Origin of the sequence: Microvirga brassicacearum (assembly GCF_008757455.1) — a bacterium.
GTDB classification, from domain to species: domain Bacteria; phylum Pseudomonadota; class Alphaproteobacteria; order Rhizobiales; family Beijerinckiaceae; genus Microvirga; species Microvirga brassicacearum.
Map to the genome: position 1 here is coordinate 1 of NZ_VCMV01000036.1, position 53,453 is coordinate 53,453.

Below are 53,453 nucleotides of genomic sequence, written 5' to 3' on the forward strand. Positions count from 1 at the left end.
CGCCCTCCCCGCCCACAGCGTGGGGTGAAGGTGCGGGTTGCTCACGACATGCTTGAAGCGGTTATTTTTCCCGCAGCTTCTGTCCAAAATGAGTGCAGCCGCGCGGTCGACTTCCGTTGACCGGAAGGGCCGCGCAGCTAACCTTTAGGGGCAGTGTCCTTTCCGACACTGCCCCCGCCCCGGTCTGGGGACACCAGTCCCCTGGCCGGGGCGCCCATCCCATCCCGTTTGCCAGAGGCAGCCGGCGAAAACGAGCGAGTGACAACAGCGCCGCTTGCTCGATATCATTCCGTCCCCGCGGGACTCATGTGTCCGCCCGTAAAGGACGTGTTTGATGCTGATCGGCGTGCCCTCCGAAATCAAAGACAACGAAGCCCGCGTCGGGCTGATTCCCAGTTCGGTTCATGAATTGGTCCATCACGGACATCGGGTGATGGTGCAGGCCGATGCCGGCCTGGGCGCTGGGCTCTTCAACGAAGATTACGTTGCGGCAGGCGCCGAGATCGTCGACGGGCCGGAACGGATTTTTGCCGATGCCGACATGATCGTGAAGGTCAAGGAGCCGCTCGCTCGAGAGCGCAAGCAGCTGCGGCCAGGCCAGGTCCTGTTCACCTACCTGCACCTCGCGCCCGATCCGGAGCAGACCCGCGATCTCATTGCATCGGGCGCCGTCTGCATTGCCTACGAGACCGTCACATCGCCCTCCGGCGCACTTCCGCTGCTGACGCCCATGTCGGAAGTGGCGGGTCGCCTCGCTCCGCAGGTTGGCGCTCATGCGCTCGAGAAAGCGCAGGGCGGGCGCGGGATTCTCCTCGGGGGCGTGCCGGGGGTGCCCGCGGCTTCGGTGGTGATCATCGGCGGTGGTGTTTCGGGCACGCATGCAGCCACCATCGCGATCGGAATGGGCGCGCAGGTCACGGTCGTCGATCGATCGGCGGACGCGTTGAAGCGGCTTTCGGCGCAGTTCGGCAACGCCGTCTCGACGGTGTATTCGACGCGCAGCGCGATCGCCCAATTGGTGAAGGATGCGGACCTCGTCATCGGCGCAGTCCTGATTCCCGGCGCAGAGGCGCCGAAACTGGTGAGCCGCGAGATGATCGCCAGCATGAAAAAAGGTGCGGTGGTGGTCGATATCGCCATCGACCAGGGCGGCTGCTTCGAGACCTCGCACGCGACCACCCATTCAGACCCCACCTATGTGGTCGACGGCGTGGTGCATTATTGCGTGGCGAACATGCCCGGCGCCGTGGCGCGGACCTCGACCTTCGCCCTTAACAACGCAACGTTGCCGTTTGCCCTAGCGCTGGCAAATCAGGGTTGGCGGGAGGCGTTATTGCGGGACCCGTATCTGCTCGCGGGGCTAAACGTGTGCAGGGGCCAACTCACATGCAAGCCGGTAGCGCAGGCGCAGGATCTGCCTTTCGTCGAACCGTTGGTGGCGGTTCGCCAATCCTGAGCGCCGGCCCTTCAGTCGTTGCATTCGGCCGGACCATCGAGCACTGGCTGTTTCATTCCCGTGCGGTGAGGTCGGAAAGACCTTGCTGCAATTCCATCGGGTCGATCGCGATCTTGAGAACGGTGCCGCCGAAATCGAGGGCAAGAACGGGCGCGCCGTCGTGACGTTCGACCCGCGTCCCGAGCGGGCGAAGCGGAACGCTCTTCGGGTGGTTCGGACCCGCGCTCTCGCTGAACGCCGGCGGTGGCAGAGCCGCGTAGACGCGCGCCACTTCGGATAAAAGATCGGTCAGAATCGGCGTCGAATCGACGGTGCCGAGAAGAACTTCGTATTCCAGCCCCGCCTCGGTGCGGATGGCCAGCGAAAAGACTCGTCCGTCTTCCGCAACCGTGACGCGCCAGGCTTTCGAACCGATCCGTTTTACCAATGCGTGCACTCCCGTTTCGATCTGCGTTTCTTTAGCATATCGGCCGAAGTGACAAGGCAGTACGCATCCTTTCAAAATGTGGCATGAAGAAATGGCGTTGCTTGGCGATTCTATCCCGGCTGCCGCCACTTCGCGTTACACACGAGAGAAGTCCTTACGATCAAAGGACTCGGTCCAGATGGAGATTGCCTATGCGCCGCGCCGTCCTTTTCGGAGCTTTCCTCTTCGCCCTGTCGGTTCAGGCCAATGCCCAGACCGGCCCCGCGGCGCCTGGCGGTGCGATGTCGCCTGCGGAAATTCGGGAGTTGCTTGACGCCGCGAAAGCAACCGCCAAGGCATCCCGCGAGAACGTCGATTATATTCGCGTCGTTCCCGACATCCTCTACCAGGTTCTCGCCAAGCTCGACAAAGTCGAGACCAAGCTCGACAAGATCGAAAACGAGCTGAAGGCGGCCAGAGGCTCGGTCGCGAAGAAGCGTTGAGCGCGCTCGACTTCGCTATACTGTCACAATAACCGTCTCACCAAATGTTAACGGGTTTCTTGCATCCTACGAGCGTCGCAACCGACCTTTTCGAGGGTACCGATGCTTACCGAGCGCAAGACCCGCCACCCTGACGGCATCACCGAAGAGCGGCTCGAAAGGGCGCTGGAGGTTCTGTCGGCGCTTGTTGCCGAACATGGCGAGAAGCATGTTCCGTTGCGTGCGATGATCGAGGGCCAACTCTGCGAACTGCGCGCTCGCAAACTCACGCGTGACCGGATGCCGGCTTACGCGGAAGCGGGCTGACCGTCTTGAGGCTCGCCGACACAGTGAGGTCGCATCTTCGTGCCTTCGGAGGCGCGGCCCCGCGCACCGTCCCAGCGGCAGGCATTGCTTTTGCCCATCACATCTCCGCCGGGCATGCATCCGGCGCGCCTATGATCGAGAGGCCCCCCATGCAGGCTCCCGCGATGATGCAGTCCGCACCCGTTGTGGCGCCCGATCTCGCGACCGAGCATCTCACCCAGCAAATGCTGACGCTCGTCGAAATCGCCGCGACACAGGATCGTCAGATACAGGCACTCAAAACGCGCTGCGAACGGCTGGAGCGGCGCGAGCAAGCCGGCATGGTGGCCTTCACGGCGTTCTTTCACATCCTCGACGCGAACAGAGTGTCGGATCTCGCCGCAATGGCGGGGGTATTTGGAAATCTCATCGGTCAGGCGCAGCAACTCGACTTGCCGGAGGATTCGATCCTCTATCTGCGCCAGATCGAAACGATGCTGCGCGACCAGCATTCGGACGACCAGGACACTGCCTCCTAGAGTCGGATTCAGTTTCTTCGAATCTGATCCGGCTCTATCTCTTTGCTTTGGCGCATGATCCTTCGGCAAACCGGTAGCCACTTCGCCGGATCAGGCGCTGGAGGCTTCAGATCCCTCGGCAGGACATTACCCGAAAGAGGCGCCAAGCATCATTGCGGGCGCTTGCTTTCCCGCCGAAACGAGATCAGATTCTCTTCAGGCGCACATGATCGCGCTTGCGACGAGCACCGGGCGGGCGCGGATGTACCGCCTTCCCGGTTCGCTCGTCGACCTATCGGCCCTTCTTGTCCGCCGGAAGATGGCGCGTGTAATTCTTCTCGCGCTCATCCCTGCTTTGCGCCAGTTCCTCGTAAGCTTTCTTGTCCTCCGGCGACAGGACGACGCGTCGTGCCGGGGCTGTCCGCTGTCGCGGTTTCGCCCGCTTGAATGTCTCGGTAGGTCCAGTCATTGAGCGCGCTTCCTTGAATGGGTTTCGCGACACTATAGGCGCGAAGAGGCCTGCGCGACAGGGTTCGCCGATCCTGTGGGCAAATCTTTCGTCGCTCTCCGAACCAATGGGCCCGGACGGTGTTTCGCCTATCCGGGTATACGCCGCTCGGCGACCGGATGATCCGCTCTGGGGACCTCCATCGGGTCCGGGGAGGACAATCATGCCAGGCAAAAGATCACGTCGGCCCAAGCCGGAGCACAGGGAGGCCGTGCGGCTGTCTTGGAAAAGCCGCCACATCCCGATCGGCACGATCCTGATCGGCTCGTTGGCTCTTGTCGGCGTGTTGTCGGCGGTTTTCATGGTCCTGGCGGAAGGTCCATCCAACGTGCTTCCATGATGGGAAAATCGGCCCCCGCGGCGCGACTCGGAGAAGATCATGAGCGATGAATCGCGCCATATCGTGTGTCCGCATTGCGCGGGCGTGAACCGCGTGCCGGGCGATAAGGACGCCGCCAAGGCGAAATGCGGCCGGTGCCACCGCCCCCTTTTCAGCGGGAGCGCGTTTCAAGCGACGGCCAAAAACTTCGACACGCATGTCACGCGCAACGAAATCCCGGTGGTGGTGGATTTCTGGGCCGCATGGTGCGGCCCATGCAAGAGCATGGCGCCGGTATTCGAGCGCGTTACGGCCGAGCTTGAACCGCAGGCCCGCTTTTTGAAGGTCGACACGGATGCGGAACAGGAGTTGGCCGCGCGCTACAATATCCGCAGCATTCCCACCCTGATGATGTTTCGGAAAGGCGCGCTCGTGGCGCAACGCGCCGGCGCCAGCGATGCGCAAAGTCTGCGCGCGTGGCTGCAGCAACACCTGAATTGAGCGGAGCAATCCGCGACGCGTCACGCCCCCGCGACATCAACGACATTTTGAGATTCCCCGCTGTTGGCTTAAGGCTGTGGCCACGATCCGGTCGTCCAGCTCTCCCATTTTTCAGCGAGCCAGCACCATGCATCGCCAGAATGCGAAACTTTCGATTGTTGCTAACGGTCGGTTAAAGTGCCCGGTGCACACTGGCGCATGTCCGGCACACCTCCCATGACATCGGCTGATCCGCCCCACGCCCCGGCGGTTCGCCACCTGTCGCTCGCTTTCGCGAAATCGTTCCGACCATGGTTTCTGGGACTTGCCGTCGCCACTCTTGCGTTCGCTTCCGCCGCCACCGGCACACAGGATGCGACCGCGAACGGCGACACGCGAAGCTTGACGATATTCCACACGCATTCCCGCGAAAGCTTGACAGTGACGTTCCGGCGCGACGGGCGCTACGACGATCAGGCCCTGTCGCAACTCAACTGGCTGCTGCGCGACTGGCGCACGGACGAATCGACGAAGATGGACCCGCGGCTCTTCGACATTCTGTGGGAACTCTATCGCGAGGTCGGTTCGCGCGAGCCCATCAACATCATTTCGGCTTACAGGTCACCCGCCACCAACGGCATGTTGCGACGGCGATCGAGCGGTGTCTCCGAGCATAGCCAGCACATGCTCGGAAAAGCGATGGATATTCGCCTGCCCGACGTGGACACCGCCCGCCTGCGAGCCGCCGCCATGCGCCTGCAATATGGCGGCGTGGGCTATTACAGTTCGAGTGCGTTCGTGCATGTGGATACCGGCAACGTGCGCGCCTGGCCGCGCATGACGCAGGACCAGCTTGCGCGCCTGTTCCCGGATGGCAAGACGCTACACCTCCCATCGAATGGCAAGCCGCTCGCCGGATATGAGATCGCCAGGGCGGAGATTCCCGCCCGGAACGCCGCCCTCGCGAAGCAGGCTTCCGCGGGCGGCGGCTCGGTTGGCGGGTTGCTGGCGGGGCTGTTCGGCAAGGGCAAGCCGGCGCCCGCACCGGCCGCGCCTGAGCCGACACCGGTCAAGGTGGCAAGTGCCGCCGTGGAGCCGGAAATCATCGAACCGACAGCAATCGCGCCTCCGCTGCCGCCGCGCCGTCCGGCCATGCAGGCCATCGTGGTGGCAAGCGCCGAGCCGATGGCGCTCCCGATCGCGGCGGCTGCGCCCGTGGCACCGGAGCCGGTGCGGAAGGCGACCAACTGGTCCGAGCCGAAGGCGGCGGCCAAAGCTCTGTTCGATTCGCGAACCGCCTCGCTCAATCTGACATTCGCCCCGCAACTGCCGGGCGATCTCACGATCACGCGGTTCAGCGGACCGGCGGTAAAACCCCTTCCCGTCTTGCGGCAGGCGAGCCTCTAGAGCCTGATCCGGCGAAGTGGATACCGTTCGCCGAAGGATTATGCTGAATCCGACTCTAGAGCCCTACTCCGTGCCGTCGCGCCGGAGCAGATAGGTGTCCATGATCCAGCCTTTCGCCCGCCGCATCTCTTCGCGGACGCGAAGAATTTCGTCCGCCACGTCCTTGAGCTTTCCTGAGATCAGCATTTCGTCGGCGGTGCCGAGATAGGCGCCCCAGTAGATCGTGGCGTCGTGCTCGCGCAGCGAACGCAGGCCCGAGCCGGGATCGAGCAGAACCACGCTGTCGATGTCGAACCCCGAGGCGACGCGCCGTCCCGTCGTGAGTTGGACCGGCTCGCCAATTCGGTTCAGCGGGATCTTGTGGCCGGCCGCCAGCGCCTGAGCGCTGCTGATGCCAGGGATCACCTCATAGTCGAAGAGCGTAACGCCGCGCGCTAGGATCTGATGCAGGATGCGGATCGTGCTGTCGTATAGTGCGGGATCGCCCCAGACGAGGAAGGCGCCGCTTTTGCCCTCTTCCAGTTCCTCACCGATCAACGTCTCGAAAACCGCCGCCTTGTCGGCGTGCCACGCATCCACGCCCGCCTTGTAATCGGCCGACGCCCTGTCGCGCTGGGGCTGCGGCACCTTCACGATCCGGTAGTTCGCATGCGTGATAAACCGCCGGCAGATCTCCTCGCGGACGTCGATGAGCTCTTCGGCCGCTTCACCCTTGTCGAGCACGAAGAACACGTCGACGGTGTTCAGCGCGTTGATCGCCTGCACGGTCATGTAGTCGGGATTGCCGGCGCCGATGCCGATCACCAGAACTTTTTTCATCGACGACTCCGGCACCTAGAATTCAATGCCCTGCTGGGATTTTACCCCAGCGGCGAAGTGATGCTTGACCAGCGTCATCTCGGTGACGAGATCCGCCGCCTCGATCAGCTCCGCCTTGGCGTTTCGACCGGTGACGACCACGTGAAGATCGGCGCGCCGGTCTCGCAGCGTCGCCACGACCTCATCGACGGGAAGGTAGTCGTAACGCAATGCGATATTCAGTTCGTCGAGCACGACCATGCGGATGTCGGGGCGCTCCATGAGTTCCTTGGCCTTGTCCCAGGCGCGCTTGGCCGCCGCGATGTCACGCTCCCGATCCTGCGTCTCCCACGTGAAGCCCTCGCCCATGGTGTGCCATTCGACAAGATCGTCGAACCGATCGAGCGCGGTCTTTTCGCCCGTGCTCCAGGCGCCCTTGATGAACTGCACGACCCCGACCTTCCAGCCATGGCCAAGCGCCCGCAGCAGAAGCCCGAACGCCGCCGTGCTCTTGCCCTTGCCGGGGCCGGTATGGACGACGAGCAGGCCCTTCTCGATGGTCTTGGAGGCGACTTCGCGATCCTGCACCTCCTTGCGCTTGGCCATCTTGGCCTTGTGGCGCTGGGTCGCATCGTCGTTGGCAATGGTCATGGCTTCGGCTCCTCATGGTCGCGGCATGCCCGTTGGACCCCGCCCGACAGAGTCCGTCAACAGCCAATCGCCGGAGATTGCGGGCTTGGACCGAACAGGTTAAGCATGGGGCGACGGTGCCTCGTCAGAGGTGAAAAGGGAACGCGGTTCAAGCCGCGGCTGCCCCCGCAACTGTAAGCAGCTAGGCCTATTCCAAGAGCCACTGAACTCCTGTTCGGGAAGGCGGAGCGGGTGCTGCGAGCCAGGAGACCTGCCGTCGCGTCGCTTCCTTCGGGCCAATCGGGCGGGGTGTCCTGTTGGCTGTACCGAGCCCGTCCGGGCTCGGCCTCGTCCGTGGAAGCTCATGGTTTCCATCCCCCTCCAGGCAGGGCGGATGCGGGATCGATTGGAGCGGTCGAGCAGATGGAAGACGGACGATCCCCGCCAGACGAATTGCTGCTCTACGTATGCGTGACCTGCCGCAAGGCCGGCGAGCCGGAAGGTGACATGCGCCCCGGCGCGCTGCTGCATCGCGCATTGCGCGCGGCGGTCAATGCCACCGACGAGAAGGGCGGCCCCGCGATCCGCGTGGAACCTGTCGAATGCCTGAGCGGCTGCAAGCGTGGCTGCACCATCGCCATCTCGGGTCCCGGCCGCTGGACCTACGTGTACGGCGATCTCGATCCCGCGACATCGGTCGATTCCATTCTCGACGGTCTGCGCCGCTACGGCGCGACCGCAAACGGACTGGTCCCATGGCGCGAGCGCCCGGAGGCCTTCCGCAAGGGCACCCTTGCCAGAATTCCCCCCTTCTCCCTCACCTCATCGGACAGGACCTCATGACCGACCTCACCAAGATCCCCTGCACCATCGTGACCGGCTTCCTCGGCGCGGGCAAAACGACCCTCGTGCGCAATCTTCTGCAGAACGCGCAAGGGCGCCGTCTTGCGGTGCTGGTCAACGAATTCGGCGATATCGGCTTCGACGGTTCCTTCATCGAGGGTTGCGGCATCAGCGGCTGCACCGAGGATGACATCGTCGAACTGCCCAATGGCTGCATCTGCTGCACGGTGGCGGACGACTTCGTCCCTGCCCTCACCAAGCTGCTCGACCGCCCCAACCCGCCCGAGCACATCCTGATCGAAACCTCCGGCCTCGCTTTGCCGAAGCCGCTGGTGACGGCGTTCAACTGGCCGGCGATTCGCTCGCGCGTCACGGTGGATGGCGTGATCGCGGTCGTCGACGGCCCGGCCCTGGCGGCAGGCTTCTTCGCCGACGATCCGGAGGCGCTCGCCGTCCAGCGCGGCGCGGACAATTCGGTCGATCATGACAACCCGCTCGAAGAGGTCTTCGAGGACCAGCTTCTCTGCGCCGACATGATCCTGCTCAACAAGAGCGATCTCATGACTGCCGACGACAAGGCGCGCGTGAAGGCGGATATCGCCGCGCACCTGCCGCGCTCGGTCAAGATCATCGAGACCGATCACAGCTTCGTCGATACCGCCCTCATCCTCGGCCTCAAGGCGGCGGCGGAAGGCGATCTTGCGGCGCGGCCATCGCATCACGACGAGGGCGAACACGACCACGATGATTTCGAAAGCATCGCCATCCCGGTCGGCATAGTCTCCTCCGCCGAGGCACTGGCATCCAGGGTTGGCAAGGCGGCGGACGCCGATGGCGTGCTTCGCATCAAGGGATTCGTGCCGGTCGAAGGCCGCCCGATGCGCCTGGTCGTGCAGGGCGTCGGCCGCCGCATCGCGCATCATTACGACCGCCCCTGGACGAATGGCGAAGATCGCCAGGGCCGTCTCGTGGTGATCGGCCTCAAGGGCTTCGACCGCGCATCGGTCGAAGCTGCTCTCGCGGGCTGACGATGCACCTCCTTCCGGTCACCTCGATCTCGCTCGACGAGAGCGACAGCGCCATCGATCTCGATCAGGCGCCGGGAGATATCGTGGCGCTGTCGTTCACCGACAGCGACCTCAGCGCGCTGGCGGCTGCTTATCGACAGGATCGGGCGGAACTCCCGAGCTTGCGCCTCGCCAGTCTCAAGCAGCTCAAGCATCCACTCTCGGTGGATCTCTATGCCGAGAAGACCGCCGCACGGGCGAAGTTCGTGCTCGTGCGGTGCCTCGGTGGGCTGGATTATTGGCGCTACGGGCTCGAGCGCCTGCGCGAAGTCTGCTGCCAGGCCGGCGTAAGACTTGCGGTTTTGCCCGGCGACGACAGGGTGGACGAGCGGCTTGCCGCTTTCTCGACCGTGTCGCCCGAGACGGTGGCTGAACTGGATGCCTATTTCCGCGCAGGCGGCATCGACAATATGCGCGCGCTCTTGCAACGCATCACCTTTGAAATCGGGGCGGCGGTCGACGCCGAGGCACCGCGTTCCTTGCCACGCGCGTTCGCGTGGTCGCCGGATGGTGGCGCGATCGATATCGGGACAGCCTGCGCGCAACTGACCGATGCACCGCTCGCCTATCTCATCGTTTACCGATCCGCCATTCTCGCCGCCGACACACAAGCCATCGAGGCCTTCTGCCGGGAACTGCACGAGCGCGGGCTATCGACCCTCGTGCTCGCGGTCGCGAGCCTGAAAGATGATGAAGCCGCGGCGTTGCTGCGGCAGGCCTTTGCCTTGCGCTCCCCCGACATCATCCTCACCACCACCGCCTTCTCGGCGCGCGAAGACGCGTCTTTCGTTCTCGACCAAGCCGATTGCCCGGTGATGCAGATCATCGCTGCGAGTTCGACGCGCGACGCCTGGCTCGCCTCGGCGCGAGGCCTATCGGCGGCGGATATGACGATGCAGATCGTGCTGCCGGAATTCGACGGACGCATTGCCATCGGCCCGATCGCCTTCAAGGTGGAGGCCGCGCACGATTCCGAAATCGGGTTCGCCGGTCGGCGCCAAAATCCTGACCCTGACGGCATCGCGCGTGCGACGGATCAGGTTCTGGCCTGGGTCAATCTCCGCCGCGCCAAACCCCATGAGCGCCGTCTCGCGCTGATCCTCTCGGATTATCCCGCGCGCGGCGGACGCGCCGGTTTTGCGGTCGGGCTCGACACGCCCGCCAGCGTCTGCCGCATTCTCGATTGCCTTGCGGGTGCGGGCTACGACGCGGCGCGAGCCTTTGACACCGATGCACTCATGCCGGCGCTCACGAGCGCCGATCAAACATTTGTCGTCCCGCTCGACCGCTACGCCGCGTGGTTCTCGACCTTGTCGAACACACAGCGCCAATCCATTGAGAGCGCATGGGGATCTGCGCAATCCGATCCGCTGCTGTCCGATGGCGCGTTCCGTTTTCCGGCTCTGCGCAGTGGCAAGGTTCTGGTGGCCTTGCAGCCGGATCGCGGCCGGGGCGCCGACCGCAAGTCGTGCTACCACGATCCCGATGCGCCACCGACGCACGCCCATCTGGCGTTCTATCTCGGCCTTCGCGAGATCGAGCGCATCGACGCGCTGATTCATCTGGGCACGCACGGCACCACCGAGTGGCTGCCGGGGAAGGCCGTGGCCCTTTCGGGCGATTGCGCACCCCGCATGATCATTGGCGCCTTGCCGGTCATCTATCCGTTCATCGTCGATGATCCCGGCGAAGCAGCGCCCGCCAAACGCCGCTTGGGCGGTGTCACGATCGGCCATATGACGCCTGCCATCGCCTCCGCCGAATTGTCCGACGACAAGGCGGTCATCCGCGAACTCGTGGAGGAATATTCCTCCGCGCAGATCCTCGATCCGCGCCGCGCCGGCCTTGTGGCGCGTGAAATCATGGACCGCGCCGAAACCGCGGGGCTCTTCGCGAATTGCGGCGTCGATGCCGACACACCCATCGATGAAGCGCTTACCTCGCTTGACGCACATCTCTGCGATCTGGCCGAGGTCGTGATCCGCGACGGCCTGCACATTTTCGGCGAAGGCTCGGGCGAGCTTGCGGCTTGCGGAACCGGCGAGCGCGAAGGGCTTCTGCGCGCGCTCGAGGGGCGCTTCGTCGTCCCCGGTCCAGCCGGTTCGCCCTCGCGCGGACGGCGTGATGTGATGCCGACCGGGCGCAACCTCGCGACCCTCGATCCGCGCGCCATCCCGACCCGCGCCGCCGCGGCCTTGGGCGCACGCGCGGCCGCCGAAGTGATCCGCCGTCATTTGCAGGACGAGGGCGATTCCCCGCGCCGCATCGTCATGGACCTGTGGGCATCGCCGACCTTGCGCTCCGGCGGCGAGGATATGGCGCATGCCATGGCGCTCATGGGCGTCCGGCCACGCTGGGACACCGCTTCAACCCGCGTGACCGGATTCGACATCATCCCGGCGCCGCATCTCGATCATCCGCGTGTCGACGTCACCTTGCGCATCTCCGGCGTCTTCCGCGATACCTTCCCCGATCAGATCGTGCTGCTCGACCGGGCAGCCCGCGCCGTCGCCGAACTCGACGAGGAGGACGACTGGAACGCGCTTGCGGCCGCGCGCCGTCGCGGCGAACCGCTGACGCGCGTCTTCGGCGCAAAACCGGGACGCTTCGGCGCCGGTGTTTCGAGCGAAGCGCTCGACGGCGACTGGGGCAGCCGCGACGATCTCGGACGGGCCTATCTGGCGCTCACCTCCCACGCCTTCGGTGAAACTGAGAACGGTCGTGCCGACGCGTCCTTCTCGCGCCGGGTTGCCGGCGCAGATGCGTTCGTTCACGTGAGCGATGTGGCCGAGCGGGATCTTCTCGACGGCGATTCAACCGGCGATGCCGTGGGCGGGTTCGCGGCCGCGGCGCAGATGCTCGGCGGAAAGCCATCACTCTACAGCCTCGACACCAGCCGCACTGAGACGCCGAAGGCCCGCACCGTCACTGAGGATATCGCGCGCCTCGTGCAAGGCCGCCTCGTCAATCTCCGCTGGATCGAGGGCCAGATGCGCCACGGCTGGCGTGGCGCCGCAGAACTCGCACAGGCGGTGGATGCACTCTTCGTCTTTGCCGCGACCACCGATGCGGTCACGAATGCGTCGCTCGACGCGGTCTACGGCGCCTACCTGGCGGACGAGGCGCTCTACGCACGCATTCACGCCGCCAATCCCGAAGCGGCGCGCGCCATCGTTGCGAGACTCGCCGATGCACGACGGCGCGGATTGTGGACGAGCCGCCGCAATTCCGTCGATGCACGGCTCGATCTGTTGCGCGAGGACGCATCATGAGCGCGCCGGACGACCTGCGCCGGGGCTGGTGCCCGGGCATGCTGCGTCCCATGGAGACCCGGGACGGCTTGCTCGCTCGCCTTCATCCGCGCGGTTCGGTTCTTTCCGCCTCCCAGGCGCAGGCGATCGCGGAGGGAGCCCGCCGGTTCGGCAATGGCCTTCTCGATCTCTCGTCGCGCGGGAACATCCAGATTCGCGGCGTCACGCCGGATCTGCACCCGCACCTCGTGGAAAGCCTGATCGCGGCCGGACTGATGGACGGCGTTCGCAGCGAGAGCCCCTTTCGGCTCACCACGATCTCGCCGCTGGCGGGCATCGATCCTTCCGAGCTGATTGATGCCTCGGCTCTCGCCGAGCGCATCGAGGAGACCGGCCGGTCGATCACTGGGCTTCACGCCAAGATGTCGATCGTGGTGGATGGCGGCGGCGCGGTCACCCTCGATCGCATCAAGGCCGACATCAGGCTCGTCGCGTTGAGCACAACCCGCGTCGCTGTCGGGGTGGCGCGCCCCGGCGGCAACAAATGGGTGGGGGCTCTGGCGCCCACCGCAGTGCCGGCGGCAATCGGCGCGATGATCTCCGCCACAGCGGACGGCGTGGGCCAGCGACTGCGCGAGATCGACGACGACCAGCTGACGCATTGTCTTAAAGCCCTGCCGATCGATCCGCCCGAAATTCCACCTTTCCGCGCTCATGCGCCACGCGCCGGTCGCGTCCCAACCGGCGATCAGGCGGCGATTTTCCTCGTTCCGCCTTACGGCCGTTGCACCGCCGATGCTCTCGCGAGGGCAGCTTCGTGGAGCCAACAATTCGCTCGCGGCGAAATCCGCCTCTCGCCCTTCCGGGCGCTGGTGATCCCGTTTGTCTCGGCTGAAGGATGCGCGACGCTGGCGCGCGATGCGGGGTTCATCGTGGACGAGGACGACCCGCGCCTTTCCATCAGTACATGCTCGGGAATGGAAGGTTGCGCCAGGGGATCGACTTCCACGCACGCGGATTCGAACCGGATCGCCGCCGCACTCCCAGCCGGGATTTCAGTGCACATCTCAGGCTGCCCCAAAGGTTGCGCGCATCCGGGCCCGGCCGATCTGACGCTGGTGGGCGATGGGGGCGCCTATCAGGTTGTGCTCGGCGGGACCGCGCGCGATAAGCCGCTCACCCGCGCCGGCATCGATGCCGTCGCGGAGCGGCTGGCGGGCATTTCAGACAGGACGGATCTCATGCGGGTTTTTGGAACGGGACGGCCATGAGCACGACCTTCGATTATGTGCGCGAAGGCGCGGAAATTTACCGGCGTTCGTTTTCAATGATCCGGGCCGAGGCCGATCTCGCCCGCTTCAGCGGTGCCGAGGAACGTCTGGTCGTGCGCATGATCCACGCCTGCGGCATGACGGACCTGCCGCGCGATGTGGAGCTCTCGCCGGATTTTGCCGAGATCGCCGTGAAGGCGCTCCGCGACGGCGCGCCGATCCTCTGCGATTCCAAGATGGTGGCGAACGGGATCACCCGCGCTCGCTTACCGGCGGGAAACAAAGTGATTTGCACCCTCGACGATCCGCGCGTTCCTGCGCTTGCCCGCGACCTGAACAACACCCGCAGCGCGGCCGCCATGGAGTTCTGGCGCGATCGGCTCGCAGGTTCCATCGTGGTCTTCGGAAACGCCCCCACGGCGTTGTTTCGATTGCTGGAAATGGTGCATGAGGGTGCGCCGCGACCGGCGGCCGTGATCGGCATTCCGGTCGGGTTCGTGGGCGCGATCGAGTCGAAACAGACCCTCGCTCGGCAGCGCGATCTCCCGTTCGTCGTCGTTCACGGACGGCGGGGCGGCTCCGCCATGGCGGCGGCGGCCGTGAATGCTTTGGCGAGTGCGGACGAATGAACCCGAATTCCCGCATTTCCGGCCGATTTTACGGCGTCGGCCTCGGTCCCGGCAATCCCGACTACATGACCGTCCGCGCGCTGAAAATTCTGCAGAGCGCCGACCGGCTCGTGCATTTCTGCCGGAAGGGCAAACGCGGGCACGGTCGCACCATCGCCGATGCGGTGGTGGCGCCGGATGCCGCCCGCGAGATCGCGCTGGTCTATCCCGTCACCACGGAAATCGAGGCGCGCGACCCGGCCTATGGATCCGCCATCACGCCGTTCTACGAGGAGGCCGCCGAGAACCTCGCGAGCGAACTGGAAGCCGGTCATTCGGTCGCTGTTCTGTGCGAAGGCGACCCGTTCTTCTACGGCTCGTTCATGCATCTCTGGCGTCGCCTCGCACCGCGTTTTCCGACCGAGGTCGTCCCCGGAGTCACGGGCATGTCGGGCAGCTGGACGCGCGCCGGCGTTCCCATCACCTGGGGCGACGACGTGCTGACCGTCTGTCCCGCGACCCTCGATCACGCGGCGCTGGTGGAACGCTTCCGCGCCACGGACGCCGCGGTCATCATGAAGCTCGGACGGCACTTGCCAAAAGTTCGTAACGCACTGAAGGAAGCTGGCTTGCATGACCGCGCGGTTTATGTAGAGCGTGGCACGATGGCGGATGAATTCATCTGTCCGCTGCCGGATAAAACCGACGATGCGGCGCCCTATTTCGCGCTGATCCTCGTGCCCGGACAAGGGCGTCGGTTGTGAGTGCGCTCGGCTCCCTCGTGGTCGTGGGGCTCGGCCCCGGCACCGCCGAATGGCTCACGCCCGCCGCTGCCGACGCGCTCGCGCGCGCCACCGATCTCGTCGGATACGGCCCCTATCTCGACCGCGCGCCTGCGCACGCTCACCAGCACCGGCACGCCTCGGACAACCGCGTCGAGGTGGAGCGCGCGGCGCTGGCGCTCGATCTTGCGGCACAGGGCAAGCACGTGGCCGTGGTGTCGGGCGGCGATCCGGGAGTTTTCGCCATGGCGGCGGCGGTGTTCGAGGCGCTCGATGGCGGCAAGGCAGCGTGGCAGCGCATTCCCATCACCGTCGAACCCGGCATCACCGCGATGCTCGGCGCGGCGGCACGTCTGGGCGCACCGCTCGGCGGCGATTTCTGCGCGATCTCGCTCTCCGACAACCTCAAACCGTGGGACGTGATCGTGCACCGGCTGACAGCCGCGCTGAGCGCCGATTTCGTGATCTCGCTCTACAACCCGATCTCGTCGGCGCGACCATGGCAACTGGGCGAGGCGCTGACGCTCGCAGGCACGATCCGGGCGGCAGACACGCCGCTGATTTTCGCGCGCGCGGTGGGACGCCCCAACGAATCCATCACCGTCACGACCCTCGATCAGGCTGCCGCAATACCGGCGGATATGTCCACGCTGGTGATGATCGGCGCCAGCACCACCAAACTGATCGCACGCACAAATGCGCGGCCTTACGTCTATACGCCGCGCTATTACGGAGCCTGGCGATGAGCCCCGATCCACGAGAGCGCGGCCTCGATGCTGTCCGTCGACGGCACCTCGGGCGCGGCGGGCCGGGATACCAGCACGACCGGAATGGCAAGCCGACGGGCGGCAATGATCTTGCCGTAGGTTGCGGCCCCACCGGAATTCTTGGACACCAGAATCTCGATTCCGTGCTCGCGCATCAAGGCCGCCTCCGCATCCTCGTCGAATGGCCCACGAGCTTGCAGGGTGGTGACGTGCGGCACCGGCAGAGCGTCGTCGATCGGCTCGATCGTTCGCACCAGATAATGGTGCTGCGGCGCGCTGGCGAAAGCCGCGAGTTCGAGGCGCCCGATGGTCAGGAAGACGCGGCGCGGGGCATCGCCGAGAGCAGCGACGACATCCGCCATCGTCGCCGCCTCGATCCACGCATCGCCCGCCTGGCGCCGCCACGGCGGCCGGCGGAGGGCGAGAAGCGGAATGCCGAGCGCGCCGCAGGCTTGCGCGGCATTGCGCGAGATGACCGCCGCGAAGGGATGCGTGGCATCGAACACGCAATCGGTGCGGTTCTCCGAGAGCCACGTTGTCAAGCCTGCGACGCCGCCGAAGCCGCCGACGCGCATGGGAACGGGCGCGGCTTTCGGGTGCTGCGTCCGCCCGGCGAGCGAGAGCATCACGTCCGTCCCGCCATCGTTTGCCAGCCGTTCGGCCAAGGCTGCGGCATCCGCCGTGCCGCCGAGAATGAGAATGCGCATGTGTGCCTTGTCCCCTAACCGCGCGTCCATGTCGAGCGCTGGAGCGCCCTGGCTTTCCATCGTCGGGATCGGCGAGGATGGCCGTGCCGGATTGTCGGCCGCGGCCCTCGCGGCCGTCGTGAATGCCGATTTCGTGGTCGGAGGCGCCCGGCATCTCGCGCTGGCGGCGCCGCTCAACGCCGAAACCGCGACGTGGTCGAACCCTATCGCGGAAACCTACCGGCTCATCCTTGCGCGCCGCCCGCAGCGCGTCTGCGTTCTCGCAACCGGAGACCCGTTCCATTTTGGCGTCGGGGCGGAACTGGCAAAGCTCGTTTCCCCTGAAGAACTGACCTGTTTCCCGCAGCCCTCGTCATTCAGCCTCGCGGCGGCGCGGCTCGGCTGGTCCCTTCCCGATTGCACCTGCGTCAGCCTGCACGGGCGCGCCTTCGAGCGTGTCATCCCGCACCTGCAGCCTGACACGCGCATGCTCGCGCTCTCGTGGGACGGTTCGACGCCGGCGCGTCTGGCGGCACTGCTGCGCGAGCGCGGTTTCGGCGCCTCCCGCGTCACCGTGCTTGAGGCAATGGGAGGTCCCCGCGAGCAGATCAGGCATGTGACGGCCGACGGGTTCGGTCTGAACGACATCGATCCGCTGAATGTTGTGGCGATCACCATCAGCGCCGCGCCGGATGCCCGCATCGTCACTCTCTCGCCCGGCCTCGACGATGGCTGGTTCGAGAACGATGGCCAATTGACGAAGGCCGATATGCGAGCAGTGACCCTCGCCGCATTGGCGCCGCGCGCGGGCGCGCTGTTGTGGGACGTGGGCGCGGGCGCCGGGTCCATCGCCATCGAGTGGATGCTGCGTCATGCCGCCAACCGGGCCATTGCGATCGAGTCGCATCCCGACCGCGCGGCGCGCATCATGCGTAACGCGCGCAATCTTGGCGTGCCCAACCTCAGTGTCGTGAACGGCAAGGCGCCCAAGGCCCTGCGCGATCTGCCTCAGCCCGATGCCGTCTTTATCGGCGGCGGCGGGTCGGAAGACGGCGTTTTTGACGCCTGCTGGAACGCGCTGAAACCGGGGGGACGGCTTGTGGTCAATGCCGTCACGATCGAGACCGAGCGCGCAATCTTTGAATGGCACGCACGGCGTGGCGGTTCGCTCAAGCGCATTGCCCTTTCGCATCTCGAGCCGTTGGGCTCCATGCATGGCTGGCGCACCGCAATGCCCGTCACACAATGGTCCGTGGTGAAGCCATGATCGTTGCGGGCATTGGGTTGCGGGCTGGCGCGTCGTGGCAGGAAGTGGTCGAATTGATCTCGCTCGCCGTGACGAAGGCCGCGTTATCCCTCGACGATATCGACCGCCTCGCAACGCTCGACATCCGCGCCGATGAGGCGGGATTCACGACCGCCGCCCGGCACCTCAAGCTCCCTGCCATCGCGGTCCCGGCGGAGGCCATGCGCGCCATTGCGCCGAGCGTCCGCACTCATTCGTCCCGCGTGGAAGCGCTCCACGGTGTCGGCTCGGTCGCCGAGGCATCAGCGCTGGCGGCGGCGGGAAAAGACGCGCGCCTGCTCTTGCGGCGCATTGCTTCCACGCGCGTAACGTGCGCGCTCGCGCAGGGAGTTTTTCCATGACGGTTCATTTCATCGGCGCCGGACCCGGTGCGGCCGATCTCGTGACGGTGCGCGGGCGCAATCTCATCGCCGGCTGCCCGGTCTGCCTCTATGCGGGCTCGATCATCCCGCCCGAGATGCTGTCCTGGTGTCCGCCCGGCGCGCGCCTTATCGATACCGCGCCGCTCGATCTCGACGCGATCATCGCGGAGCTGGTGCGCGCCCACGAGGCAGGACAGGACGTGGCGCGGCTCCAATCCGGCGATCTGTCGATCTGGAGCGCTGTCGGCGAGCAATTGCGCCGCCTCGACGCCTTGGACATTCCCTACACGCTGACCCCGGGCGTGCCGGCCTTCGCCGCCGCCGCCGCCGCCCTCGGTCGCGAATTGACGCTGCCGGAGGTCGCCCAATCGGTCGTGCTGACGCGCACCTCGGGCCGTGCCTCCGCCATGCCGGAAACGGAAAGTCTCGCGGCGTTTGCGGCGACGCGGGCGACGCTCGCCATCCACCTGTCGATCCACGTGATCGACCGGGTGGTGAGCGAACTGACCCCCGCCTACGGCGCAGATTGCCCGGCGGCCGTGATCTGGCGCGCCTCGTGGCCCGACGAGCGTGTGCTGAGGGCGACGCTGGGCGAGATCGCCGCCCTCGTCAAAGCGGCAAACCTTGAGCGCACCGCCCTGATCCTCGTCGGCCGGGCACTCGGCGCGAAGGCGTTTCGCGAGAGCGCGCTCTATTCGGCCGGATACGACCGCCGCTTTCGGCCCGGCGCTGCCGAAGGATCGGGCGCATGAAGACCGAGCCGAGGTTTGCAGGGCGACCCGTTTCGTCCATACCTTTTTCCGAAACAGAGACCCGCCGCGCCGAGGAAAATCTGACGTGAGCATGACCCATCTCTCGCCATCGTTCGAACCAGGCACGGTCTGGCTTGTCGGCGCGGGCCCAGGCGATCCCGGCCTGTTGACCCTTCATGGGGCGAACGCACTGGCTGCTGCCGATGTGATCGTCCACGACGCGCTGGTGGATTCCCGCATTCTCGCCCTCGCCCGCCCCGACGCGGTCCTCGAAAATGCCGGCAAGCGCGGCGGTCGCGCCTCCGTCGCCCAGACGGACATCACCGACCGGCTGATCGCGCTGGCGAAAGCCGGGCGGCGCGTGCTGCGCCTGAAAGGCGGCGACCCGTTCATCTTCGGACGCGGCGGCGAAGAGGCGCTGGCGCTGACCGAAGCAGGCATCTTTTTCCGGATCATTCCCGGCGTCTCGAGTGGCCTCGCGTCGCTTGCCATCCACGGCATTCCCGCAACCACCCGCGACACCAACCAGGCGGTCATCCTCGCCACCGGCCATTGCGCCGAAGGACACCGAACCGACTGGGCGGCCTTGGCCCGCGCCGGCGTCCCGATCGTGCTCTACATGGCGGTCACCAATGTGGTGTCGATCGTCGCGGAATTGATCGAAGGCGGTCTCGATGCCGCAACGCCGGTCCTGATCGTCTGTGCGGCGACGACGGCGGATGAGGCGATCGTGGAAGCGCGCCTCGGCGAACTCCCGCGTCTCTCCGGCGAGGGGGCGCTCCGTTCCCCGGCCATTCTCGTCATCGGGGCGATTGCGGCCTTCAGGTCGCAGATCCAAAGCCATCTCCTCGACCTTCGCTCGGAAGTGGCTGCGTGATCGACAGGCTCGCTCCCGGCTTGCTCGTCGCCGCGCCCCGTTCGGGTTCCGGCAAGACGACCGTCACCCTAGGTCTCCAGCGGGCGCTTCGGCGTCGCGGAGTGCGGGTGCGCGGGGCCAAGAGCGGGCCGGACTACATCGACCCGGCCTTTCACGCGGCGGCGACCGGCGAAATCAGCCTGAATCTCGATAGTTTTGCGATGGACGACGGGCTGTTCCACGCACTCGCCGCGCGCTCGGCGACCGGCGCGGACCTCGTCATCGCCGAGGGGTCGATGGGTCTCTACGACGGCATCGAGGGCGAGATCGGACGGACCGGCGCGAGCGCCGATGTCGCGGCGCGTTTCGGCTGGCCGGTGCTGCTCGTTTTGGACGTGTCGGGACAGGCGCAGTCCGCCGCCGCCATCGCGCTCGGCTGCGCGCAATACGATCCCCGCATCACCATCATGGGCGTCGTGCTCAATCAGGTGGCGAGCGAACGTCATCGCCGGCTGGCCACCGACGGCATGGAACGGATCGGGCTTCCGGTTCTAGGTGCGCTCCCGCGCGATTCCTCCATCGCCCTCCCGGAACGTCATCTCGGATTGGTGCAGGCCGGTGAGACCGCCGACCTCGAACGGCGGCTCGACGATCTTGCCGACAGGATCGAAAAGGCCATCGATCTCGACCGGGTGGTGGCGATGGCGCGCACCACCTTGGAACCGGCGACCGGGCCTTGCCCGGCGCTTGCCCCTCCGGGCCAGAGAATTGCGCTGGCGCGCGACGAGGCGTTCTCGTTCGTCTATCCGCATATCCTGCAGGGATGGCGGGAGGCCGGCGCCGAAATCGTGCCGTTCTCGCCCATGGCCGATGAGGCTCCGCCTGTGGGTTGCGACGCGTGCTGGCTGCCCGGCGGCTATCCCGAACTTCACGCCGGACGCCTTGCCGCCTCGCACCGCTTTCTCGAGGGCCTGCGCGCTTTCAGTGCCCGTCACCCGGTCCATGGGGAATGCGGCGGCTACATGGTGCTCGGGCACAGCATCGAGGACGGCAGCGGTGCGCGCCACACGATGGCGGGCCTGCTCCCGGTCGCGACGAGCTACGCGAAGCGAAGGCTCCATCTCGGCTACCGGGTCGCAACGCCGCGTGACGATGGCCCGCTTGGCAAGAAGGGCGCGCGGCTCGTGGGACACGAATTTCATTACGCGTCGATCGTCAGTCAGGATGTGAGCAATTTCGCCGATGTCACTGATGCGACCGGCGTTTCTCTCGGGGTTGCGGGTCATCGCAACGGCCAGGTGACGGGGACCTTCTTTCACATCCTTGCCGGATGATCATGTGGCTCCCGGCGGCGCGAAGAAACAGATGATGCTCTTGTCCTTGCGCTCGCACAGGTGAAACTTTGCGTCGGGAGAGAGTTGCGCCGTCTCCCGCTTGATGAGTCGGCCGTCCCAAAGCTTGAAGCCGTACGGCACCTCCAGAACTGTCTCGCCGCGCTCGTCGAGAAGTTCGTGGCAATCCTGTTCGCTGCAGCACCACAGCGGATACCAGTCATGCGCTTCTCCGGAAGTATCGCTCAGCAGGCAGGCGACGAAAGCGGCGGAAAAGATAAGTGAACGCATCACCGGCACCTCGCGACGAAGTCGATCATTATCTCCAACGATAAGGAGGGCCGCCGGGTCCCTCACCGGAGGAGGTTGCGGCAGCGTTCCTGCGACGAGCGCAAGTAAAAAAGCCGGAGCCGTGAAGGCCCCGGCCGATCGATCGATGATCCGGCGTTATGCGGGCTGCATGAACCGCGAGCGGATGAATCCGGCAGCGCCACCCAGCAGCACCCAGAACACGAGGCTGACCATCGACGCCATCACGACGAAGTCATGGGCGAGCGTTTCGGGAACCGCCGTATCGAAGCTTGCCGGCTTGGGGGCACCGACAAGGTGGGGAACGACGATCAGCGCCACCGCCAGAACTCCCAGCGGCAAGGCACGCGTGAAGGCGAGCAGCGCCAATCCGGCAGCAGTCGCCGCGGCGGTTGCGACCCACCAGACCTGCCTTGCCTCGAGATCCGCCGCCGGCATACCCGGCAGTTCGGGAGGCAGGCCGAGGCCGGGCGCAAGCGTAAAGACCGCAAAGCCCGCGAGGCCCCAGAACACGCCTTGGCGCCAACCGGCCAATCCCCCGGCAAACTCGGATGCGGTCACGAGAAGAATCGCGAAGCCGATCGCCGTGACGATGTTGGCGAGGGCCGTGAACGCGGATCTCTCGAACCCGTCCGCCGGGGCCCAGGCTTCCTCGTCATGCGCATGCGAATGGGCGGCAACCGCCGCCCCGTCGCTGGTCTGCACGGCGGGGCCGTGATCGTGCGCGGCCGGCGCCGCATTCTCGTAGGTTTCGGCCTGCAGGATCAGCGGAACGGTACCGGCATATTGCATGCCGGTCATGGCGAGGCCGGCGACGAGCCCGGCCAGCGCCGAGACGAAGACGATGTTGCGAAAGAGACTCATGCCGCCTGCCTCAATGGCAGGGGAAGGCGAGCGAATGCCGCGCATCATGAGCCGCGTTGTGCACAGCGCTGATATGCGAGAATCCCGCGAAGCCGACAATGAAAAGGCCGAAAAATGCGGCGAGCCCCAGTTGGGTCAATCGCGAGGCCGATGTCACGCCCGCGGCAAGCGGCAAGGTCGTTGGATTGGTCGTCATCATGTTCCTTTCACCCTCCACCCGAGGGCTCATCAAGAGTTCTTACGATGTCGGCAGGTTTCCTGGCTCACGGATCGACGCGTCTCCTCTGCCTTCCCAGGAAAAGTCCCAGTGGCAGTATCGAGGAGCGCTCTCCGCCTACAGTTGCGGGGGCAGCCATGGCTTTGGGCGAGAGGCCCGTACCGTGTTCCCTTTTCATTCTTGAGGGATCCGACCACACAGGTATAGATGCCCTCCCTCGCACCGCCAACCAAAAGATTGGCTCGTGCACCGGCCTCTGCGGCTTACGCGCTTTCCGTCGGCGCTCGCCTGAGATCCCGGCTCGTGAGGTGGAAGTTGGAATGGGCCGGAAGCCCTTTGCGGCCGGCTTTTGCGCGCGCCGCATCGTTGAACCGCGCGCGATGCTCGCGGAAATACGCCAGGCAGATTTCGGGCGACAGCCGTGCGCCCACGAGCGCGCGGAAGGCGAGCCGATGGACGACGCAGAGGCCGTTATGGCCGTCGGGACGGAAGGCAAGGGAATCGATGTCCTCCCGCCACATGCCTTCGTCGCTCACCGTTACGTCCCCTGCCCTTGACTCTGCCCGGCAAGCTATACCTCATCGGAAAGAAATCGATGCGCCCGATCGGTCGGGTTCAGCGTTGGATATATCCGCCGGCGATCTCACTGAAAGGAAATCCTGTGTTCACTCTCACAATCAGCGACAAGGCTGTGGCCGTCACCAATGCCACTGAGGATGAAGCGCGCGAACTTTTCATGAGCGAGGACTTCAAGGACGATCTCAAGACGCTCGAAACCGAGGGCGCACCGCTCTGGGACGGCTTCGCCACCCTCGCCCTGCGACCCGCCACCGACCTCGAGATCACCGAATTCGAGGAGGCCGACGTGGACGAGGAAGGCGAGGAGGATGCCGAAGACGACGACAGCCCCCTGATCATGTTCCTGGTCGACGTGACGGATCCCGACGACGAGGAATAAGATTCTCATGGGTGTGCGGAATCTGCCTCCTCCTGAGAGGCTGGCCAGCGTTTGGCGACGGAAGTCCACCTCATCCTGAGGAGGCCGAAAGGCCGTCTCGAAGGCTCATCCAGTGGCCGCTGGAGACGCCTCGTGCTTCGAGACAGGCCTTCGGCCTTCCTCAGCATGAGGCTGTGGGGGTGCAGCTTCACCGGCGTCCGCAACGGTGGATCAGATAGCTGCCGCGCCTCATCCTGAGGAGCCGCGAAGCGGCGTCTCGAAGGATCGTCCAGTAAATCTCTGGAAGCGCCTTGTGCTGCAAGATCGACGTATCGGCCTTCCGCATGAGGCTCCCGGTGGCCAATCCCTTCACGCCGGCGGCGACCCGTCCTTGACCATGCTCCTGATCCCCTCGCGAAGTTGCGGCGTGTCCTGTTCCCTGTGCACGGCAACCGCATGCAGGACGGCGGCATCCACCACCTCGTCGGCGGTATCGGCCACGATCGCGACGGAACATTTCACGTCGCTGGAGATCTCGCGGCAATCGATGAACTTTCGGCCCATGGGTCCCTCCTTGGTCTCAAGGATTTCAATCCGATGCCGTTGCCACGACTGCCCCCATTCTAGGCCCGACGCGCACCGGAGACGAGCCCCTATCCCTTCACGTCGAACGCATCCACGAGCAGTTCATAGGAGCGCAACTTCGCGGCGGGATCGAAAATGGCTGCGGTGATCATCAGTTCGTCGGCGCGAGTCGCGTCGATGAGGGGTTGCAGTGTTTCTCGCACCCTCTGCCGGGACCCCACGAACAGGCGCTGCCGGTTGCGTCGGATCGCCTCTCGCTCGGAGGCTGAATACTCATACGCAAGCGCTTCCTCGGGGCTCGGCAGCGGGCCGTATTCGCCGCGCGCACGCCGCAGGACGTTGAGATCCGCGCTCGAGGCCAGACGCTCGGCCTCCGCATCGGTTTCGGCGCAGATGATCGCGACCGTCAGGATCGCGTGCGGCTCGCTCCGCCATTCGGACGGCGTGAAGCCCCGCCTGTAGCTCAGCATGGCATCGACGGCATCGTGGCTGGCAAAATGTTGGGCGAAGCCAAAACCGAGGCCGAGTTGCGCCGACAGATGAGCACTGTAATCGCTCGAACCGAGAAGCCAGATCGGCGGCAACGGGATGCCCGACGGCATGATTTCGATCTGGCGGAACGGATGCCCTTCCGGGAAACGTCTGGTCTCCAGCAGCAAAAGCTCCTGCAGCCGTTCGAGAAAGTCGTCCCCGCCGCGCTCCTGCTGCAGCCGCCGCAACGCATAGGACGTGACGGGATCGGTGCCGGGCGCACGACCGAGCCCGAGATCGATGCGGCCCGGAAACAGGGCTTCGAGGAGCTTGAATCGCTCCGCGACCATCAGGGGCGCGTGATTGGGCAGCATGACTCCGCCCGAACCGACGCGAATCCTGTCGGTCACCGCAGCGATCTGGCCGATCATGATTTCCGGTGCGCCGCTGGCGACGGAGGGCAGGTTGTGATGCTCGGCGACCCAGAACCGCGTGAACCCCAGCCGATCGGCATGGCGCGCAAGCTCGAGCGTGTTGCGCAACGCATCGGCCGGCGTCGAGCCTGCCATGACAAAAGAAAGATCGAGAACCGAAAGCGGCAGCATGAGGTTTCCAAGTGTTGATGGCAGGGGCTAGGATCGTCGAATATAGGTTTGCGGTCGGATAAAACCCATGCCTCGACCCATGCCTTGCGCGGGAACCCATTTCCGCTTCCGCTCACAGACGCACAAACCCGCCTAAGGAAATCGCAAAATGAACAAACGTCGGCTCGGACGCTCGGACTTGATGGTCTCGCCCCTTTGCCTCGGCGGCAACGTCTTCGGCTGGACGGCAGACGAGACAGCATCGTTCAGGATTCTCGATGGCTTCATTGATGCCGGTCTCGAATTCATCGACACCGCCGATGTCTATTCAAGCTGGGCGCCCGGCAATCAGGGCGGTGAATCGGAAACGATCATCGGCCGGTGGATGAAAGCGCGCGGGAACCGCAGCAAAGTGATCATCGCCACCAAGGTCGGATCCGAGATGGGACCCGACCGGAAGGGCCTGTCGCGAGCCTATATCCGCCAGGCGGTGGAGGATTCGCTCACGCGGCTGCAGACGGATTACATCGACCTCTATCAGTCGCACCGGGACGATGAGGCGACGCCGCAGGCTGAGACGCTGGGAGCATATCAGGAGTTGATCGAGGCCGGGAAAGTCCGCGCCATCGGCGCGTCGAATTTCACCGCCGAACGACTGAAATCCGCGCTGGAAATCAGCGCCAAGCACGGCCTGCCCCGCTATGAGAGCCTGCAGCCCAAATACAATCTTTATGATCGCGCCGAATACGAGAACGACCTCGAACCCACCTGCCTCGCGCAGGAAGTCGGGGTGATCCCCTATCACAGCCTCGCCAGCGGCTTTCTCACCGGCAAGTACCGCTCTGAAAGCGATTTCGGCAAGAGCGTGCGCGGCGGGCGAATGGTCAACTACCTCAACGAGCGCGGCACCCGCGTTCTCGCGGCGCTCGATGAAGTCGCGGCCGAGAAGAACGCCGCCCCGGCTCAAGTCGCGATCGCGTGGTTAATGGCCCGACCCAGCATCACCGCCCCGATCGCGAGCGCGACGAGCGTCACGCAACTCGAGGACCTTGTCGCCGCAACCCGGCTGACGCTGGATGCGGAGACCATCAAGAAACTCGATCGCGCCTCGGCTTGAACCGAACAGCATTGCGGTGACGTTTTCGCATGGCAGGCATGTCGTTGCGTCCAGCGAAGCCGCGCTTATGTCGAATGTGAATGTGATCTCCCGCAATTCACAACCACGGTCGGTAAATTCATGAGCGCGAACGATCCTCTCTTCCAGCCCTTCCAACTCGGCGACCTGTCGCTGCCGAATCGCATCGTCATGGCGCCGCTCACGCGCAACCGCGCGGGAGCCGGCGACATTCCGGGCGATCTGGCCGCCACCTATTACAAGCAGCGGGCAAGCGCCGGGCTGATCATTTCCGAGGCGTCGCAAATTTCGCAGCAGGGCCAGGGCTATCTCCGCACGCCGGGCATCTACACTCCGGAGCAGGTCGCCGGCTGGCGCCGGATCACCCATGCGGTCCATCAGGCGGGCGGCCGCATCTTCATCCAATTGTGGCATGTGGGCCGGGTTTCGCACGTATCGCTGCAGAAGGACGGAGCAAAACCGGTCGCGCCGTCGGCGATACGCGCCGTGACGAAGACGTTCGTCGAATCCGGATTTACCGATACGTCGGAGCCGCGGGCGCTTGAACTGTCCGAAATCCCGGGGATCATCGCCGATTACGATCGCGCTGCCCGCAACGCGAAGGAAGCCGGCTTCGATGGCGTGGAGATTCACGCGGCGAACGGCTATCTCCTCGACCAGTTCATGAAGGACGGCTCGAACAGGCGCAGCGACGCCTATGGCGGCTCGATCGAGAACCGCACCCGCCTCACCCTCGAAGTCACCGAGGCGATTCTCAAGGTGTGGGACAGCAAGCGCGTCGGGATCCGCCTGTCACCCGCCAAGGTCAACGACGCGGGCGATTCAAATCCCGTTGCGCTCTTTTCGCATGTGGTGGGAAAATTGAACGACCTCGGCCTCGCCTATATTCACATGATCGAAGGAGCCACCGGCGGAGCGCGCGATGCCGTGGATGTCGACTACGCCGCCCTTCGCAAGGCTTTCAACGGCACCTCCATCGCCAATAACGGCTACAGCCCGGAGATGGCGCGGGAGGTTGTCGCAAACGGCCGTGCCGACCTGGTCGCGTTCGGACGGATGTACGTCTCGAATCCCGACCTGGTCGACAGGCTGCGGATTGGCGCCCCATTGGCGCAGCCCATCCGCGAAACCCTCTACGGCGGCGGGGCGGAGGGTTACGTCGATTATCCAACCCTCGAGGAGGCGGCGTAAATACACGCCGCGCCGGTGCTAGAGTCGGATTCAGTTTCTTCGAATCTGATCCGGCTCTATCTCTTTGTTTTGGCGCATGATCTCTCCATGAACCGGTATCCACTTCGCCGGATCAGGCTCTAGCAGCCGACGCAAATCCCGCGGCGGACCTTCCGGTCGATCATCTCGCTTTTGCGCCTCATCTCCAGCTCCCGGGCTGTGGGTTGAGACGTGGACGAATCACGGGGGGCCACTGTCGACGGGGATGCACCCGAACTTCCTTCCGTGCCCGGTGCCGGACGGGGCGCCGTGATCGTGCTGGGTGTTGATCCCGGCGAAGGGGTGGACGTGCCGGGACTGGTTGTTCCGGATTGCGCGAGAGCTTGGCCGGCCAACAGGCTTGCGGCCGCCAGCATCGTCAATGTCAAGGTTCGCATTGATTCCTCCCTTATCCTGATGCCGCCTATCAACGTTGAGATCCCGCGGGAGTTTCCCCTCAGCGCCGCCACAGGGTCAAGCTGACGGGCAATTGCGGATCGAGGACCTTGCGTGGCCCGGCCTCGAGGCCTCTCTCGAAGAGCGCGGCGCAGGCGCTGGTGCCCTCGTCGCAGACGGAGAACAGCCCGGTGCCCGAACCGATCTTCACGCCTTCGGCCCGTGACAGGTGAAATACGTCGTAGCCGATCCGCAGAAAAAGATCGAAGACCCGGCGTCCACCCGGCACCGCCACCCTGCCGCCATTCGGCAGGATCGTTGCGATCGCCTCGTCCCAACTGCAGCGATCGGGATTCCACCACCAGGCGTCGGCGCGCTGTTCGAGCCCCGGGGAGGACGACGACACCACGAGTCGGCGACGTCCTTTGGCATTGGGGTTGGCCTCATGTCCCAGCCGTCCCAGCACCACCACGTCGGATTTGTCGAGCTCCGCCTGGAAATACCTCCAATCGGCCTCGTTGCGCAGCGCCTCGGGCGTCGCGCCGCTTGCATCGGTGATGCGGTCATCCTCGGAGATGATCGCGTAGCCGTGAATCTCGATCGCCAAAATCGCTCCTGCGGGTCCGTCAATCTGGTTGTATCGCACGATTGGCGATTCCGGCCAGAACACCGCCGATGGATGGCGCGATCAGGAAGAGCCACAGCTGCCCGAGGGCGTTTCCACCAACAACCAGCGCCGGACCGAACGAGCGCGCGGGATTGACCGAAAGGCCCGTCACGTTGACGAAGGGAAGATGGAGGAGAAGCAGCGTCAGGCCGATGACGAGGCCGGCAACGGCACCGAATTGTTCGCCGGTCGTTATCCGCAGGATCGCCAGAACGAAGATGAAGGTGGCAATCACCTCAACGAGGAAGGCGGCCGCGGTGCCATAGCCGCCGAGATAATCCGGACCCCAGCCATTATGGCCGAGTCCACTCTCGGCAAGATTGTAGCCAGAGAGCTTGCCTGACACGATCCCGTACAAGAGAGCAGCGCCCAAGGCGCCGCCGATCAATTGGGCGACGATGTAGCCTGCGGCCTGGCCGACCGAGATGCGGCCGGCCGAGAGGACGCCCAACGTCACGGCGGGATTGATATGGCATCCCGAGATCGGGCCGATGGTGTAGATCATCGCCGTCACCGCGAGACCGAAGGCGAAAGCAACGGGTAGAATTCCCAACGGAAATCCAACTCCGTATCCGCCGATGGCCACCGCGCCGCAGCCCAACAAGACCAGGACCGCCGTCCCGAAAGCTTCCGCCAATAACCTGGACATCACATTCCCCCCGATTCCCGATAGGAATGCTATCATCAAGCGTGGCCTTGGGAAATCGGCGAGAATCGATGGGTCGCCAACAGTGGGGACGGGTCGGGCTTTGACCTTGCCAGACTCTCCCGAAAATCCGATGAAACCGGAACCAGCCGGGGGAGAGTGACGCCGATGCGAATCGCCACGTGGAATGTGAACTCGATCAAGCAGAGGCTCGAGCATCTCGGCGAATTCCTGAAGACCAGCAATCCCGATGTCGTTTGCCTGCAGGAGTTGAAATGCGTCGACGAAGCCTTTCCGCGATTGGAAGTCGAGGCGCTTGGCTACAACGTCGCGACCCATGGTCAGAAGGCCTATAACGGCGTTGCCATCCTCTCCAAACGCCCGTTGGAGGACGTCCGGTGCGGCCTGCCGGGCGGCGATGGCGACGATCATGCGCGCTATATCGAAGGCGTGATCTCCACCGACCGAGGCGTCGTGAGAGTCGCGTCGATCTACCTGCCGAATGGAAACCCGGTCGGCACCCCGAAATTTCCCTACAAGCTCGCCTGGCTCGACCGGCTGACCGTGCATGCGCGGGAGCTGCTGAAGCTCGAGGAGAACCTCGTCCTGTGCGGGGATTTCAATGTCATCCCGGAACCCCAGGACGCGGCCGACCCTGCGCTCTGGGTCAACGACGCACTGTTCCAGCCGGAGAGCCGGGCCCGCTTCCGCGCGCTTCTCGATCTCGGCTTCGTGGATGCGCTACGCGCCTGCAACGATCAGCCGGGGCTCTATACGTTCTGGGATTATCAGGCCGGCGCGTTCCAGCGCAACAACGGCATCCGCATCGATCACCTGCTGCTGTCGCCGCAGGCGCAGGACAAGCTGCAATCGACCAGCATCCGGAAGGATGTCCGCGGTTGGGAGAAGCCGTCGGATCACGTGCCGGTATTGGTCGAGCTGAAGATCGACGGTTGATCGCGGGGACCGAGCCGCGTGCTTCGAGACGGCCTTCGGCCTCCTCAGCATGAGGACATTCGGTGTCCTGCTCCCTCATCCTGACAAGCGAGCACTACCACCTCATCCTGAGGAGCGAGCAACGCTCTCGTCTCGAAGGATCCTCCAGCGGTCTCCGTTACCGGCGAGCCTGGATATATTGCTCGAGCAGGTCGAGGGCGAGCTTGCGGTCGCTATCGCCCGACGCCGCAAAGGCATCGTCGTAAAGCTTGCCGATCCACTGATCCTTGCCCGGCTCCACGGATTCACGCGCCAGCGTCAGCCACATCAGCCCTTTGGCGCGCTGCCGCGGCACGCCGTTGCCGGTCATGAGCAGGTGGCCGAGCACCGCCTGCGACGCGTGATGCCCTTTCTCGGCCGCCAGGTTGAACCAGCGCGCCGCCAGGCGGGAATTCTTGTCGACGCCGGTGCCTTCCAGATACAGCCGCGCGAGATTGTACTGCGCGTTGGAATCACTGAAATAGGTCGCCGCGTAGTTGAACATCTCGACCGCCCGTCGCGGATTGGCGGAGACGTAAGAGCCCTGAATCCCGTCGAGGAAATAGGTGCCCAGGGCGACGAAGGCGCTGGAAACCACGGGCGCGTTGGGCGAGTCGGGGCTCTCATCCGCATTCTGGTCGGCGAGCTTCGAGAAATATTCGAAGGCCTTCAGATCGTCATGCTGAACGCCGTCGCCATCCGCATACATGCGTCCGAGCTTCCACAGCGCCAGCGTGTGCCCCTGCCCGGCTGCGTATTCGAGCGCGAGCGCCGCGCCCTGCTTGTCGCCCGCATTGTAGTCCCTCATGCCATTGCGCAACGCCTCGCGCACCGAACCATACTTGATGGTCGGTGTGAGAGGCTGCGGGCGCGGAGCGGCGTCGAGCGCGAAAGCCGCGCCCGAGCCAAGCAACGCCACGCCGCAAGCGGCCAGGAGACTAGATGTCCGCATAGGTCTCTTTCTCTGCGGCTCCGCCCGGATGCGTCACGGCTCCGTCCCGTGCCGGTCCGACCGTCTGCGTATATTTCCAGAGATAGCCCGAAGTCGCGGAGGTCTCGCGGGGAGCCCATTCCGCGTGGCGGCGGGCGAGTTCCTCGTCGGAGACTTCCACGTCGATCGTGCCCTTGATGGCGTCGAGCGCGATGATGTCGCCGTCGCGCACGAGAGCAATCGGACCGCCAACGGCCGCTTCGGGACCCGCATGGCCGATGCAGAAGCCGCGTGTGGCGCCGGAGAACCGGCCGTCAGTGATGAGCGCGACCTTGTCGCCCATGCCCTGGCCGTAGAGCGCTGCGGTGGTGGACAGCATCTCGCGCATGCCGGGGCCGCCGCGCGGTCCCTCATAGCGGATGACCAGGACCTCGCCTTCCTTGTACTGCTTCTTGCTGACGGCCTCGAAACAGGCTTCCTCGCCGTCGAAGCAACGAGCCGGGCCGCGGAAGACCTGCTTGTCGAGGGGCATGCCGGCGACCTTCACGATCGCGCCCTCGGGTGCAAGGTTGCCGCGCAGGCCGACGACGCCGCCAGTCGGCGTGATCGGATTGTTGGCCGGACGCACTACGTCCTGATCGTCGTTCCAGCGCACGTTTGCAAGGTTCTCCGCAATCGTGCGGCCGGTCACGGTCATGCAATCGCCGTGCAGGAAGCCATGATCGAGGAGCGTCTTCATGAGCAGCGGAATGCCGCCGACTTCGAACATGTCCTTCGCCACATAACGTCCACCGGGCTTGAGATCGGCGATGTAGGGCGTGCGCTTGAAGATTTCAGCCACATCGAACAGGTCGAACTTGATGCCGATCTCGTGTGCGATGGCCGGCAGGTGCAATGCCGCATTGGTCGAGCCGCCGGAGGCGGCCACAACCGTCGCTGCATTCTCCAGCGCCTTGAGGGTCACGATATCGCGCGGGCGGATGTTCTTGGCGAGCAGCTGCATCACCATCTCGCCCGCGGTGAAGCAGAACCGGTCGCGGATTTCATAAGGCGCCGGAGCGCCGGCCGAGTATGGCAGCGCGAGGCCGATGGCCTCGGACACGGTCGCCATCGTGTTGGCGGTGAACTGCGCGCCGCAGGCGCCGGCGGACGGGCAGGCCACCTGTTCGAGTTCGGTGAGGTCCTCGTCCGACATCTCGCCGACCGAATGCTTGCCGACCGCCTCGAACAGATCCTGCACCGTGACCGGGCGCCCGCGGAACGAGCCCGGCAGAATGGAGCCGCCATAGATGAAGATCGACGGGATGTTGAGGCGCACCATCGCCATCATCATGCCCGGCAGGGACTTGTCGCAACCGGCCATGCCGACGAGCGCGTCATAGGAATGGCCGCGCATGGTGAGCTCGACCGAATCCGCGATCACTTCGCGGGACGGGAGCGACGACTTCATACCCTGGTGACCCATGGCGATGCCGTCCGTCACCGTGATGGTGCAGAACTCGCGCGGCGTGCCGTGAGCGGCGGAAACGCCCTTCTTCACGGCCTGGGCCTGGCGCATCAGCGAGATGTTGCAGGGCGCGGCTTCGTTCCAGCACGTGGCGACGCCGACGAAAGGCTGATGAATCTGCTCCTGGGTCAGACCCATCGCGTAGAGATAGGAACGGTGCGGCGCACGAGACGGGCCTTCCGTTACGTGGCGACTTGGGAGTTTCGATTTGTCGAACCGGCGCGCATCCATGAACTTCACTCTTCCCCGCTTGGCGTCTCACATTGGGTTCCGAATGGTTACGGAACCCTGGTGATCTGCCACGCGCCACGCCATCGACGCAACGCTTCTATGGAGCGCAGAAAACCCGTCCGCGCCCGAACGTTTCTTGAGCTCGCGTGCCTTAAAGCGTTGCCGTTAAAGCAGTTTAACCAGGCTCTTGAGTTGCGCGCCGTTTATGGCGGGATCGCGGCGGAGCGTGGGCCAAGCGCGGCAGGATAAGGAAGGTTTGAAGGTGTTGCGGCGCGGCAACAAATTTTCGCGACGTTCAAGCAATGCCGTCGCTCGAAAACCAGACCTCGTCATAGACCGCAATGGCGGTGCTGTCCGGTTCCCGATCGGATCGCAACCAAATCGCTCTGGGAGCCGGTGGACCGGATCCGGAGGGCGCCGGATGGCCGTGCTCGATCGGCATCGTGCCACTGCACCCGATGAAGCCCACACTCATGAGAGGCTGCGCCGCATACCCCCCGGCCAGTCGCGTGACGAGGAGTGCGGGTCCCCACCCGCCATGGGGCTGCCACGGAAACAGCAGGCGCCCCTGCAACTTCAGTGCCCGAAGCCAGAAGTCGTCCGGCGCGGTGACGCCGGCATTCACATAAATGATGTCGGCCTGCGGCAACGGCCGGCCATAGGCCGATTCCGCGCGGACCTCGACGTTGCCATCGGGGCTGAGGTTGCGAGCGGCCTCGGCGGCGAGGTCGGGCTCGTATTCATAGGCGTAGACCCGCCCGCCGGGGTCCACGAGGCGCGCGAGCATCGCCGTGTAATAGCCTGTCCCCGCTCCCACATGGATGACCGTCTCGCCCGGCTGCGGATCGACCGCCGCGAGCCACGCAGCATGCAGCGCCGGCTCGCCGTTGTTGATGCCGCGCGGCCGGTCGATGGCGACGAGGACATCGTCGTAGAGATCGGCCGGATCGCTGCTGCTCCATGCAAAACCCGCCCTGATGAGGGTCCAGGGCGGACCGCGCAGGAAGGCTTCACGGGGAGTGGTGGCGAACACCTCCTCGATGCGGGGGTCGGTCACACCGGCGAGCCGCAGGATGCTTTGCGCGTAGTGGCGGCGAACCCTCTCAAGCCCAGTCTTGCTCATGACCGAAAATCGCTTCAGAACCCTGACGGTTCCCGACGATCTTCAATCACATTCGGAAGACGCCGAACCTCGTCTCGGGAACCGGCGCATTCAGGGTCGCGGAGAACGCCAGCGCCAGGACGCGGCGGGTTTCCGACGGCAGGATGATGCCGTCGTCCCAGAGGCGGGCAGTGGCGTAATACGGGTTGCCCTCCTCCTCGTAATTGTCGCGGATCGGCGCCTTGAAGGCCTCTTCCTCCTCCGCGCTCCAGCTCTTGCCCTCGGCCTCGATGTTGTCGCGGCGGACGGTGGCAAGGACGCTCGCCGCCTGCTCTCCCCCCATCACCGAAATGCGGGAATTGGGCCAGGTGAACAGGAAACGCGGCGAATAGGCCCGGCCGCACATGCCGTAATTGCCCGCCCCGAACGAGCCGCCCAGCAGCAGCGTGATCTTCGGCACCTGCGCGCAGGCAACAGCCGTGACGAGCTTTGCGCCATCCTTGGCAATACCGCCGGCCTCGTATTGGCGGCCGACCATGAAACCCGAGATGTTCTGCAGGAAGAGCAGCGGAATGCGTCGCTGGCAGCACAATTCGATGAAATGGGCACCTTTCAGGGCGCTCTCGGAAAACAGGATGCCGTTATTGCCGATGATGCCGACCGGCATCCCCCAGATGCGCGCAAATCCGGTGACCAGGGTCGTGCCGTAAAGCCGCTTGAACTCGTCGAATTCCGAGCCGTCGACCAGCCGCGCGATGACCTCGCGGATATCGTATTGCTTCTTGAGATCGGTCGGCACGATCGCATCGAGATCATCGAGGGAATATTTCGGCTCGGACGGTTCGGCGAGATCGAGATCCACGACCTTCCGGCTGTTCAGCGTCCCGACGATGCGGCGCACGATGGCGAGCGCGTGGACGTCGTCCGTCGCATAATGGTCGGCAACGCCCGATTGCCGGGCATGGACATCGGCTCCGCCGAGGTCCTCCGCCGAGACCACCTCGCCGGTCGCGGCCTTCACCAGCGGCGGGCCGCCAAGAAAAATGGTGCCCTGACGGCGCACGATCACCGTCTCGTCCGACATTGCCGGCACGTAGGCGCCGCCGGCGGTGCAGGAGCCCATCACGCAGGCGATCTGCGGAATGCCAAGGGACGAGAGCGTCGCCTGGTTATAGAAGATGCGCCCGAAATGCTCCCGGTCGGGAAACACCTCGGTTTGATGCGGCAGGTTCGCGCCGCCCGAGTCGACCAGATAGATGCAAGGCAGGCGATTCTCGCGGGCGACTTCCTGGGCGCGAAGATGTTTCTTCACGGTCATCGGATAATAGGTGCCGCCCTTGATGGTGGAATCGTTGCAGACGATCATCACCTCGCGGCCTTCGACCCGGCCGATGCCGGTGATGATGCCGGCGCCGTGGATGGCGCCGTCATACATCTCATGCGCCGCGAGCGCACCGAGCTCGAGGAACGGCGCCCCGGGGTCGAGCAGGCGCGTGACCCGGTCCCGCGGCAGCAGCTTTCCGCGTCCCAAATGCCGTTCGCGCGCCTTTTCCGGCCCACCTTCGGCCACCGCCGCGCGTTTGGCCCGCAGCTCCGCCGCAAGCTCGGCCCAGGCAGCACGATTGGTCCGCGCGGCGTCGGAGGCGAGATCGGCGGATGTGGCGATAACGGGCACTCGGTCAGCTCCTGCTGGTCATGGTCCGGGGGCCGTCGACGTCAGCCCTTGGCGCGAATGACCACACGCTCGCGCACCACGCCCGGGCCGCAGCGATAGGCGATGCCGCGAACGAGAAGCCAATCCTGCGACAGCTTGTCGAGATAAAGGTGTGTGCCGCCAAGAGCGAGGGTCGCCTCGAGCATGGATTGGGTGGCGGGTCCGAACCCGGGGGTGGTGGTGATCGCGGGGCTGACCTCGGCGAGGCGGGTGCAGACCCGCACGTCGGCGGGCGAATCGACGATGTGAACGAGGTCGGTGGGCGCAGGCCGATAGGCGCAGGCCGAAGCGGTCAGGGCGATGAGGGAAGCGAGAAGAACGCGAGTCATGTCGATATCCGCCGATCAGCTAATCTTCCCCCAAGCTTAGAGCATGAAGCGTCGCTGGCGAGAAGCCATGTGGCGGGAGCGGCCGAAATCGGGTGGGAAAAGGCCGGAAAGTCGACACTTGTGACTTCCGGGTAACGTCAAGGCTGCTCGGTCGCTCCGAAGGTCGTCTCGAAGGTCCGGCGCAGGACCGCATCGACCTCCGGCATGCTCACGGGGATGCCTAGATCGACCAGGCTGGTGACGCCGTGCTGGCTGACGCCGCAGGGCACGATGCCGGAAAAGTGGCCGAGATCGGGTTCGACATTGAGACTTATGCCGTGGAAGCTCACCCATCGACGCACCCGGATGCCGATGGCGGCGATCTTGTCCTCCGCGCCCTCGGCCCTGTCGGGGCGGCGGACCCAGACGCCGACCCGGTCATCGCGGCGCTCGCCGCGGATATTGAACTGGTCGAGAGATGCGATCAGCCACGCCTCGAGCGCCGCCACATACCGGCGCAGGTCCTGCTGGCGACGGCTCAGGTCAAGCATCACATAGGCGACCCGCTGGCCGGGGCCGTGATAGGTATATTGCCCCCCTCGCCCGCTCCGGTGGACGGGAAAACGGTCCGGTTCCACGAGGTCCGAATCCTGGGCGGAAGTTCCGGCGGTATAAAGCGGCGGGTGCTCCACGAGCCATACCATTTCGCGCGCCGAGTCCTCGGCGATCGCCGCCGCGCGGGCCTCCATGAACGCAACCGCCTCCTCATAACCGGTCAATCCCTCGGCGATCACCCACTCCACGGGCGCGGAGCCGTCGATGGCGAGGAAAGTATCGGAAAGGTTGTCGCGAACGCTCGGCAAGACGGGTCCACCTTGAGATACGGTGCGGCGGGAGAGCTGTTTTGATCCCTGATCGACCGCGTGGTCAACCGAGGCTGACATATGCGCTCGCTCTGTGGAAACAAGGCGCTTTTGATGCAAGCTTGGCGGCTTGGTTTCGCTCCGCGCCGGACGCTGCGGAAAGTCTTCGTTCGATGGGCTTGCGGTCGCGCAATCCATCTTGTATAGCCACCGCCTCGCTAGGGATTTACGTCCCTGGTTCAAGTTCTGCGGCCATGGCGGAATTGGTAGACGCACTACCTTGAGGTGGTAGCGGGGAGACCCGTGGAGGTTCGAGTCCTCTTGGCCGCACCAACTTGGAGAGCGCTTCCGGCGGAGCAATCACCGGCGCGTTACAAAAAGGTCCCTTTACGGGGCCTTTTTTGTTGCCTGTGCGGGATTGTCACCTTGGCGTAAATCCACTTCGCTATATGTGGCCGTCACTTAGACCCTATCGTTCATCTTCGCCGCGATTCTCCGACGGGCTTCAACCAGCCTCGTAGGACATGCGCCCAACGCGCTTTTCCGTCTTTGACGCAGGGCGCATTGCGCTGATGCTTCGGCATCACCTAAAAGACCGGCGGATCCGCTATCGAGGAACAGCTCATGCAGGACGTCGAGAATCTGACGCCGCCGCGTTTGCCCGATGGCGAAGGTGAGCCGCTGGCCTTCCGGGACGATGAAGGCGAGATCAATTCGGCATTCCTCCGCGCCGCCGCGGACGCGATCGACGCGTCGGATACCGCGAGCCTGCTTCGGCTGGTGGAGGATTTCCACGAATCCGAAATGGGCGACCTGCTTGAGGCGCTCGATACGGATCACCGCCCGCGCCTGATCGAACTGCTCGGATCGAATTTCGACTTTGCCGCGCTGACCGAGGTGGACGATTCGGTTCGCGAGGAGATTCTCGAGGAACTCGAAACCGCGACCGTTGCGGAAGGCGTCCGAGACCTCGAATCGGACGACGCCGTCACGATTCTCGAAAGCCTCGACGACGAGGACAAGGCGGAGGTGCTCGACCGCCTGCCGGCCATCGAGCGGGTCGCGCTCCAGCGTTCGCTCGATTATCCGGAAGACAGCGCCGGCCGGCGCATGCAGACGGAGTTCATCGCCGTCCCGCCGTTCTGGACCGTCGGCCAGACCATCGACTTCATGCGCGAGACGCCGGACCTGCCCGAGACGTTCTACGAAATTTTCGTCATCGACCCGGCGGGCCACCTGCTCGGAGCCGTGGCCCTCGACCGGCTGTTGCGCTCGAAGCGTCCGATCACGATCGAGCAGCTCATGGACGACGAGCCCGACCGCGTTGAGGCTACCGAAAACCAGGAAGAGGTGGCGCGCATGTTCGAGCGCTACAACCTGGTCTCCGCAGCCGTCGTCGACGATGCGGGCCGGCTCGTGGGCGTGATGATGGTCGACGATATCGTCGACGTGCTCGAAGAGGAAGCCGACGCCGACATCAAGCAGCTCGGCGGCGTTCATTCCGACGAAGAATTGTCCGACACCGTCATCACGACCCAACGCAGCCGCTTCCCGTGGCTGTTCGCCAACATGTGCACGGCGATCATCGCCGCCAACGTGATCGGCGCCTTCTCGGAATCGCTCGAGCACATGGTGGCGCTCGCGGTCCTGATGCCGGTCGTCGCCTCCATGGGCGGCAATGCCGGCACGCAGACGATGACGGTGGCGGTGCGCGCGCTCGCCACCCGCGAACTCGGACGTTCCAATGCGTGGCGGATCATCCGCCGCGAGGCCCTCGTCGGCCTGCTCAACGGCCTGGTCTTCGCCGTCATCATGGGAACGATCGCAGGCGTATGGTTCCAGGCTTTCGAGCTCGGCGTCGTGATGGGGCTGGCGCTCATCACCGTGCTGCTCTTCGCAGCGCTCGGCGGGATTTTCGTGCCGCTCACCCTCAACCGCTTGGGCGTCGATCCCGCGGTCTCGTCCGGACCCTTCGTCACCAGCATCACCGACATCGTCGGCTTCTTCGCATTCCTGGGGATTGCGACCGCCTGGTTTGGGCTGTGACAGGCCGTTAAGCTTCTTTCGTAAGCGCCTGTTAATGGGCTTCCGTCATGGCTGGTCAGATCGATATTGCTCAATATAGTTGATCAGATGAAGCCTCGACGTCCCTCCCGCCGCTCGAAAGCTCCTTCCCGGCTGCGCCAGGCCCTGACCGCGGTTCGCTTCGGTGCGGTCGCGGTGCTCGCCGTCGGCCTCGCCTCCTGCGCCATTGCACCATCGAGCCGTTACCCGGCGAAGGGCGACGCACGTCCTCACGCGGGCGTCGCATCCGCCCACCGGATGCCCATTCACGGCGTCGATATTTCCAAGTGGCAGGGCAAGGTCGATTGGGCAGCCCTACAGCAGGCCGGAACCAAATTCGCCTTCATCAAGGCCACGGAAGGCGGCGACCACGTGGACAACCGGTTCATGGAGAACTGGTACGGCGCCAAGCGCGCCGGCGTCCCGCGCGGGGCCTACCACTTCGTCTATTGGTGCCGCCCGGCGCACGAGCAGGCGATGTGGTTCAAGAAGAACGTGCCGCAGGACCCGGAGGCCCTCCCCCCGGTCCTCGACGTCGAGTGGAACGGTGAGTCGCTCAATTGCCCGCGCAAGGTCCCGCGCGAGCAGGCGCTCGCCATGATCGACCTGATGCTGAAGGAGATGGAGGCCCACACGGGCAAACGTCCCATCATCTACACGGACATCACCTTCCATCAGGAAATCCTCGAGGGGGCGTTCAACGACTACCCCTACTGGATCCGCAGCACCGCCGCCGAACCGCACCATCGCTACAATGAGCGCCGCTGGACCTTCTGGCAGTTCACGACCACCGGGCGCGTGCCGGGGATCTCCGGCGACGTCGACCGCAACACGTTCTACGGCACCGACAACCAATGGCGGATGTTCCTCGCCAGCAATTGCGACCCGCGCGACCATGCCCGACTAAAGAACACCGGCGTGTGCAGCAATCTCGGCAGCAGCGAGGTCTACGCGAGCGCCGAATAGCGGCTGGATCCTTCGAGACGCCGCTTCGCGGCTCCTCAGGATGAGGTCCGTTGAATCACCCCTTTGATCAGGCCGGTCGTTACCACCTCCTCATGCTGAGGAGGGCAAAGCCCGTCTCGAAGCACGCAGCATCGCTGAGTCCTTTGAGACGCCGCTTCGCGGCTCCTCAGACGGACATGGCTTGCAAAATCCCGCCCCTTGCCCGAACCTTCGCCTCAAACCGACGCATCGTCGCCCTGAAGTCGGAGGAAGCCCCATGATCCCGAACATCCGCGCCTTCAATTTCGACCTTGGCGAGACCGCCGATGCGATCCGCGAGACCGTGCGCGACTTCGCGCAGGACAAGATTGCGCCGCGGGCGGAGGAAATCGACCGCACCAATCAATTCCCGCGCGATCTCTGGCCGCAGATGGGCGAGCTTGGCCTCCACGGCATCACCGTCGAGGAGGAATATGGGGGCGCCGGCCTCGGCTATCTCGAGCATGTGGTGGCGGTCGAGGAAGTCTCGCGCGCCTCCGCGTCGGTGGGATTGTCCTACGGCGCGCACTCGAATCTCTGCGTCAACCAGATCAGCCGCAACGGCACCGACGAGCAGAAGCGGCGCTATCTGCCGAAGCTGATCTCGGGCGAGCACCTCGGCGCGCTCGCCATGTCCGAGCCGGGCTCGGGCTCCGATGTGGTGTCGATGCGCACCCGCGCCGAAAAACGCGGCGACCGTTATGTGCTCAACGGCAACAAGATGTGGATCACCAACGGCCCGACTGCCGACACGCTGGTGGTCTATGCGAAGACGGATCCCGAAGCGGGGTCAAAGGGGATCACGGCGTTTCTGATCGAAAAGGACTTCAAGGGTTTCTCCACGCACCAGAAGCTCGACAAGCTCGGCATGCGCGGCTCCGATACCTGCGAGTTGCTCTTCGAGGATTGCGAGGTGCCGGAGGAAAACGTGCTCGGCCGCGTCGGCAAGGGCGCCAACGTGTTGATGTCAGGGCTCGACTACGAGCGCGCGGTGCTCGCTGCCGGGCCGCTCGGCATCATGCAGGCCTGCATGGATGTGGTGATGCCCTATGTCCACGAGCGCAAGCAATTCGGGCAGCCCATCGGCGGGTTCCAGCTCGTGCAGGGCAAGCTCGCCGACATGTACGTGACGATGAATTCGGCGAAGGCCTATGTGTATGCGGTGGCCAAGGCCTGCGACCGCAACGAGACCACCCGCGAGGACGCGGCCGGCGCGATCCTGTTCGCGGCTGAAAAAGCAACCCAATGCGCGCTCGATGCGATCCAGCTGCTCGGCGGCAACGGCTACATTAACGATTATCCCACCGGTCGCCTTTTGCGCGACGCGAAGCTCTACGAGATCGGCGCCGGCACGAGCGAGATCAGGCGGATGCTGATCGGCCGGGAATTGTTCGACAAGACGGCGTAACAGCTCACGAGTTGTCATTCCGGGGTCACAAAGCGGAACCCGGAATGACGGGAGCAAGAATCCTATTTCGTCGCGGCCTCGTACACATACAGTGTCGACTTATCGTCCTCGGGCATGAAATAGCCCCGCAGACCGGCATCGCTCGCCTCGAACCAGACCGGGTTATGCGTCATGTCCATGCCCGACGGAGACCACAGGAGCACCGGCGACTGGAAGATCGGGCGGCCGTCTGCGAGATTGACCAGGTCGACGCCGCCGAGACGGAAGGGCTGTGCTTCGGGCGTTACCCTGATTTCCGTGACGCCGGTGCAGAGCATCCGGTTGCCGCCCGCGTATTTGCAATCCTGATAATCGAGATAATGGGACGTGTTGAGGGTCCGCAATGCCTCTGGCTTCGCGTCGGCATTGGTGGGCTTGCCGTCCGCACCGAGCGGCCAGCGGTAGAAGCGGCGCGAGCCCCAGCTGACCCCATGCAGGGAATTGTCGTCGGTGTTGTGGACGACGCCGCCCACATGATCCTTGAAGCGAAACATCTCGGTCGCCGTCATCGTCTCGGGATCGACCCGGTAGATGATCGCCTGGCTGTTCGGCCGGTATTCGGCGACCGGCACCCAGATGTATTTGCCGTCGTAATCAATGCCGCCGGGGTGATAGATGGAGCCCTCGCCGAGCTTCACTTCTCCGACGAGATTGCCCTTCTGGTCGATCTTGAACAGATGGCCTGCGCCCTCCCCGGTATCCCGATCATAGCCGTCGACCGGCTGCGGGAAGCGCTTGGTCGGCGTCTTGATCTCGACGGAGGAAACAAAAAAATTGTCGCCGATCTTCACCATGCCTTGCGGATGGTGCGTCAGGAAGTTGATCGGCACTGCCTCGACCTGCTTCCAGGTCGTTCCGCGGGTGAGCTTGGCGACCTGCTCCGCGGCAGCCGCTGCCTTGTTCTCGGCGGCATGGGCGATCGGCGCCGCCGCCAGGAGGAAACACGCGGTCAGACATTGCAAACTGCGATTCATCGAGGTCTCTCCCAGTTGAGAATTTTGCCGAGAACTTGCCCTTTGGGACTTGCGTAAGGTCGCAGAGCCCACGCTCAGTTAATCCCAACCCGAAGCGCCCGGCAACGAGTGAGATTTCTCCACGAGGCGCCCGCGAACTAAGGTTTGGGCTTTTTGATCCTGAAGAGCTGGAACTCGCGGCCGTTATGAACCATGCGCAGGAGATCCGGATCGGGATTGGCCGATTCATCCGGATCGGTCCCCAGCACGATCAGATAGTCGTAGGTCTCCTGCCAATTGTCCCAATAGGCCGGGCCGGAGGCGGCGGGGCCGTCCGATGAGGCGAGGATGCGGCTGATGCTAGGCGTATCGCCGTCCTCGTTGTCCACATGCTCCCGCGCGCCTTCGCGCGCCTGCAGGATCTGCTTGCCGGGCACGACGAAGAGCCGGGAAACCAGCGCCGAGCGCTCGATCACCGCAAGATTGGGCGCATGGGCCAGGGCCGCCTCGATCGCAACCGCCGCGTCGGTTTCATCGGCAGCCGCGACGAGAAGCCGGGACCCCGGCGGCATGGTGCGGATCGAATTGCGCAATTCGAGAAGCGGCTGTGAAATGGCCGACCAGTTGACCGACACGTCGACCACACGAAACGCTACCGATACCAGACAGATGGCGAAGAAGGCGTGGTTGGTTTCGAGCTTGCGCAAGTCGACCGACACGAAGCCGAGCGTCATGAAGAAGATCCCGACCACGAGCCGCTGATCCGCCATCCACGAACCGAAAGCCACCCGCGGCATGGCCAGGAAGGCGAGCGAAAGCACCACCGCAACCACGATCCCCGCCGGGTGGATGCGGATGAGCTTCCGGTGAATGCCGAACCACAGGGCCGTGGCGATCATCAGCAGGAGCGGAATGTCGGTCAGATCCGAGTAGACCGACACCATCATCGTCAGCCCTTCCAGCTTGCCTTGCGCCTGCCAGCTGATGTCATGCGACAGGCGCCAGGTGGGGCTCGTGACCAGAAGGTACAGGAACGGCAGGAAGGGCATGCCGAGCGTCGCGGCGCTGACGGCAAGGACGGAGGATCGCCACCGCTTTTCGTTCCATAGGCGCCAGGCCTCGAAACTGGCGATGGAAAGCCCGTACAGCCCAAGTGCCGAGAGATGGCAGGTATAGAGGACCGCGCAAAAAGCCAGGCTCACGAAGGCCCGCAGAACGGGACTGCGTCGGGAAAGCCCGATCCAGGCGGAAAGGCCGAACACCGCAACGCCGACGCCGAACAGATAGTTCATCAGGCCGACGAACAGGAAGCCGTTATAGAGAAAGAGCCCGCCGATCAGAGGCCAGGCAGACCATCGGCCGTAGAGGGCCCGCTGCAGCGCCATTGGGCCGAGGAGCATCAGCAGCAGAGTCAGGCCGATGAAGATGCGCCCCGCCATGTACACGCCGAAGAACGGCACCAGCGGCGGGACCACGATATCCATGATGAGATTGGGAATGGCCGCCCAGTCGACTTGGTAGAAATGCCCGAGGGTCTCGTTCCCGGGCAGGCTCGACAGAGCGAACATCCGCGCAAGGTGATTTGGATAATCCTGAAGAGGTGGAACGAGCGTATAGATCAGGGGCAGGATAATCAGCGCTGCCACGAGGACAGCCTGTGCTGCCACCGTGTGGGGTCGCTCGAAGGCTCTTTCGACGGGAAGCTGCGCGGCGCTTCCAATAGTTCGCGTAGCCGTCACGTCGGGCCTCGATCGCTCTGGCGCCCGAAAGACGGCCAGTGGGTTTCTTCTGGACGGCCGCCACAAGAGCGGCGGACCATGGCTTCTTTCGGCGCTTTTACGGGAGTTTTCGTGAAACACAATCCAATGATCCGAAATGAGGGTGAACGCCTTGATGAGGCCGGCGCGTGCCGCTCTTTTGGATGACAGGCGTCCCGGTCGGCGCTAATGACGGCTGGCTATCATCGAACATCTTCCGCATCGGAAAGTCCCGCCATGACCCTCGACAAAGCCATCGCCGACGCTCTGCGTGCGACCTCGACCGCCACCCTCACCACGGTGCTCCTCAAGAAGGGCATTCGGCGCTGCTGGATGCAGGGGCCGGTGCCCATGTTCAATGCACCCGAGCGGCTTGTCGGCCGAGCCTTCACCATGCGGTTCGTGCCCGCCCGCGAGGATCTGGCGACGCCGGAATCGTGGTCCTCGCCCCGCTCCACCCGCGTTGCCATCGAGGACATGCCGGCTGATTGCATCGTCGTGGTCGATGCCATGGGCGTGACCGATGCGGGCATTTTCGGCGACATCCTCACGGCCCGCATGAAAAAGCGCGGCGTGACCGCCCTCATCACCGACGGCGTCGTGCGCGATGCGGCGGGCGTCGAGGGAACCGAACTGCCGGTCTGGTGTTCGGGCGTTGCCGCGCCGCCGTCAGTGGCTGGCCTCACCTTCGTCGGCTGGCAGGAGCCGGTCGGCTGCGGTGGCGTCGCGGTCTATCCCGACGACGTGATCGTCGCCGATGGTGACGGCGCCGTGGTGATCCCGGCCGCCATGGTGGAAGAGGTCGCCAAGGCCGCCGTCGAACAGGAACGCCTCGAACTCTGGATCATGCGCGAGGTCGAAAAGGGCGTCCCCCTCCCCGGCCTTTATCCGCCGAACGCCGAAACCAAGTTGCGTTATGAGGCGGAGACGGGCAAAGCCTGAGGCACGGCTTTGATCCCCGGGGTGGCAGCGAGCACATGTTCTATTACGCGTCCAAGATCCTGTGGTTCTTCGCCACCCCGTCCAATCTCCTGATCGTCCTCGTGCTGATTGGCGCACTGCTGGCCATGACCCGGCGCTTTCGCCGCTTCGGGTTGGCGAGCGTCCTGGTCGTCACGCTCGCCATCCTCGCCCTGGGGCTTCTGCCGATCTCCAGCTATCTGATGCTGCCGCTGGAGAATCGTTTTCCCGCATACCGCGACGATGGCCGTCAGATCGATGGAATCATCCTGCTCGGCGGAGCGATCGAGGCCTCCGATTCTGCGGCGCGCGGCAGTCTCGTGGCCAATGAATCGGCCGAGCGGGTGCTCGACACCATCGGGCTTGCCTATCGCCATCCCCAGGCGCGCCTGCTGATTTCCGGCGGCGGCGGAATGGTGTTCAGTGACGGCACCGCCGAGGCGCCGATCATCGCCGCCTACCTTCGGACGATCGGCATCGAATCGTCACGGATCATCGTCGAGGACCGTTCGCGGACCACCTACGAGAACGCCCTGCATTCGCGGTCCCTGGCAAATCCGCAGCCGGGCGAGCGCTGGCTCCTGGTCACATCCGCCTGGCACATGCCGCGCGCCGTCGGCGTGTTTCGCGCGGCCGGCTTTCCGATCGTGCCGTATCCGGTCGATTACCGGACGCGCGGCGCATTGGAGGATCAGCGCATGTTCATCTACGTCTCGGAAGGCCTGCGCCGTCTCGATGTGGCGACAAAGGAATGGGCCGGGCTGCTCGCCTATTATGCAGCCGGGCGCACCAGCGCCCTCCTGCCCGGGCCTCAGGATTCCGAACCGCTCGGCACCGTCAGCCGATAGACGCCCTTGAAATCCTCCGGATCGACGGGTCGGCCCTTGCGCAGGATCGTGAGGCGGCCTTCCTTCATGAGGCGGACGGCGGTGTGCCGAACCGGCTGCATCAGCGGCCCCCAGCCTTCGGGCTTGTCGCCGCCGAGCGCGCGGGCGATCTCGGTCGGGCCGACGGTGCGGCCGGCGCCGCGCTCCGTCACGAGCTCCAGCATCTTCGCCTCGATCTCTTCAGGCGTCGCGTTTCGTGCCATCGTTCCCCATCACCGCCGCGCGTGCGCCCGAGATGAACTGGCGGCGCCACATCACATAGAGCACTCCCGCGGTGGCGGCTATAAACAGATAGGGGCTGACGAACCATCCGAGATACGCGAGCGAGAAGAAGAACGCCCGTTGGCCGCGATTGAAATGCGTGCCCGCCACCGCATTCATTTCCGCTGCCTGACGGGCAACGCGAAAGGCCTCGTCGCGATTGTCGGAGCGCAAGACCGGCACGGCGCCGACGAGGATCGCCATGTAGTTGAACAGGCGATACGACCAGGCGAATTTGAAGAATGCGTAGACGAAGATCACCGCGAGCCCGATCGACTTCAGCTCCCACATGAGAGCCGTGGTTCCCTGACCGAACGGCAGTCCGGCGAAAACGGGCAGCACCGCCTCCGAGGATCGCAGCAGCGCGAGCACGCCGCCGATGGCAAGGAGCGAGGTCGAGGCAAAGAATGCGGTGCCGTTCATCAGGGCCGACAGGATGGTGGTGTCGACGATGCGGTTTTCCCGGTCGACCATCTGCTCCATCCAGCGGAAGCGAAAATCGTTCATCAGCCTGTTGAGGCTGGTGTCTCCGGCACGCGTCAGCTCCACGGCTGCATGATATCCGAGCCATGCGGCGATGAAGAAGATGGCCGCCGCCAGATCGATGAGCGTGAAGCCGAGCATCGGCGCCTCCGGTTGAACTTGCGCCCGATCATGACCAGTTTGTTGAAGGCCTTAAAGCGGAGAATGCGCAGATGCCACAGACGATTACGCGGGGTTACAAGGCGATGCTCGACGAAGCCAACGCCAGAATCGAAACTCTGCCGGTCGCCGACGCCATCGCTCTCCATGGCCGCGACGACCTGGTCTTCGTCGATCTCCGCGACCCGCGCGAGCGCGAACGGGAGGGTGTCGTTCCCGGCGCCTTCCATTGCCCGCGCGGCATGCTGGAATTCTGGATCGATCCCGAAAGCCCTTACCACAAGCCGGTTTTCAGCGAAGACAAGCGGTTCGTGTTCTTCTGCGCGGCGGGCTGGCGCTCCGCGCTGTCGGCCGCGACGGCGCAGGATATGGGTCTGCGGCCGGTGTCCCATGTGGAAGGCGGGTTCACGGCCTGGAAGCAGGCCGGCGGACCGGTCGAGAAGCCGGACCATTAGCCGCCGGATCTAACGAGTCGCCAGAACCTCGAACCCATCGGACACCGTCACATGGTCGGTGAGGTGCTCCACATGTTCGACGGTCGCTCCGCGGGGTCCTTGCGCGAACGCCTTCAGCATCGCCGCGACTGCGTCTTGAGGGCCGGAGATCACGGCCTCGACCGCACCATCGCGGCGATTGCGCACCCAGCCGTCCAGGCCGTGCAACTGCGCCTGATGCTGGACCCAGACGCGGAATCCAACGCCCTGCACGCGCCCGTGGATGACAACATGTTCGGTCCGCGTCATGTGGCAGAATGGTGGGTGGAGGCGTGGCGAGCGTAATCCTGATCGATCCTCTCGATCAGCTGTTCTGCGTGGTGCGGATCAACCCGACGCAGGATCTCGTCGAGCTTGGCTTCCATCCGGTCGTCGCCCTCTTTGGATTGCGGAGAACCCACGTAGAGGAGCAACGCCAGGCCGCCGACCTGCCAAAGCAGCTGGAGGAACTCCGACTGCCAGTTCTCGAGCGTATCCCGCATCATTTGCACGACATAGGCCGAGACCTCGATCGGCTGGGAATGCGCCTGCTGTTCGCTCACGTAGCTGAACCAACCGAACAGCCAATGGCCGGCCAAGGATATCAGGAAAAACCCAAGGGTGATCCAGGCATAGCCATATTGTCTCCAGATCGATTGCGTCGCCATAACCTTCCTCTGCCGGTTGCCACCGATACAACGCGGGCAAACCGTGAAGGTTCGGCGCTAGCCTGACCGGCGCAATGAACTCGCGGGCGCAGCCCAGAGCGGCCGCACGGCCGGTCTCGCCCCGATTGGGCCGGAAGCGCTTGGGTTCCAGGCATTGAGTTCGGCGAGGTAGTTGGGCGGCAGGCCGAGCGCCTCGGCGGCCTCGACCACGCCTTCCATGTAGCCCGGCTTCGGGATTCCCGCCTCCGCATCGCGGCCAACATAGACGATGGCGCGCCGGGCACCGCTCTCCGTCACGATCGGCTGGATTACCTTGGTGTAGAGGCCCGTCGACAGGCTCTCATAGCGGTCGAGGGCGGGCACGTCGGAAAAGGACAGATCCCACAACAGACCCCAGGTGGTGCTCATGGGATCGCGGGCGACCGACGCATAGCCTTCGGAGAAAATCAGGAACCGGTGCCGCATCAGGCGACCGATGCCGATGGCCTTGGAGGATGGGCAGCGCTCGGCCATGGCGGCGCGATCCATGTTCGAGCCATAGGCGAAATAGAGCGGCATGACTTTACGCGAATTCCATGATGACGGCATCCACCGCGAGGCTGTCGCCTTCGCGCGCATGTATCTTGGAGATGGTACCGTCGCGCTCGGCCCGCAATACATTCTCCATCTTCATCGCCTCGACCATGCACAGGGGTTCGCCGAGCTTGACCTCCTGCCCGGCCTTTACAAGGATCGATTTCACCAGACCGGGCATCGGGCAAAGCAGCTTCTTGCCGGAATCCGCCTCGAGTTTTTCGGGCATGAGAGCGGCGAGTTCGGCTTCCCGCTTGGTATAGACCCGCGCCTCTGCCACCGCGCCCGCATGCGCGAGCAGGAACCCGTTGAGCAGCGGTCGCACCTGCACGGCGATCATTTCGCCGTCGACCGTCCCGCTCCAGACCGGCTGGCCGGGACGCCAACCGGAGGCCACCGGATACGCCGTGCCATCGATCACCACGGTGACGTCGTCACCCTCGTCCTCGACCAGCATGGGATGCGGCTCGCGTGCCAGCATGACGACGCGCTCGCGCTCGAACTTCACGGCCGCAGCCGGCCGCATCTGGCCCGAGATCGCGCGCTTGCGCTCGTTGTGCAGATGGTCGACGGCGGTCGCCACCGCCATCATTCGCCGCGCAACCGCGCCCTGAGGCATGATGGTCTTGAACCCTTGCGGGAATTCCTCGGCGATGAAGCCGGTGGAAAGAGCGCCCTCCTTCCAGCGCGGATGATCCATCAACGCCGAGAGAAACGGGATGTTGTGGCGGATGCCCTCGATGGCGAAGGCATCGAGCGCCTCCGCCTGCGCGGCGATCGCCCGGGCGCGGGTCGGCGCATGCGTCACCAGCTTGGCGATCATCGGATCGTAATAGATCGAGATTTCGCCACCCTCATAGACGCCGGTGTCGTTGCGGAGGGTGACGCCATCGCGGGTGCCCTCCGGCGGCGGCCGATAGGTGACGAGGCGGCCCGTGGAGGGCAGGAAGTTGCGGACCGGATCCTCCGCATAGATCCGGCTCTCGACCGCCCAACCCTCAAGCTTCACGTCGGCCTGAGACAGGCGCAGCTTTTCGCCGGCGGCGACCCGGATCATCTCTTCGACCAGATCGATGCCGGTGATCATTTCGGTGACCGGATGCTCGACCTGCAGGCGGGTGTTCATTTCGAGGAAGAAGAACGACTTGTCCTGGCCGGCGACGAACTCAACCGTGCCGGCCGAATCGTAGCCGACGGCCTTTGCCAGCGCGACGGCCTGCTCGCCCATTTTAGTGCGCGTCGCCGCGTCGAGGAGCGGGCTCGGCGCCTCTTCGATGACCTTCTGGTTGCGGCGCTGGATCGAGCATTCGCGCTCGCCGAGATAGATGACGTTGCCGTGCTTGTCGCCCAGCACCTGGATTTCGATATGACGCGGGTCGGTGATGAATTTTTCGACGAAGACCCGGTCATCGCCGAACGAGGACGCGGCTTCCGATTTGGCGCGGGCAAAGCCCTCCGCCACCTCGTCGGCGGAATACGCGATGCGCATGCCCTTGCCGCCACCGCCCGCCGATGCCTTGATCATCACCGGATAGCCGATCTCATCGGCGATCGTCACCGCCTGGGCGGGGCTCTCGATCACTCCGAGATAACCCGGCACCGTGGAAACATTCGCCGCCGAAGCCGCCTTCTTGGACTCGATCTTGTCGCCCATCGCCGCGATGGCGTGCGGGTTGGGACCGATGAACACGATCCCGGCCTTGGCGAGCGCCTTCGCGAAGGCCTCCCGCTCGGACAGGAAGCCATAGCCCGGATGGACGGCTTGCGCGCCCGTCTGCTTGCAGGCCGCGATGATCTTGTCGATGACGAGGTAGGATTCGGCGGCGGGCGCCGGCCCGATATGGACCGCCTCGTCGGCCATCTCCACATGGAGCGCGTCACGATCCGCGTCCGAGAAGACCGCAACGGTCTTGATGCCCATGCGCCTTGCCGTCTTGATGACCCGGCAGGCGATCTCGCCACGGTTGGCAATCAGAATCTTGTCGAACATGGGCCCTCGGACGCAACGAACCGGACGATGGATGGTCCTCGTTACTTCAGATGGACGCGTTCGGAAAGCGGAACCGGCTCCGGCAGGCGGGAAACGGCCCGGTTTGACCCTCAGGCGGCCAGTTTCTGAAGACGAGCCTGCTGGCGGCACCGCATGATGAAATCGAGAACCGCGATATCCACGTGCTGCGCTTCGTCGAGGATCGCATAGGCGATGTTGATGGAGGTCTCGGTCGGCCCCGCAAGATCGAGGGCCGAGGTCAGCCAGAGCGCATCGTCGGCCGTGACCGTGCCGGAGGGCAGCGTGCGCCGCACGACGAAGTTGACGATCAGGCTCGAATAGACCGGCGCCCAGCTCTCATCCGCGTCCACCGAGCGGTCGAGTGCGAGGAGCGCCTCTGCCTCGTGCCGGTTGAACACGCCGCCTTCAAGGACGTGGCATTGAAGCAGCTTCACGTCCGAGGCGGAGATGAACTTCTTTTCCGTAACGTTTCCAACGAAATACTGCAGCTTTTGCCGTACCATCTTGTCGCCCTCTTCCGGTCCGCCATCGGCGTGCCGGGTCATCACTTGTGCGATCCGACTTTGCCACGGCGGCGGGCTGAAACGGTTAACGCCGCATGCTGAATCGCCGTTGAGGTTAAGCGAAGCTGACTGTGTTTGGTTGCGGGATTCTTTACGCGCGGCGGGCGCTTTGCATTTCTGCCGACAAAGCCTTGTCGGGCTTCACCTTCCGTCCGAGAGGCCCATCTGCAAGAACGGCCTCCTGCCGCGACGACCGCATGGGCGACGGCAGGCTCACGGTATCCGCCATCTTAAGATCGGAAGGGTCTTGTCGCATGACCTCGCTCTCGTTCACCCATCGCTACGAGCCCGCGTTAACCGGAGGGCTCCCGCCCCTCCTGCTTCTGCATGGTACCGGGGGCAGCGAGGAGGATCTGCTGCCGCTCGGGCGCGCGATCTCGCCCGGCTCCGCCCTGCTCTCGCCGCGCGGCAGGGTTCTCGAACACGGCATGCCGCGCTTCTTCCGGCGTCTTGCGGAAGGCGTGTTCGACGAGGAGGACGTGAAGCGGCGCGCCAATGAGCTGGCGGATTTCGTCGCCGAGGCGCGCGAGGCCTACGGGCTCGGAGAATTGACCGCCATCGGCTTCTCCAATGGGGCCAATATCGCGGCCGCGATGCTGTTGCTGCGGCCGGAAGCCATCCGCAGCGGCATCTTCCTGCGGGCGATGGTGCCGTTGAGCGAACCGCCGGCCGTCGATCTCACGGGCAAGCAGGTCCTGCTTCTTTCCGGCGCCGTCGACCCGATCGTCCCGCCGGAGAATTCCAGGCGACTGGCGGCTATCCTGCGCGAGGCAAACGCCGAAGTGTACGCCCAGGCCTTGCCGGCCAGTCACGGCCTGACGCCGCAGGATGTCAGCCTATCGCAGCAGTGGATGGCGAAGGACGCGCAGCCTAAACCGCTGTGATCACAACGGGATGTTGTCGTGCTTCTTCCACGGCCGCTCGACCTCCTTGGCGCGCAGCATGGCAAGCGCGCGGGCGATGCGGCGGCGCGTGGAATGCGGCATGATCACCTCGTCGATATAACCGCGCTCGGCCGCGACGAAGGGCGACATGAAGCGGTCCTCGTATTCCTTTGTCCGGGCTGCGATCTTGTCTGCATCGCCGATATCCTGCCGGAAGATGATCTCCACCGCGCCCTTCGCCCCCATCACGGCGATCTGCGCCGTCGGCCAGGCATAGTTCACGTCGCCGCCCACATGCTTTGACGCCATCACGTCATAGGCGCCGCCGAAGGCCTTGCGCGTGATGACGGTGACCAGCGGCACGGTCGCTTCCGAATAGGCAAACAGCAGCTTGGCGCCGTGCTTGATCAGGCCGCCATATTCCTGCGACGTGCCGGGCAAGAAACCGGGCACATCCTCGAAGGTGACAATCGGGATGTTGAAGGCATCGCAAAAGCGGATGAAGCGCGCCGCCTTGCGCGAGGCATCCGAGTCGAGCACGCCCGCCAGCACCATCGGCTGGTTCGCCACAATCCCGACAGAACGCCCCTCGATGCGGCAGAAGCCCGTGATGATGTTGCGCGCGAAGGCCTCCTGGATCTCGAAGAAGTCGCCCTCGTCGACGACCTTCAGGATCAATTCCTTCATGTCATAGGGCTTGTTCGGATGATCCGGGATCAGCGTATCGAGGCTATCGTCAGTGCGCCTCGGGTCATCGAAACTCGGGATCTCGGGCACGCCGTCGAGATTGTTCGAGGGCAGGAAGTCGATGAGCCGCCGCACCTGCAACAGCGCCTCGACATCGTTGTCGAAAGCGCCATCCGCCACGGACGATTTCGTGGTGTGGATCCGCGCGCCGCCCAACTCCTCCGAGGTCACCGTTTCGTTGGTGACGGTCTTCACCACCTCCGGGCCGGTGACGAACATGTAGGAGCGGTCGCGCACCATGAAGATGAAATCGGTCATCGCCGGCGAATAGACGTCGCCGCCGGCGCAAGGACCCATGATCACGGAGATCTGCGGAATGACGCCCGACGCGATGACGTTTCGCTTGAAGACTTCGCCATAACCTCCGAGCGCCGCGACGCCTTCCTGAATGCGGGCACCACCCGCATCGAACAGACCGACGATCGGCGCGCGCATCTTGAGGGCCATGTCCTGGACCTTCATGATCTTGTTCGCATGCGCCTCGGAGAGCGAGCCGCCGAACACCGTGAAGTCCTTGGCGAAGACGAAAACCGTGCGGCCATTGACCGTGCCCCAGCCGGTGACGACGCCGTCACCCGGGATCTTGCTCTTCTCCATGCCGAAATCCGTCGAGCGGTGCTCGACGAACATGTCAAATTCCTCGAACGAGCCATGATCGAGCAGGAGCTCGATGCGCTCGCGGGCGGTGAGCTTGCCGCGCGCGTGCTGCGCCGCGATCCGCTTTTCACCGCCGCCG

The 53,453-nt window shown here is 64.6% G+C and carries 60 protein-coding genes, 1 tRNA gene, 1 pseudogene and 2 riboswitches (1 of these 64 running past the window's edge); of the genes and pseudogenes, 32 read left to right on the forward strand and 30 right to left on the reverse strand.

The window, feature by feature from the left end; translation table 11 throughout:
- Positions 1–334: 334 nt before the first annotated feature.
- Positions 335–1,456, forward strand: a complete 1,122-nt coding sequence (gene ald, locus FEZ63_RS18660) for an alanine dehydrogenase (RefSeq protein WP_150947298.1) — start codon at positions 335–337, stop codon at positions 1,454–1,456.
- A gap of 52 nt (positions 1,457–1,508) precedes the next feature.
- Here the strand turns inward: ald and FEZ63_RS18665 are convergent, their stop codons facing one another.
- Complete coding sequence (locus tag FEZ63_RS18665; protein WP_150947300.1) at positions 1,509–1,892, reverse strand: hypothetical protein; 384 nt, start codon at positions 1,890–1,892, stop codon at positions 1,509–1,511.
- A gap of 182 nt (positions 1,893–2,074) precedes the next feature.
- Here FEZ63_RS18665 and FEZ63_RS18670 point away from each other — a divergent pair, with 182 nt between their 5' ends.
- From FEZ63_RS18670 to FEZ63_RS18680, 3 genes are all read left to right on the forward strand, one after another.
- The gene (locus FEZ63_RS18670) at positions 2,075–2,365 is read left to right on the forward strand and encodes a hypothetical protein (protein WP_150947302.1); all 291 of its coding nucleotides are present in this window, start codon (positions 2,075–2,077) and stop codon (positions 2,363–2,365) included.
- Between the two features lie 102 nt (positions 2,366–2,467).
- Entirely contained in the window at positions 2,468–2,671 is a 204-nt protein-coding gene (locus tag FEZ63_RS18675; RefSeq protein WP_150947304.1) for a hypothetical protein, read from the forward strand.
- Between the two features lie 149 nt (positions 2,672–2,820).
- On the forward strand, positions 2,821–3,189 hold the full coding sequence (locus tag FEZ63_RS18680; protein WP_150947306.1) for a hypothetical protein: 369 nt from the start codon (positions 2,821–2,823) through the stop codon (positions 3,187–3,189).
- A gap of 271 nt (positions 3,190–3,460) precedes the next feature.
- Here FEZ63_RS18680 and FEZ63_RS24865 read toward each other — a convergent pair whose 3' ends face one another.
- A complete protein-coding gene (locus FEZ63_RS24865; RefSeq protein ID WP_153245866.1) occupies positions 3,461–3,637 on the reverse strand; it encodes a hypothetical protein in 177 nt (58 codons plus the stop codon).
- Positions 3,638–3,839: 202 nt separating this feature from the next.
- On the opposite strand from FEZ63_RS24865, the gene FEZ63_RS24870 reads away from it, so the two are divergent.
- The 3 genes from FEZ63_RS24870 to mepK all read left to right on the forward strand — a co-directional run bounded on the left by FEZ63_RS24870 (position 3,840) and on the right by mepK (position 5,882).
- Complete coding sequence (locus FEZ63_RS24870; RefSeq protein ID WP_153245867.1) at positions 3,840–4,016, forward strand: hypothetical protein; 177 nt, start codon at positions 3,840–3,842, stop codon at positions 4,014–4,016.
- A gap of 39 nt (positions 4,017–4,055) precedes the next feature.
- Entirely contained in the window at positions 4,056–4,496 is a 441-nt protein-coding gene (trxC, locus tag FEZ63_RS18685) for a thioredoxin TrxC (RefSeq protein ID WP_150947308.1), read from the forward strand.
- Positions 4,497–4,694: 198 nt separating this feature from the next.
- A complete protein-coding gene (gene mepK / locus FEZ63_RS26065) occupies positions 4,695–5,882 on the forward strand; it encodes a peptidoglycan L,D-endopeptidase MepK (RefSeq protein WP_338042235.1) in 1,188 nt (395 codons plus the stop codon).
- Positions 5,883–5,945: 63 nt separating this feature from the next.
- Here the strand turns inward: mepK and cobF are convergent, their stop codons facing one another.
- Complete coding sequence (gene cobF / locus FEZ63_RS18695; protein ID WP_150947310.1) at positions 5,946–6,701, reverse strand: precorrin-6A synthase (deacetylating); 756 nt, start codon at positions 6,699–6,701, stop codon at positions 5,946–5,948.
- A gap of 15 nt (positions 6,702–6,716) precedes the next feature.
- Positions 6,717–7,331 carry a cob(I)yrinic acid a,c-diamide adenosyltransferase gene (cobO, locus tag FEZ63_RS18700; RefSeq protein ID WP_150947312.1) on the reverse strand — a complete coding sequence of 205 codons (615 nt, stop codon included), beginning with the start codon at positions 7,329–7,331 and terminating at the stop codon, positions 6,717–6,719.
- A 97-nt stretch (positions 7,332–7,428) separates the two neighbouring features.
- A riboswitch (cobalamin riboswitch) is annotated at positions 7,429–7,603 on the forward strand.
- Positions 7,604–7,733: 130 nt separating this feature from the next.
- Here cobO and FEZ63_RS18705 point away from each other — a divergent pair.
- Genes FEZ63_RS18705 through cobJ form a run of 7 tightly spaced genes read left to right on the forward strand, consistent with a single transcriptional unit; the run spans position 7,734 to position 15,878 of the window.
- Positions 7,734–8,153: a DUF1636 family protein gene (locus FEZ63_RS18705; protein WP_150947314.1), complete on the forward strand. Its 420-nt coding sequence runs from the start codon at positions 7,734–7,736 to the stop codon at positions 8,151–8,153.
- A complete protein-coding gene (gene cobW, locus FEZ63_RS18710; RefSeq protein WP_150947316.1) occupies positions 8,150–9,181 on the forward strand; it encodes a cobalamin biosynthesis protein CobW in 1,032 nt (343 codons plus the stop codon). Before FEZ63_RS18705 ends, cobW begins: the two co-directional genes overlap by 4 nt.
- Positions 9,182–9,183: 2 nt before the next feature.
- Positions 9,184–12,492, forward strand: coding sequence for a cobaltochelatase subunit CobN (cobN, locus tag FEZ63_RS18715; protein WP_150947318.1), 3,309 nt, complete (start codon positions 9,184–9,186; stop codon positions 12,490–12,492).
- Positions 12,489–13,742 carry a precorrin-3B synthase gene (cobG, locus tag FEZ63_RS18720; protein ID WP_150947320.1) on the forward strand — a complete coding sequence of 418 codons (1,254 nt, stop codon included), beginning with the start codon at positions 12,489–12,491 and terminating at the stop codon, positions 13,740–13,742. Before cobN ends, cobG begins: the two co-directional genes overlap by 4 nt.
- Positions 13,739–14,371 carry a precorrin-8X methylmutase gene (locus tag FEZ63_RS18725; RefSeq protein WP_150947321.1) on the forward strand — a complete coding sequence of 211 codons (633 nt, stop codon included), beginning with the start codon at positions 13,739–13,741 and terminating at the stop codon, positions 14,369–14,371. The genes cobG and FEZ63_RS18725 overlap by 4 nt, the downstream gene beginning before the upstream one ends.
- Positions 14,368–15,114: a precorrin-2 C(20)-methyltransferase gene (locus tag FEZ63_RS18730; RefSeq protein WP_150947323.1), complete on the forward strand. Its 747-nt coding sequence runs from the start codon at positions 14,368–14,370 to the stop codon at positions 15,112–15,114. The genes FEZ63_RS18725 and FEZ63_RS18730 overlap by 4 nt, the downstream gene beginning before the upstream one ends.
- A complete protein-coding gene (gene cobJ / locus FEZ63_RS18735) occupies positions 15,111–15,878 on the forward strand; it encodes a precorrin-3B C(17)-methyltransferase (protein WP_150947325.1) in 768 nt (255 codons plus the stop codon). The genes FEZ63_RS18730 and cobJ overlap by 4 nt, the downstream gene beginning before the upstream one ends.
- Here cobJ and FEZ63_RS18740 read toward each other — a convergent pair.
- Complete coding sequence (locus FEZ63_RS18740; RefSeq protein ID WP_150947327.1) at positions 15,860–16,606, reverse strand: cobalt-precorrin-6A reductase; 747 nt, start codon at positions 16,604–16,606, stop codon at positions 15,860–15,862. The genes cobJ and FEZ63_RS18740 overlap by 19 nt on opposite strands.
- On the opposite strand from FEZ63_RS18740, the gene cbiE reads away from it, so the two are divergent.
- The 5 genes from cbiE to FEZ63_RS18765 all read left to right on the forward strand — a co-directional run bounded on the left by cbiE (position 16,605) and on the right by FEZ63_RS18765 (position 21,195).
- A complete protein-coding gene (gene cbiE, locus FEZ63_RS18745) occupies positions 16,605–17,852 on the forward strand; it encodes a precorrin-6y C5,15-methyltransferase (decarboxylating) subunit CbiE (protein ID WP_150947329.1) in 1,248 nt (415 codons plus the stop codon). The genes FEZ63_RS18740 and cbiE overlap by 2 nt on opposite strands.
- Positions 17,849–18,232 carry a cobalamin biosynthesis protein gene (locus FEZ63_RS18750; protein WP_162419785.1) on the forward strand — a complete coding sequence of 128 codons (384 nt, stop codon included), beginning with the start codon at positions 17,849–17,851 and terminating at the stop codon, positions 18,230–18,232. The genes cbiE and FEZ63_RS18750 overlap by 4 nt, the downstream gene beginning before the upstream one ends.
- Entirely contained in the window at positions 18,229–19,005 is a 777-nt protein-coding gene (gene cobM, locus FEZ63_RS18755) for a precorrin-4 C(11)-methyltransferase (protein WP_150947333.1), read from the forward strand. The genes FEZ63_RS18750 and cobM overlap by 4 nt, the downstream gene beginning before the upstream one ends.
- Positions 19,006–19,096: 91 nt before the next feature.
- On the forward strand, positions 19,097–19,882 hold the full coding sequence (gene cobA / locus FEZ63_RS18760; protein ID WP_150947406.1) for a uroporphyrinogen-III C-methyltransferase: 786 nt from the start codon (positions 19,097–19,099) through the stop codon (positions 19,880–19,882).
- Positions 19,879–21,195, forward strand: a complete 1,317-nt coding sequence (locus FEZ63_RS18765) for a cobyrinic acid a,c-diamide synthase CobB (protein WP_150947335.1) — start codon at positions 19,879–19,881, stop codon at positions 21,193–21,195. The genes cobA and FEZ63_RS18765 overlap by 4 nt, the downstream gene beginning before the upstream one ends.
- Here the strand turns inward: FEZ63_RS18765 and FEZ63_RS18770 are convergent, their stop codons facing one another.
- The 4 genes from FEZ63_RS18770 to FEZ63_RS18785 all read right to left on the reverse strand — a co-directional run bounded on the left by FEZ63_RS18770 (position 21,196) and on the right by FEZ63_RS18785 (position 23,118).
- Complete coding sequence (locus FEZ63_RS18770; protein ID WP_150947337.1) at positions 21,196–21,483, reverse strand: hypothetical protein; 288 nt, start codon at positions 21,481–21,483, stop codon at positions 21,196–21,198.
- A gap of 156 nt (positions 21,484–21,639) precedes the next feature.
- On the reverse strand, positions 21,640–22,365 hold the full coding sequence (locus FEZ63_RS18775; protein ID WP_150947339.1) for a CbtA family protein: 726 nt from the start codon (positions 22,363–22,365) through the stop codon (positions 21,640–21,642).
- Positions 22,366–22,375: 10 nt separating this feature from the next.
- A complete protein-coding gene (locus FEZ63_RS18780; protein ID WP_150947408.1) occupies positions 22,376–22,561 on the reverse strand; it encodes a CbtB domain-containing protein in 186 nt (61 codons plus the stop codon).
- Positions 22,562–22,596: 35 nt separating this feature from the next.
- Positions 22,597–22,791: riboswitch (cobalamin riboswitch) on the reverse strand.
- A 54-nt stretch (positions 22,792–22,845) separates the two neighbouring features.
- On the reverse strand, positions 22,846–23,118 hold the full coding sequence (locus FEZ63_RS18785) for a DUF1488 family protein (RefSeq protein WP_244622885.1): 273 nt from the start codon (positions 23,116–23,118) through the stop codon (positions 22,846–22,848).
- Positions 23,119–23,243: 125 nt separating this feature from the next.
- Here FEZ63_RS18785 and FEZ63_RS18790 point away from each other — a divergent pair, with 125 nt between their 5' ends.
- The gene (locus FEZ63_RS18790; RefSeq protein ID WP_150947340.1) at positions 23,244–23,540 is read left to right on the forward strand and encodes a hypothetical protein; all 297 of its coding nucleotides are present in this window, start codon (positions 23,244–23,246) and stop codon (positions 23,538–23,540) included.
- Between the two features lie 348 nt (positions 23,541–23,888).
- Here FEZ63_RS18790 and FEZ63_RS18795 read toward each other — a convergent pair whose 3' ends face one another.
- Positions 23,889–24,083: a DUF1059 domain-containing protein gene (locus FEZ63_RS18795; RefSeq protein ID WP_150947342.1), complete on the reverse strand. Its 195-nt coding sequence runs from the start codon at positions 24,081–24,083 to the stop codon at positions 23,889–23,891.
- 89 nt (positions 24,084–24,172) lie between these two features.
- Positions 24,173–25,180 (reverse strand): LLM class flavin-dependent oxidoreductase, encoded by a 1,008-nt coding sequence (locus tag FEZ63_RS18800; protein ID WP_150947344.1) that lies wholly within the window; start codon positions 25,178–25,180, stop codon positions 24,173–24,175.
- Between the two features lie 148 nt (positions 25,181–25,328).
- Between FEZ63_RS18800 and FEZ63_RS18805 the strand changes: the two genes are divergently transcribed.
- The 3 genes from FEZ63_RS18805 to FEZ63_RS18815 all read left to right on the forward strand — a co-directional run bounded on the left by FEZ63_RS18805 (position 25,329) and on the right by FEZ63_RS18815 (position 27,986).
- Positions 25,329–26,276: an aldo/keto reductase gene (locus tag FEZ63_RS18805; protein ID WP_150947346.1), complete on the forward strand. Its 948-nt coding sequence runs from the start codon at positions 25,329–25,331 to the stop codon at positions 26,274–26,276.
- Between the two features lie 120 nt (positions 26,277–26,396).
- A complete protein-coding gene (locus tag FEZ63_RS18810) occupies positions 26,397–27,485 on the forward strand; it encodes an alkene reductase (protein ID WP_150947348.1) in 1,089 nt (362 codons plus the stop codon).
- A 210-nt stretch (positions 27,486–27,695) separates the two neighbouring features.
- Entirely contained in the window at positions 27,696–27,986 is a 291-nt protein-coding gene (locus FEZ63_RS18815; RefSeq protein ID WP_150947350.1) for a hypothetical protein, read from the forward strand.
- On the opposite strand, the gene FEZ63_RS18820 is transcribed toward FEZ63_RS18815, so the two are convergent.
- Positions 27,961–28,506 carry a dihydrofolate reductase family protein gene (locus tag FEZ63_RS18820; RefSeq protein ID WP_244622886.1) on the reverse strand — a complete coding sequence of 182 codons (546 nt, stop codon included), beginning with the start codon at positions 28,504–28,506 and terminating at the stop codon, positions 27,961–27,963. The two genes, FEZ63_RS18815 and FEZ63_RS18820, sit on opposite strands and share 26 nt — an antisense overlap.
- Positions 28,507–28,525: 19 nt before the next feature.
- Complete coding sequence (locus tag FEZ63_RS18825; protein WP_150947352.1) at positions 28,526–29,215, reverse strand: aquaporin; 690 nt, start codon at positions 29,213–29,215, stop codon at positions 28,526–28,528.
- A 165-nt stretch (positions 29,216–29,380) separates the two neighbouring features.
- On the opposite strand from FEZ63_RS18825, the gene xth reads away from it, so the two are divergent.
- Positions 29,381–30,169, forward strand: a complete 789-nt coding sequence (xth, locus tag FEZ63_RS18830; protein ID WP_150947353.1) for an exodeoxyribonuclease III — start codon at positions 29,381–29,383, stop codon at positions 30,167–30,169.
- Positions 30,170–30,326: 157 nt separating this feature from the next.
- Here xth and FEZ63_RS18835 read toward each other — a convergent pair whose 3' ends face one another.
- From FEZ63_RS18835 to lipB, 6 genes are all read right to left on the reverse strand, one after another.
- Complete coding sequence (locus FEZ63_RS18835) at positions 30,327–31,139, reverse strand: tetratricopeptide repeat protein (RefSeq protein WP_150947355.1); 813 nt, start codon at positions 31,137–31,139, stop codon at positions 30,327–30,329.
- Positions 31,126–32,856 (reverse strand): dihydroxy-acid dehydratase, encoded by a 1,731-nt coding sequence (ilvD, locus tag FEZ63_RS18840; protein ID WP_150947357.1) that lies wholly within the window; start codon positions 32,854–32,856, stop codon positions 31,126–31,128. Before ilvD ends, FEZ63_RS18835 begins: the two co-directional genes overlap by 14 nt.
- A 295-nt stretch (positions 32,857–33,151) precedes the next feature.
- Positions 33,152–33,979: a protein-L-isoaspartate O-methyltransferase family protein gene (locus FEZ63_RS18845; protein ID WP_150947359.1), complete on the reverse strand. Its 828-nt coding sequence runs from the start codon at positions 33,977–33,979 to the stop codon at positions 33,152–33,154.
- Between the two features lie 46 nt (positions 33,980–34,025).
- A complete protein-coding gene (locus FEZ63_RS18850) occupies positions 34,026–35,633 on the reverse strand; it encodes a carboxyl transferase domain-containing protein (protein WP_150947361.1) in 1,608 nt (535 codons plus the stop codon).
- Positions 35,634–35,674: 41 nt separating this feature from the next.
- Positions 35,675–36,001 carry a hypothetical protein gene (locus FEZ63_RS18855; RefSeq protein ID WP_150947362.1) on the reverse strand — a complete coding sequence of 109 codons (327 nt, stop codon included), beginning with the start codon at positions 35,999–36,001 and terminating at the stop codon, positions 35,675–35,677.
- A 137-nt stretch (positions 36,002–36,138) separates the two neighbouring features.
- Positions 36,139–36,924 carry a lipoyl(octanoyl) transferase LipB gene (gene lipB, locus FEZ63_RS18860; RefSeq protein WP_150947364.1) on the reverse strand — a complete coding sequence of 262 codons (786 nt, stop codon included), beginning with the start codon at positions 36,922–36,924 and terminating at the stop codon, positions 36,139–36,141.
- 167 nt (positions 36,925–37,091) lie between these two features.
- Between lipB and FEZ63_RS18865 the strand changes: the two genes are divergently transcribed.
- The 4 genes from FEZ63_RS18865 to FEZ63_RS18880 all read left to right on the forward strand — a co-directional run bounded on the left by FEZ63_RS18865 (position 37,092) and on the right by FEZ63_RS18880 (position 41,299).
- A tRNA-Leu gene (locus tag FEZ63_RS18865) sits at positions 37,092–37,176 on the forward strand.
- Between the two features lie 291 nt (positions 37,177–37,467).
- Positions 37,468–38,889 (forward strand): magnesium transporter, encoded by a 1,422-nt coding sequence (gene mgtE / locus FEZ63_RS18870; protein ID WP_150947366.1) that lies wholly within the window; start codon positions 37,468–37,470, stop codon positions 38,887–38,889.
- Positions 38,890–38,976: 87 nt separating this feature from the next.
- Positions 38,977–39,873 (forward strand): glycoside hydrolase family 25 protein, encoded by an 897-nt coding sequence (locus FEZ63_RS18875; RefSeq protein WP_150947368.1) that lies wholly within the window; start codon positions 38,977–38,979, stop codon positions 39,871–39,873.
- A 256-nt stretch (positions 39,874–40,129) separates the two neighbouring features.
- On the forward strand, positions 40,130–41,299 hold the full coding sequence (locus FEZ63_RS18880) for an isovaleryl-CoA dehydrogenase (RefSeq protein ID WP_150947370.1): 1,170 nt from the start codon (positions 40,130–40,132) through the stop codon (positions 41,297–41,299).
- A gap of 62 nt (positions 41,300–41,361) precedes the next feature.
- On the opposite strand, the gene FEZ63_RS18885 is transcribed toward FEZ63_RS18880, so the two are convergent.
- Positions 41,362–42,312 carry a DUF6454 family protein gene (locus FEZ63_RS18885; RefSeq protein ID WP_150947372.1) on the reverse strand — a complete coding sequence of 317 codons (951 nt, stop codon included), beginning with the start codon at positions 42,310–42,312 and terminating at the stop codon, positions 41,362–41,364.
- A gap of 137 nt (positions 42,313–42,449) precedes the next feature.
- Positions 42,450–44,030: a hypothetical protein gene (locus tag FEZ63_RS18890; protein WP_150947374.1), complete on the reverse strand. Its 1,581-nt coding sequence runs from the start codon at positions 44,028–44,030 to the stop codon at positions 42,450–42,452.
- A gap of 255 nt (positions 44,031–44,285) precedes the next feature.
- Here FEZ63_RS18890 and FEZ63_RS18895 point away from each other — a divergent pair, with 255 nt between their 5' ends.
- Both FEZ63_RS18895 and FEZ63_RS18900 read left to right on the forward strand, forming a co-directional pair.
- A complete protein-coding gene (locus FEZ63_RS18895) occupies positions 44,286–44,990 on the forward strand; it encodes a ribonuclease activity regulator RraA (protein WP_150947376.1) in 705 nt (234 codons plus the stop codon).
- A 35-nt stretch (positions 44,991–45,025) separates the two neighbouring features.
- Positions 45,026–45,856: a YdcF family protein gene (locus tag FEZ63_RS18900; protein ID WP_150947378.1), complete on the forward strand. Its 831-nt coding sequence runs from the start codon at positions 45,026–45,028 to the stop codon at positions 45,854–45,856.
- Here FEZ63_RS18900 and FEZ63_RS18905 read toward each other — a convergent pair.
- A complete protein-coding gene (locus FEZ63_RS18905; RefSeq protein ID WP_150947379.1) occupies positions 45,820–46,098 on the reverse strand; it encodes a DUF3253 domain-containing protein in 279 nt (92 codons plus the stop codon). The two genes, FEZ63_RS18900 and FEZ63_RS18905, sit on opposite strands and share 37 nt — an antisense overlap.
- Positions 46,076–46,780 carry a DUF599 domain-containing protein gene (locus FEZ63_RS18910; protein WP_150947381.1) on the reverse strand — a complete coding sequence of 235 codons (705 nt, stop codon included), beginning with the start codon at positions 46,778–46,780 and terminating at the stop codon, positions 46,076–46,078. The genes FEZ63_RS18905 and FEZ63_RS18910 overlap by 23 nt, the downstream gene beginning before the upstream one ends.
- Before the next feature lie 71 nt (positions 46,781–46,851).
- Between FEZ63_RS18910 and FEZ63_RS18915 the strand changes: the two genes are divergently transcribed.
- Positions 46,852–47,253: a rhodanese-like domain-containing protein gene (locus tag FEZ63_RS18915; RefSeq protein WP_150947383.1), complete on the forward strand. Its 402-nt coding sequence runs from the start codon at positions 46,852–46,854 to the stop codon at positions 47,251–47,253.
- A gap of 9 nt (positions 47,254–47,262) precedes the next feature.
- Here the strand turns inward: FEZ63_RS18915 and FEZ63_RS18920 are convergent, their stop codons facing one another.
- The 6 genes and pseudogenes from FEZ63_RS18920 to FEZ63_RS24875 form a co-directional block, all read right to left on the reverse strand.
- Positions 47,263–47,541 carry an acylphosphatase gene (locus FEZ63_RS18920; protein ID WP_150947385.1) on the reverse strand — a complete coding sequence of 93 codons (279 nt, stop codon included), beginning with the start codon at positions 47,539–47,541 and terminating at the stop codon, positions 47,263–47,265.
- A complete protein-coding gene (locus tag FEZ63_RS18925; protein ID WP_150947387.1) occupies positions 47,538–47,939 on the reverse strand; it encodes a DUF6766 family protein in 402 nt (133 codons plus the stop codon). Before FEZ63_RS18925 ends, FEZ63_RS18920 begins: the two co-directional genes overlap by 4 nt.
- Positions 47,940–48,086: 147 nt before the next feature.
- A pseudogene (locus FEZ63_RS18930) lies at positions 48,087–48,497 on the reverse strand (gamma-glutamylcyclotransferase family protein); the annotation flags it as partial.
- Positions 48,498–48,501: 4 nt separating this feature from the next.
- A complete protein-coding gene (locus FEZ63_RS18935) occupies positions 48,502–50,502 on the reverse strand; it encodes an acetyl-CoA carboxylase biotin carboxylase subunit (protein ID WP_150947391.1) in 2,001 nt (666 codons plus the stop codon).
- Positions 50,503–50,612: 110 nt separating this feature from the next.
- On the reverse strand, positions 50,613–51,068 hold the full coding sequence (locus FEZ63_RS18940) for a hypothetical protein (RefSeq protein WP_150947393.1): 456 nt from the start codon (positions 51,066–51,068) through the stop codon (positions 50,613–50,615).
- A gap of 109 nt (positions 51,069–51,177) precedes the next feature.
- The gene (locus FEZ63_RS24875; protein ID WP_153245868.1) at positions 51,178–51,342 is read right to left on the reverse strand and encodes a hypothetical protein; all 165 of its coding nucleotides are present in this window, start codon (positions 51,340–51,342) and stop codon (positions 51,178–51,180) included.
- On the opposite strand from FEZ63_RS24875, the gene FEZ63_RS18945 reads away from it, so the two are divergent.
- Positions 51,341–51,970 carry an alpha/beta hydrolase gene (locus FEZ63_RS18945; protein ID WP_150947395.1) on the forward strand — a complete coding sequence of 210 codons (630 nt, stop codon included), beginning with the start codon at positions 51,341–51,343 and terminating at the stop codon, positions 51,968–51,970. The genes FEZ63_RS24875 and FEZ63_RS18945 overlap by 2 nt on opposite strands.
- Here the strand turns inward: FEZ63_RS18945 and FEZ63_RS18950 are convergent, their stop codons facing one another.
- Positions 51,971–53,453, reverse strand: the 3' portion of a protein-coding gene (locus FEZ63_RS18950; protein ID WP_150947397.1) for an acyl-CoA carboxylase subunit beta. 50 nt of this gene lie beyond the right edge of the window; the window shows 1,483 of its 1,533 coding nt (coding positions 51–1,533); its start codon lies beyond the right edge, outside the window — the gene reads right to left on this strand; its stop codon occupies positions 51,971–51,973.

What these genes read in the sequence shown, in the direction of transcription:
- ald (WP_150947298.1), top strand. Translation starts at nt 335, where the DNA reads ATGCTGATCGGCGTGCCCTCCGAAATCAAAGACAACGAAGCCCGCGTC.
- FEZ63_RS18670 (WP_150947302.1), top strand. Translation starts at nt 2,075, where the DNA reads ATGCGCCGCGCCGTCCTTTTCGGAGCTTTCCTCTTCGCCCTGTCGGTT.
- FEZ63_RS18675 (WP_150947304.1), top strand. Translation starts at nt 2,468, where the DNA reads ATGCTTACCGAGCGCAAGACCCGCCACCCTGACGGCATCACCGAAGAG.
- FEZ63_RS18680 (WP_150947306.1), top strand. Translation starts at nt 2,821, where the DNA reads ATGCAGGCTCCCGCGATGATGCAGTCCGCACCCGTTGTGGCGCCCGAT.
- FEZ63_RS24865 (WP_153245866.1), bottom strand. Translation starts at nt 3,637, where the DNA reads ATGACTGGACCTACCGAGACATTCAAGCGGGCGAAACCGCGACAGCGG.
- FEZ63_RS24870 (WP_153245867.1), top strand. Translation starts at nt 3,840, where the DNA reads ATGCCAGGCAAAAGATCACGTCGGCCCAAGCCGGAGCACAGGGAGGCC.
- trxC (WP_150947308.1), top strand. Translation starts at nt 4,056, where the DNA reads ATGAGCGATGAATCGCGCCATATCGTGTGTCCGCATTGCGCGGGCGTG.
- mepK (WP_338042235.1), top strand. Translation starts at nt 4,695, where the DNA reads ATGTCCGGCACACCTCCCATGACATCGGCTGATCCGCCCCACGCCCCG.
- cobF (WP_150947310.1), bottom strand. Translation starts at nt 6,701, where the DNA reads ATGAAAAAAGTTCTGGTGATCGGCATCGGCGCCGGCAATCCCGACTAC.
- cobO (WP_150947312.1), bottom strand. Translation starts at nt 7,331, where the DNA reads ATGACCATTGCCAACGACGATGCGACCCAGCGCCACAAGGCCAAGATG.
- FEZ63_RS18705 (WP_150947314.1), top strand. Translation starts at nt 7,734, where the DNA reads ATGGAAGACGGACGATCCCCGCCAGACGAATTGCTGCTCTACGTATGC.
- cobW (WP_150947316.1), top strand. Translation starts at nt 8,150, where the DNA reads ATGACCGACCTCACCAAGATCCCCTGCACCATCGTGACCGGCTTCCTC.
- cobN (WP_150947318.1), top strand. Translation starts at nt 9,184, where the DNA reads ATGCACCTCCTTCCGGTCACCTCGATCTCGCTCGACGAGAGCGACAGC.
- cobG (WP_150947320.1), top strand. Translation starts at nt 12,489, where the DNA reads ATGAGCGCGCCGGACGACCTGCGCCGGGGCTGGTGCCCGGGCATGCTG.
- FEZ63_RS18725 (WP_150947321.1), top strand. Translation starts at nt 13,739, where the DNA reads ATGAGCACGACCTTCGATTATGTGCGCGAAGGCGCGGAAATTTACCGG.
- FEZ63_RS18730 (WP_150947323.1), top strand. Translation starts at nt 14,368, where the DNA reads ATGAACCCGAATTCCCGCATTTCCGGCCGATTTTACGGCGTCGGCCTC.
- cbiE (WP_150947329.1), top strand. Translation starts at nt 16,605, where the DNA reads ATGTGTGCCTTGTCCCCTAACCGCGCGTCCATGTCGAGCGCTGGAGCG.
- FEZ63_RS18740 (WP_150947327.1), bottom strand. Translation starts at nt 16,606, where the DNA reads ATGCGCATTCTCATTCTCGGCGGCACGGCGGATGCCGCAGCCTTGGCC.
- FEZ63_RS18750 (WP_162419785.1), top strand. Translation starts at nt 17,849, where the DNA reads ATGATCGTTGCGGGCATTGGGTTGCGGGCTGGCGCGTCGTGGCAGGAA.
- cobM (WP_150947333.1), top strand. Translation starts at nt 18,229, where the DNA reads ATGACGGTTCATTTCATCGGCGCCGGACCCGGTGCGGCCGATCTCGTG.
- cobA (WP_150947406.1), top strand. Translation starts at nt 19,097, where the DNA reads ATGACCCATCTCTCGCCATCGTTCGAACCAGGCACGGTCTGGCTTGTC.
- FEZ63_RS18770 (WP_150947337.1), bottom strand. Translation starts at nt 21,483, where the DNA reads ATGCGTTCACTTATCTTTTCCGCCGCTTTCGTCGCCTGCCTGCTGAGC.
- FEZ63_RS18775 (WP_150947339.1), bottom strand. Translation starts at nt 22,365, where the DNA reads ATGAGTCTCTTTCGCAACATCGTCTTCGTCTCGGCGCTGGCCGGGCTC.
- FEZ63_RS18780 (WP_150947408.1), bottom strand. Translation starts at nt 22,561, where the DNA reads ATGACGACCAATCCAACGACCTTGCCGCTTGCCGCGGGCGTGACATCG.
- FEZ63_RS18795 (WP_150947342.1), bottom strand. Translation starts at nt 24,083, where the DNA reads ATGGGCCGAAAGTTCATCGATTGCCGCGAGATCTCCAGCGACGTGAAA.
- FEZ63_RS18800 (WP_150947344.1), bottom strand. Translation starts at nt 25,180, where the DNA reads ATGCTGCCGCTTTCGGTTCTCGATCTTTCTTTTGTCATGGCAGGCTCG.
- FEZ63_RS18805 (WP_150947346.1), top strand. Translation starts at nt 25,329, where the DNA reads ATGAACAAACGTCGGCTCGGACGCTCGGACTTGATGGTCTCGCCCCTT.
- FEZ63_RS18810 (WP_150947348.1), top strand. Translation starts at nt 26,397, where the DNA reads ATGAGCGCGAACGATCCTCTCTTCCAGCCCTTCCAACTCGGCGACCTG.
- FEZ63_RS18825 (WP_150947352.1), bottom strand. Translation starts at nt 29,215, where the DNA reads ATGTCCAGGTTATTGGCGGAAGCTTTCGGGACGGCGGTCCTGGTCTTG.
- xth (WP_150947353.1), top strand. Translation starts at nt 29,381, where the DNA reads ATGCGAATCGCCACGTGGAATGTGAACTCGATCAAGCAGAGGCTCGAG.
- FEZ63_RS18835 (WP_150947355.1), bottom strand. Translation starts at nt 31,139, where the DNA reads ATGCGGACATCTAGTCTCCTGGCCGCTTGCGGCGTGGCGTTGCTTGGC.
- ilvD (WP_150947357.1), bottom strand. Translation starts at nt 32,856, where the DNA reads ATGGATGCGCGCCGGTTCGACAAATCGAAACTCCCAAGTCGCCACGTA.
- FEZ63_RS18845 (WP_150947359.1), bottom strand. Translation starts at nt 33,979, where the DNA reads ATGAGCAAGACTGGGCTTGAGAGGGTTCGCCGCCACTACGCGCAAAGC.
- FEZ63_RS18855 (WP_150947362.1), bottom strand. Translation starts at nt 36,001, where the DNA reads ATGACTCGCGTTCTTCTCGCTTCCCTCATCGCCCTGACCGCTTCGGCC.
- lipB (WP_150947364.1), bottom strand. Translation starts at nt 36,924, where the DNA reads ATGTCAGCCTCGGTTGACCACGCGGTCGATCAGGGATCAAAACAGCTC.
- mgtE (WP_150947366.1), top strand. Translation starts at nt 37,468, where the DNA reads ATGCAGGACGTCGAGAATCTGACGCCGCCGCGTTTGCCCGATGGCGAA.
- FEZ63_RS18875 (WP_150947368.1), top strand. Translation starts at nt 38,977, where the DNA reads ATGAAGCCTCGACGTCCCTCCCGCCGCTCGAAAGCTCCTTCCCGGCTG.
- FEZ63_RS18880 (WP_150947370.1), top strand. Translation starts at nt 40,130, where the DNA reads ATGATCCCGAACATCCGCGCCTTCAATTTCGACCTTGGCGAGACCGCC.
- FEZ63_RS18885 (WP_150947372.1), bottom strand. Translation starts at nt 42,312, where the DNA reads ATGAATCGCAGTTTGCAATGTCTGACCGCGTGTTTCCTCCTGGCGGCG.
- FEZ63_RS18895 (WP_150947376.1), top strand. Translation starts at nt 44,286, where the DNA reads ATGACCCTCGACAAAGCCATCGCCGACGCTCTGCGTGCGACCTCGACC.
- FEZ63_RS18900 (WP_150947378.1), top strand. Translation starts at nt 45,026, where the DNA reads ATGTTCTATTACGCGTCCAAGATCCTGTGGTTCTTCGCCACCCCGTCC.
- FEZ63_RS18905 (WP_150947379.1), bottom strand. Translation starts at nt 46,098, where the DNA reads ATGGCACGAAACGCGACGCCTGAAGAGATCGAGGCGAAGATGCTGGAG.
- FEZ63_RS18910 (WP_150947381.1), bottom strand. Translation starts at nt 46,780, where the DNA reads ATGCTCGGCTTCACGCTCATCGATCTGGCGGCGGCCATCTTCTTCATC.
- FEZ63_RS18915 (WP_150947383.1), top strand. Translation starts at nt 46,852, where the DNA reads ATGCCACAGACGATTACGCGGGGTTACAAGGCGATGCTCGACGAAGCC.
- FEZ63_RS18920 (WP_150947385.1), bottom strand. Translation starts at nt 47,541, where the DNA reads ATGACGCGGACCGAACATGTTGTCATCCACGGGCGCGTGCAGGGCGTT.
- FEZ63_RS18925 (WP_150947387.1), bottom strand. Translation starts at nt 47,939, where the DNA reads ATGGCGACGCAATCGATCTGGAGACAATATGGCTATGCCTGGATCACC.
- FEZ63_RS18935 (WP_150947391.1), bottom strand. Translation starts at nt 50,502, where the DNA reads ATGTTCGACAAGATTCTGATTGCCAACCGTGGCGAGATCGCCTGCCGG.
- FEZ63_RS18940 (WP_150947393.1), bottom strand. Translation starts at nt 51,068, where the DNA reads ATGACCCGGCACGCCGATGGCGGACCGGAAGAGGGCGACAAGATGGTA.
- FEZ63_RS18945 (WP_150947395.1), top strand. Translation starts at nt 51,341, where the DNA reads ATGACCTCGCTCTCGTTCACCCATCGCTACGAGCCCGCGTTAACCGGA.
- FEZ63_RS24875 (WP_153245868.1), bottom strand. Translation starts at nt 51,342, where the DNA reads ATGCGACAAGACCCTTCCGATCTTAAGATGGCGGATACCGTGAGCCTG.